Below are 57,143 nucleotides of genomic sequence, written 5' to 3'. Positions count from 1 at the left end.
CGCGCCTGCCTTGACCGCGCCATGACCGATGTCGCTTTGACGGATGCCGATCCGCAGACGACCACTGCCGAAATCCGCATCCGTGGCGGTTTGATCCGTCTGGACCCGGATCTGACGATCCAACGCATGAAAACCCTGATTTCAGAACTCAGCATCGAGGAGTGACATGGAAGACCTGGCCAGCCTGATCGCCACCGACCACATTCAGGTCGAAATCACCATCCGCCTTGGTGGCACGCAACTGACCGTCGCCGAATTGTCCCGGTTGCAGCCCGAAGACATTCTGACACTGGACCGCGAGATCTCGGACGGGGTCGATATCTGCGTCGGCGACCGGATCATCGCCCGGGGCGAGCTGACATCCGCAGGCGAGGATGGCAGCCGTCTGGCCGTGCGCATTCTGGGGGCTGCCGCATCGTGAAGCGTCTGTTGCCGATCATCCTGATGATGCTTCCGGGCATCGCACTGGCGCAGGATGCCCCCGGCCTTGATGCCGCGGCCGATGCGGTGGTCAACGGCGTCGGGCGGAATGCCATTACCCTTCTGGCGGTGATGACGGCGCTGTCTCTGGCACCCGGCATTGCCATCATGGTGACCTGCTTTCCCTTCATCGTCACGGTGCTGTCGATCTTGCGTCAGTCCATCGGATTGCAGCAATCGCCCCCCAACATGCTGATCGTCAGCCTTGCCATGTTCCTGACCTGGTTCGTCATGAGCCCGGCCCTGACCGAAGCATGGACCACCGCCGGCGCCCCCCTGCGCGATGGCACCATCACCGTCGAAGAGGCGTTTTCGCGGGGCATCCAGCCATTTCGCGGCTTCATGGAAACCCGGACCGATCCTGAAATGCTGGCCAATCTGGCCGAGATCGCCCCCGAGCCGGACGCCGCACCCGACCGGCTGTCCGTGCTGATCCCCGCCTTCATGCTCAGCGAGATCCAGCGCGCCTTCGAGATCGGCTTTCTGGTCGCACTGCCGTTTCTGATCATCGATCTTGTGGTTTCGGCGGTCCTGATGTCGATGGGCATGATGATGGTGCCCCCGGCGGTCGTGGCACTGCCATTCAAACTGGCATTTTTCGTCGTCGTGGACGGCTGGGGGCTGATCGCCTCGGCGCTGGTTCGCAGCTACCAATAGCCGCGCAAGCGTGGCAAAATCGGGCGATGCGACCGGGAACGCAGGCGGATATTTGTGCCGCTTGCCTTCCGCACCACGGTCGCGCAGCGTAAGTTTCGACAATCTATATTGAAAACGGCTAATTATCGGGCAGATGCCCTGTTCAGACATTACGGTACAGCAATGCTTCGTCTGCCGATCATCATTCTTCTGGCATTGCCGCTGCCCTGCATATCGTGGGCGGAAACCGTGCTGGCAGTCCAGCTTGTGACCGTGCAGCCGGATGAACTGACCTTCGACGCGGCGCTGACCGGCACGGTCGTGGCGACCGATACGGTCGAGATCGGTTTCCGGCAGGGCGGTCGCATCGTCGAGGTCATGGTCGATGAAGGCGATCCGGTGGTTCAGGGGCAGCCTTTGGCGCGGATCGACCCGCTGCAGCAGGAACAGGCGCTGCGCGTCGCCGAGGCGGGGGTAAAGGCCGCCATCGCCGCGGAGGCGCAGGCCCGGCAGGCGCAATCCCGCGCCGATGCCATGCTGCAACGCGGGGTCGGCACGCGCGCCGAACTTGATGCGGCAAACCGTGCCCAGTCGGCGGCGGAACGCGAACTTGCGCAGGCACGCTCGGGGCAGGATCAGGCCGCCCGCGCGGTGGAAGATACCGTGATCCGCGCGCCGGCCGATTCGATTGTCACCACACGGCGGGCGGAAACCGGCCAGATCGTCGGCGCCGCGCAGACCGTCATTTCATTGGCGTCCTCCAGGGGGCGAGAGGTCGTTTTCCAGACCCCCGACACCGCATTGCTGCGCAAGGCGATCGGGGCGCCAGTCACGCTGCATGGCATCGACTTTCCGGATCTGCACATGACGGCCCATATCACCGAAATCGCCCCCCTGGTCGATGCGCAGACCGGCTCGGTCACGGCCCGGGCGGAAATCGACAATCCGCCCCGCGACCTCGACCTGCTGGGCATGGCCGTGCGGGGATCGGTGCATTTTCCGGCGGGGCGCGGTATTTCCGTGCCATGGACCGCCTTGGCCGCGCTGAAGGACGATCATGCGGTCTGGGTCGTGGATGAACAGGGCCGCGTGACCCTTGTGCCGGTCAAGGTCGAACGGTTCGCCGAAGATGCGGTCATCCTTGCCGATGGCCTGCGCGCCGGGCAGATCGTGGTCGGCGCCGGGTCGCAACTGCTTTACCCGGGCCGGCAGGTCATCGACGCCAGCCAGATCGGAGCGGCGCAATGAAGGCGGCAATCGTGGCGCTCCTCATGACGATGCCCCTGCCGGTGGCGGCGTTTTCCTGGCCTTGGGCCAAAACGACGACGCCCGAACCTGCGCCAAGGCCCGTCGCCAGCATCATCGTCACCGATGACCTGCCCAAAGGCCACTCGATCCCCGGCGTCATCCGCTCTGATCTTGAGGTGTCGCTGGCATTCCAGACCTTGGGGCGGCTGAGCAGGCGGCTGGTGGATACCGGCGATGTCGTCGAAAAGGACCAGCTTCTGGCCGCGCTGGACCCCGAAGATCTGCAGGACGAAGTGCGCGCCGCACAAGCGGCAGCGGATGCCGCGGCGGTCGAACTCAGCACCGCGCAGGCCACGGCCGGCCGCACCCGTGCATTGGCGAACCGCAATGTCGCGACCACCGCCCAGCTTGAGCAGGCCGAACGCGGCCTTGCCGCCGCCACGGCCGCCCAGCAGCAGGCGCAGTCCCAACTTGTGCGCGCGCTTGATGCCGAAGGCGATGCCGAGATGCGCGCGCCCTTCAGCGGCGTCATCAGCGATGTGAACGCGACGCCGGGTGCGGTGGTCAATGCGGGCGACCCGATCATGCAGCTTTCCAATCAGGACGACCTGAAAGCGGTGATCGACCTGCCCCCCGCCATGCTGGCGCGGCTGGATCCGGGCGATCCGTTCGAGATCTGGTCCGAACACGATCCCAGCGTCATCACCCTTGCCCATATCCTGCGGGTCGAGCCGGTGGCGGATGCGGCCACGCGCACCAGACGCGTGCATCTGTCATTGCAACGCTCGGGCGATTTTCGTCTGGGGGCGCTGGTGCGCGCGCGCCCGGTGCTGCAAAGTCTGGACGGCGTGACGGTTCCTGCCTCTGCCGTGCTGACCCGTGACGGCAAGCCGCATGTCTGGCGCGTCGGCCAAGACCGCAAGGTCACGCTGCAACCGATCCAGACCGCCACCACAATCGCAGATACCGTCGCCGTCGCGTCGGGCCTGTCGCCGGGCGACGAAATCGTCATCCGCGGCATCCATTCGCTGACCGAGGGTCAGGCCGTCGGGGAAAGCGTCACGCCATGAATCCGCGCTTCAACCTGTCCGACTGGGCCTTGCATCACCGCTCGCTGGTCTGGTTCCTGCTAATCCTGTCGATGCTGGCGGGCACCTACAGCTATCTTCGCCTTGGCCGCGAGGAAGATCCGAATTTCACCATCAAGATCATGATCATCAGCGCGTCCCTGCCCGGCGCGAATATCGGCGACACGCTGGATCAGGTCACGACCCGGATCGAGACCAAGCTTGAAGAGCTCGATGAGCTGAAATTTACCCGCTCGGTCACCATGCCGGGCCGCTCGATCGTCTATCTTGAGCTTGACCCGACCATTCGTGGCCCGCAGGTGCCCGCCGTCTGGCAGCGCGTGCGCAATATGATGTCGGACATCCGCCCGCAATTTCCTCAGGAATTCGAAGGGTTCCAGTTCAACGACGACTTTGGCGACGTCTATGGCAATATCTATGCCTTCACCTCGGACGGTTTCACCAAGCGCGAATTGCGCGACCGGGTGGAGGACATCCGCAAACAGGTTCAGGCCATTCCGATGGCCGGAAAAACCGGACTTCTAGGCGTCCAGAGTGAGGAGATCTACCTCGAGTTCTCATCGGCGCGGCTTGCGGCGCTGGGGCTGAACCACAATGAGGTCGTGCAGACGCTGTCGACGCAAAATGCCATCGCACCATCGGGCATCGTGCAGGCCGGACCCGAACAGGTGCTGGTCAGGGTCGGCGGGCAGTTCGATGATGCCGCAAGCATTGCGGCGGTGAACCTGCGCGTCGGCGACAGGTTCTTCAATGTCGGGGATGTCGCCACCGTCCGGCGCGGCTATCAGGACCCCCCAAGCGAGATTTTCCGCTATAACGGCAAGGACGCGATCGGGCTGCAGATCGGCATGCGCGACGGCGGCAATATTCTGGATTTCGGCAAAGAGGTCGATGCCGTGATGGCAACGGTCTCGCGCGATCTGCCCATCGGCATCGAGATGGCGAAATTCGCTGACCAGCCGCATGTCGTGGACGAGGCCGTGGGCCATTTCGTCCGCGCGCTGGCCGAGGCCGTGGGCATCGTGCTGATCGTCAGCTTCATCAGCCTTGGCCTGCGTGCGGGCTTTGTGGTCACCCTGACGATCCCGCTGGTTCTGGCGATTACTTTCGTCATTCTGGACGTTTACGGCATCACCTTGCAGCGTATCTCGCTGGGGGCGCTGATCATTGCGCTGGGGTTGCTGGTCGATGATGCGATGATCGCCATCGAAACCATGATCTCGCGGCTGGAGATCGGCGAGTCGCGCGAGGCGGCGGCCAGCTATGCCTGGACCTCGATCGCATTCCCGATGCTGACCGGCACGCTTGTCACCGTCGTGGGCTTCATTCCCATCGGCCTGAACAACTCGGCGGCGGGTGAGTTCACCTTTTCGCTGTTCGTGGTGATCGCGGTTTCGCTGACCATCAGCTGGATCGTCGCCGTGCTGTTCGCGCCGCTGCTGGGCGCCACGCTGCTGCCGCGCAAGATGGCGAACCACGCGGCACAGGCGGGCTGGCTGCGCCGCATGTTCCACCGGGTGCTGGTCATTGGCATGCGTTATCGCTGGCTGACGATCATGGCGACGGTGACGATCTTTGCGCTGTCCGTCTTCAGCATGCGCTTTGTCGAGCAGCAGTTTTTCCCGACCTCGGACCGGACCGAGATCATCATCGACATCACCGAGCGGGCGAATGCCTCGGTCGCCAAGACCGATGAGGATATCCGCAAGCTCGAGGCGTTTCTGGCCCAGCAGGATGAGACGCTGTTTCAGACCAGCTATGTCGGGCGGGGCGCGCCGCGTTTCGTGCTGTCGATGGATGTGCCGACGCCCGGCCCCTATATGGGTCAGGTGCTGATCCAGACCCCGGATCTGGCGGCGCGCGACCGGCTGAAGGCCAAGATCGCGGAATTCAGTCGCAGACAGCTGATCGGCACCGATATCTATATCAAGAACCTTGAAATCGGCCCGCCGGTCGGCAAGCCGGTTCAGTATCGCGTCAGTTCACCCGATCTGGCGCAAGCGCGCGATCTGGCCCGCGATCTGGCGGCGATTCTGGCGACCGAGCCTCGCCTGCGCGATATCTCGCTGGATTGGGGCGAGCCCGCGCGCGTCGTGCGCTTGCAGGTCAATCAGGATCTGGCGCGTCAGGTGGGCATCAGCAGCGAAGACATTGCCGGGGCGCTGTCAGGGACATTTTCGGGCCGGATGATCACGCAGTTGCGCGACGGGATTTTCCTGATCAACGTGCTGGCGCGCGGCTCGGATGCCGACCGGCAATCGCTGGCCTCGATCCAGAACCTGCAACTGGCGACGCAGACCGGCACGCCGATCCCGCTGGCCTCGCTGGCGACGCTGGAATACGGCTCGGAACAGCCCCTGGTCATGCAGCGCGACGGGCTGCCGACGGTCACGGTCAAGGCCGACATTGCCAGCGGCGACCAGCCCGCGACGCTGATTGCGGCGCTTGCCCCCAAAGTTGCCGAATATCAGCAAACCCTGCCCGGACAGGTCCGCATCACCGTCGGCGGCACGGTCGAGACATCGGGCGAAAGTCAGGCGCCCATCGCTGCCGTGGTGCCGATCATGCTGTTGCTGATGGCGCTGCTGGTGATGATCCAGATGCAAAGCTTCCGGCTGTCGCTGATCGTCTTTGCCGCCGCGCCCTTGGGGCTGATCGGGGTGGTCGCGGCGCTGTTGCCCTTTGGCGTGCCGATGGGGTTCGTCGCCATTCTGGGCATTCTGGCTCTGATCGGCATCCTGATCCGCAACTCGGTCATTCTGGTGCATGAAATTCAGGTGCTGATCGGCAAGGGACACAGCCAGTGGGATGCCGTGTTCGAGGCATCCGACAGCCGCGCCCGCCCGATCCTGCTGACCGCCGCAGCGGCCAGTCTGGCGCTGATCCCGATTGCGCATCAGGTGTTCTGGGGGCCGATGGCCTATGCCATGATGGGCGGGATCATCGCGGGGACGCTGGTCACGCTGATCTTTGTGCCCGCGCTTTACTGCGCCGTGTTTTCGGTCCCGGCCCCTGGTTCGGGCGGCATTCCCAGCGCCGAGGACCGCGCCCGTGCCGCGCGCCATGAATAGCCGCGGCAGGCGTGGTTCTGCACGGGGCGCCTAGCTCCCGGCCTCGATCTCGGCCAGAAAGGCCGGGCCAAAGCGGTCCAGCCGGGGCGCATCCAGATAGCGCGTCAGATCGCGGGGCCGGTCTTCGGCAATGCGGCGCAGCACCGAGGTCGTGACCGAAAGCGGCTTTTCCGTGCCATCCGCACCCCGGCCAAGGCGAAGTTGCGCCTGCGACAGCCGGTCGAACAGATCGCCCGCCGCCCGCCCGGCCAGCGCCTTGCGCGCCGGATGCATCGGCGCGACATCGCCGGCAATCACCTGCAAGAACGCCTCGCCATAGCTGTCCAGCTTTTTCGCGCCAACGCCGTTGACGCGGGCCATGTCGTCCATCGTGCGGGGCCGGGACTGCGCCATTTCGATCAGCGTCTTGTCGGCAAAGATGACATAGGCGGGCACGCGGGCGGCCTCGGCCAAGGCGCGGCGCTTGGCCTTCAGGGCCGACAGCAGCGGCGCGTCCTCATCGTCGACCTGCGTGCGGATGGCCACCGCGGGCCGCGCCTTCGAGACCAGATCGCGGCGCAAGGTGACGCGCTCTTCGCCGCGCAGGACGGCATGGGCGGCGGCGGTGATCGCAAGGCCGCCGTGCCGTTCCGGGTCGGGACGCACCAGATCGCGGCCCAGCATCTGGCGAATGATCGCCTGCCATTGCCCCTTGGGAATGTCGCGCCCGACCCCGAAGGTCGGCAGCCGGTCATGCCCGCGCTGGCTGATCCGGTCGGTCGCATTGCCGATCAGCACGTCGATGATATGCCCCGCGCCATAGCTTTCGCCGGTGCGCAGCACAGCGGACAGCACCTTTTGCGCGGCTTCGGTGCCGTCGAAGGTCTCGGGCGGGGCGTCGCAGATGTCGCAATTCCCGCAAGGCTCGGCGGTCTCTCCGAAATAGCCCAGCAGAGCCACCCGGCGGCAGGTGGCCGATTCCGCCAGCCCCAGCAGCGCGTTCAGGCGGGCGTGGTCGGCCTGCTTGCGGTCGGGCGGCGCCAGCCCTTCGTCGATCTGGCCACGGCGCAGGCGCACATCATCGGCCCCATAAAGCGTCAGCGTCTCGGCAGGCGCGCCGTCCCGCCCACCCCGGCCGATTTCCTGATAATAGGCCTCGATCGACTTCGGCAGATCGGCATGGGCGACCCAGCGGATATCGGGCTTGTCGATGCCCATGCCAAAGGCCACGGTCGCGGTGACGATCAGCCCGTCTTCGCGCTGAAACCGGGTTTCGACGGCGCGGCGGGCCTCGGCCTCCATGCCGCCGTGATAGGCGACGGCGGGCAGGCCGGTATCGTTCAGCGCCGCCGCCAGCGTCTCGGTCTTGGCGCGCGTGCCGCAATAGACGATGCCCGACTGGCCGCGCCGGGCCTGCGCGAAATTCAGGATCTGCGCGCGTGGCCCGTCCTTGGGCTGAAAGGCCAGATGGATATTCGGGCGGTCAAAGCCGCGCAGGAAGGTGCGGGGCGTGGCCCCCCCGAACAGGCGCGCCACGATTTCCTCGCGCGTTTCGGAATCTGCAGTGGCGGTGAACGCCCCCAGCGGCACGCCAAGTGCGGCGCGCAATTCGCCCACACGCAGATAATCCGGGCGGAAATCATGGCCCCATTGGCTGACGCAATGCGCCTCATCGACCGCGATGGCCTGCACGCCCGCGCGCTTCAGCATCGGGATCGTCCCGCCCGAGGCCAGACGCTCCGGCGCCATATACAGCAGCTTCAGTTCCCGCGCCGACAGGGCGCGCCAGACCTCGGCATTCTCATCCTCGGAATTGCCGCTGGTCAGGGCGGCGGCAGCGACGCCCGCCTCGGTCAGCGCCCGAACCTGATCGCGCATCAGCGCAATCAGCGGCGAGATGACGACCGTCAGCCCGTCCCGCATCAGCGCGGGCAGCTGATAGCACAGCGACTTGCCCCCGCCAGTCGGCATGATCGCCAGCACGTTCTGGCCTTCGGCGACGGCCTCGACGATTTCCTGCTGACCGGGCCGGAACCCGTCAAAGCCAAAGACCTGCCGCAGCAGGGGGGCGGCAGACATCAGAACCCGTAGAAGAAGCCCGCATTATTGGCGAGCGCGCGCTGCGCGATGATGATGATGATAAAGACGATCAGCGGCGCCAGATCCAGCGCGCCGGTATTGGGCAGGATGGCCCGGATCGGGGCATAGATCGGCTCGAGCAGGCGCGACAGGCCGTTCCAGATCTGCCAGACCAGCGGCTGGCGCAGGTTCAGCACCTGAAAATTGATCAACCAGGACATGATGATATGGGCGATCATCACGAACCACACCACGTTCAGGATCAACATCAATGCTTCAAACAGCGTGCCCATCGCGTCCTCATCCAGCCTTTGTCTTGGACAGGTAAGCGAGGGGAGGGCTTTGCGCAACCCGCCGCAGCGTCCCGATTGACGGGCCATGCCGCGATCCTTAGCCCGGAAGGCGAAAGAGAGGGCCGCCATGTATCCCATCATGCGCTTTGGCAAGGAACTGCTGATCTGGAAAAGCGCGCCGCCGCTTGGGGTGTTCGATCCGCATGTCTCGACCCATCGCTGCTGGCCGTGGGATCTGGACCCGTGGATCGAGCTGAACAACGGTCGCACCCTGACGCTTTACGATCTGGGCCGCATTCCCATGGCCGTGCGCACGGGCGTCATCGGCGCGCTGCGCGAAAACGGCTGGGGCATCACCGTCGCGGGCAATTCGGTGCGCTATCGCCGCCGCATCCGGGGCTTTGACCGCTTCACCATGATCTCGCGCAATATCGGCTGGGACGCGCGTTTTCTGTATATGGAACAAAGCATGTGGCGGCGGGGCGAATGCTGCAATCACATGCTTTTGCGCGCCGCGATCACTTCGAAACAGGGGATGGTGCCACCTGCGCAGGTGATGGCGGCGGCAGGGCTTGACGTGGAAAGCCCGCCCTTGCCGGATTGGGTGCAGGCGTGGATCGCGGCGGATGCGCTGCGGCCATGGCCTCCGGTGATCGACGGTCTGGCAGGCACGGATCCGAAAGACGACTTGCCAGTCTGAGCGCGCTTTGGCCTTATGCGCGCGAAGGTTGCGCAAAGGGAACCGGCATGGCCAGCGGCATCGAACGCAAACGCATCTGGGGCTGGTGGTTCTATGACTGGGCCAGCCAGCCATACGCGACGCTGCTGACCACATTCATCTTTCCGGTCTATTACGCCGAGGTCGCGGGACGCCATTTCGCGGCGCAGGGGCTGGACGCTCAGGCCGCCGCCGCCGCGTCGCAATCGCTGTGGGGCTACGGCTTGGCCATCACCGGCTTCATCATCGCGATCATGGCGCCGATCCTTGGCGCGGTCGCCGATACAAGCGGGCGGCGGATGGTCTGGATCTGGCTGTTTTCCTGCCTTTACATGCTGGGCGCATGGGGGCTGTGGTATCTGGTCCCCGACCAGCCCAACCTGCATCTGACCGTCATCCTGTTCGGCATCGGCCTGATCGGGATGGAGTTCACGGCGATCTTTACCAACGCGCTGCTGCCCGGCCTTGCCCCCCGCGATGAGATCGGGCGCGTCTCGGGCTCGGGCTTTGCCTTTGGCTATGCGGGCGGCGTGCTGGCGCTTGTCATCATGCTGGTGCTGCTTGCCGAAAGCGCCACGACCGGGCTGACGCTGGCGGGCATTGCGCCGATCTTCGGGCTGGACCCGGCCGCGCGCGAGGGCACCCGCGCCGTCGGGCCCTTCACCGCGATCTGGTATCTGGTTTTCATGATCCCGTTCTTTCTGTGGGTGCGCGAAACGCCCGGCCCCCGCAGGCCGGTGCGCATCAAGGCCGCGCTGCGCGATCTGCTGCACCTGATCCGCAGCCTGAAGGACCGTCATTCGCTGGCGGCATTTCTGCTGTCGTCGATGTTTTCGCGCGACGCGCTGAACGGGCTTTACGCCTTTGGCGGGCTTTACGCCGCCGCCGTGCTGCAATGGCCGGTGATCCTGACCGGGATCTTCGGCATCGTCGCTGCGGTCTCGGCGGCGGTGATCTGCTGGATCGGCGGGCATGCGGACAAGCGCTGGGGGCCGAAACCGGTGACCATCGTTGCGAGTTTCGCGCTGATTCTGGTCTGTGTTCTGGTGGTGGGCATGACGCGCGACAGCTTCATGGGCATGCCGCTGGCGCCGGGCTCGCGCCTGCCCGATATCGTCTTCTTCATCTGCGGCGCGGTGATCGGCGGCGCGGGCGGCGTGGTGCAGTCGTCCGGGCGCACGCTGGTCGTGCTGCACACCACCCCCGATCGCGCGACCGAGGTCTTCGGCCTTTACGCCCTGTCCGGCAAGGCCACGACCTTCCTTGCGCCGTTTCTGATCGCGCTGACCACCGATATCAGCGGAAGCCTGCGCTTTGGCATCTCTCCGCTGATCGTGATGTTCCTTATCTCGCTGGTTTTGCTAATCTGGGTCAAAAGAGCAGGAGAGGCCGAGCAGTGATCCGCAAATTCATGACCGCCGCAGTGCTTGCGGTGGCGACGGCGCTGCCCGTTGCCGCCGATCCCTTGGCAAAGGATGTCTTTGGCCACGTCGCAGGACCGACCGGCGGTCCGCCCGTCGCCATCGGCTTTTATTCCAAAGGCTGCTTTTCCGGCGGCGCGCAACTGCCGGAAAGCGGGCCAAGCTGGCAGGCCATGCGCCTGTCGCGCGACCGCAACTGGGGCCATCCCGAACTGGTGGGCTTTCTGATCGGTCTGTCGCGCGTGGCCCAGCAGGTCGGCTGGCCCGGCCTTTACATCGGCGATATGAGCCAGCCACGCGGCGGCCCGATGACCAGCGGCCATGCCAGCCACCAGCTTGGCCTTGATGCCGATATCTGGATGCTGCCGCCGCGCAGCCTGACCCTGACGCCCGCACAGCGCGAAAGCCTGTCGTCGCAATCGGTGGTCAACCGCGCCGGCACCGCACCCTCGGCCCTGTGGAGCGGGGCGCATATGGCCATCATCCGCGCCGCCGCCAGCGATCCTCGGGTCGAGCGCATCTTTGTCGATCCGGTGGCCAAAGTGTCGATGTGCCAGACCGAAACCGGCAACCGCGCCTATCTGCGCAAGATCCGGCCCATCAACAATCACGACTATCATTTCCATGTGCGTCTGGCCTGCCCGCGCGGGTCATCCTGCCAACAGCAGGATCCGCCCCCGCCCGGTGACGGCTGCGCGGAAGCCGCCGAATGGATCAAGAACCGCATCGACCCAAGCCGCGTGAAGCCGGTGCCGCCCGATCCGAATTACCGCCACCCCCGCAGCTACCGCCTCAGTGAGATGCCCCGCCAATGTCAGGCCGTCGGAACCGCCCGCTAACCGGCGCGGCAACAGGCCGGATCTGGCAGCGCCGCCCGCTTGGCTGGGCGGCTCTGTCGCTTTTGGCGCTGTTTGTCACGCTGTCGCAATCCTGCGCCGCCCAGCCTCAGGCCGGACGCGGGGCAATGCCGCTGGTCGAACATGTCGGCACCTATGTCTGGAAGCTCGAGGACGCTGAATTCGGCGGCTATTCCGGGATCGAGATCATGGATCACGGCACGCGCTACATGGCGCTGTCCGATCGCGGCACGCTGCGCTGGGGCGCGGTGCAGCGCGACGATCAGGGCCGGATCGAGGGGCTGACCTCGGACGGGCGGGCGCGGCTGCGCGACAGCAAGGGCAAGGTGTTCACCTCGGGCTGGACCGGCGACAGCGAAGGCATCGCCATTGGCCGCGACGGCACGATCTGGATCAGCTTCGAGGGGCTCAGCCGCGTCGCCGCCTATGACGCGCCCGACGCCAAGGCCCGGCCCCTGCCCCGCCCCGAGGCCTTCAAGCATTTCCTGCGCAACTCCTCGCTCGAGGCGCTGGCGATCACCGATGACGGCACGCTGCTGACCATCCCCGAACGCTCGGGCGCGGCGACCCGGCCCTTCCCGGTCTGGCGCTTTCGCAATGGCACTTGGGATCAGCCTTTTTCCATCCCCCGCACCGGCGACTGGCTGGTGACGGGTGCCGATGTCGGCCCCGATGGCAGGCTTTACGTCCTTGAGCGTGACTTCCTCGGTCTTTTGGGTTTTCGCAGCCGCGTGCGCCGTTTTGACATGTCCGACACGGCCCTGACGCATGAACAGACGCTGCTGACCTCGCGCCCGCTGCAATATGACAACCTTGAAGGGATCGCCGTCTGGGATGACGATCAGGGTATCCGCATCACCCTGATTTCCGACGACAATTTCAACTTCGTGCAACGCACCGAACTGGTGGAATACCGCGTGACCGAGCCCGCAGAATGACCATTCCCCAGATCACCGCCGCGCTGGAGGCTGGCATCGACAGCGCGATTTCAGAACAGCGCATTGTCGGCTGCACCGTGCTTCTGGCCCAGCAGGGCCAGACGGTCTTTGCCCGCAGTGCCGGTCTGGCGGATCGTGAGGCCGGGGTGGCCATGACGCCCGCGACATGGCTGCGCTATGCCTCGGTGTCAAAGCCCTTCACGACGGCGGCGGCCTTGCGGCTGATGGCGCAGGGCAAGCTGGCGGCTCAGGATCCGGTGACGCGCTATCTGCCGGATTTCGCGCCCGCGCTGGCGGATGGCGCGCGCCCGGCGATCACCGTGGATCACCTGATGTCGCATCTGGCGGGGCTGGACTATGGCTTCGCCCAGCAGCCAGTGGGGGCCTATGCGCAGGCAGGCGTTTCGGATGGGATCGGCGACAGCGGCATCTCGCTGGCGGAAAACCTGCGCCGCATCGCCTCGGTCCCGCTGGATCAGCGCCCCGGCGAACGCTGGCGCTATTCCATCGCGACCGATGTGCTGGGCGCGGTGGTGCAAGCTGCCAGCGACAGGCCGCTGCCCGATGCCATGGCGCATCTGGTGACCGACCCGCTGGGGATCGAGGCGGCCTTTCACGCCGACCCCGCCCGGCTGGCCGCGAATTATGCCAATACCGACACCGGCCCCCAGCGCATGCAGGGCCTGACCCATGTGCCCAACCCGACGCGGGATGGCATCGTCTACAGCTTTCTGCCCGAACGCGCGACCGACCCGGCAGCCTATCCTTCGGGTGGCGGCGGAATGTCGGGCACGGCATCCGCCGCGCTGCACCTCCTTGAGGCGCTGCGCACCGGCCCGTTCCTGCCCGAGGATCTGCGCCAGCAAGCCATGGCCAATCGCATCCAGGGCCCGCATCCCATGCGCGGCCCCGGCTGGGGCCATGCTTGGCTGGGGGCGGTGCTGACGGATCCGGCGCTGGCGGGGATCGAACTTGGCCGCGGCACGCTGGGCTGGGGCGGCATCTATGGCCATGGCTGGCTGATGGATCCGACGCGCGGGCTGATCCTGCTGGCGATGACCAACACCACGCCCGAAGGTCTGGGCGGCGCATTCGCGGTAGAGATGGCCGCCGCAGTGATGAATCGTTGACAACACAGACCCTGCGGGCGTAAGCGGCGCGCTGCCCCTGACGGGGCCGAGTGTCCGCTACCTTGTCAAAACGGAATCCAAGATGCGCATTCTTCCTGGCGTGATCGCCATGGCCATCGTCGTGGTGGCCTCGAACATTCTGGTCCAGCACCTGCTGGGCAACTGGCTGACCTGGGGGGCACTGACCTATCCGGTGGCCTTCCTTGTCACCGACATCATGAACCGGGTCTATGGCCCGACCGCCGCACGCAAGGTGGTGTTTGCAGGCTTCGTGACCGGGATCATCTGTTCGGTCATCGCCGCCGGAATGGACAAGACCACGCTGCGCATCGCCATCGCTTCGGGCACCGCGTTCCTTGCGGCGCAGCTGATGGACATTTCTGTCTTCAACCAGTTGCGAAAATACAACTGGTGGCTACCACCCCTAGCGGCCACCCTGGTCGGCTCGGTGCTCGATACTGCCCTGTTTTTCAGCATCGCCTTTTCGACAATGCTGACCCCCGTCTTTCCGTCGGATGAAGTTTCTTGGGCAAATGAGCTTGTTCCGCTGCTGGGCCACGGTCCCATTCAACCATTGTGGGTTTCCTTGGCAGTTGCGGACTGGCTGGTGAAACTTGCCCAAGCCATAGTCGCCCTGATCCCCTTCCGGATCATTGTTGGAAATTTGATCCAGAAGCGCGCGCAAATTAATTGACTGTTTATCCTCCTGTGGCACGCTGAACTCATACGGCAACACATTGAAAGGAGGTGGTCCAGTGTCGAGAGTGATATTGGAGAGAGGTGTCGGGACAGTCAGGGGGGCCGTGGCCTGAGGGCAGCCCCAAGGGTCGTAAACCCTGGCTGGGACGGTGGGCACCAACCCTAACCGGACCATCTCCGTGGATCTCGCGGGCCGTTTCTCTCGAAGCGGCCCGTTCCCATTTCTGACAGCGTATCTTCTGAACAGGCGCACCGCCGAACAGCCAGAAGCGCCCGGCACGTTTCACGTAGCAAGCGCGTCGCCGCTTCGCCCGACTGGCAAATATAGTGACAGCTTCAACCACGCTTTCGGGTATTTGAAAAACAAGGAGGCCGGAGGCGCGGCGCTTGATTTCCTTGTTTTCCAAATACCCAAAAACGCCGACGGCGCAATCGGCGCTGTGTTCAGATCCGCTCGATTGCCAAGGCGATGCCCTGTCCGCCGCCGATGCACATGGTGATCAGCGCCTTGCGGCCATTGATGCGTTGCAGTTCGGCCATTGCCTTCAACGTGATGATTGCCCCGGTGGCACCGACGGGATGGCCCAAGGCGATGGCACCGCCGTTCGGATTGACGCGGGCCGGATCAAGACCAAGTTCCTGCGTGACCGCCAAGGCCTGCGACGCAAAGGCTTCGTTCGATTCGATCACATCGAAATCCGCCACCGACAATCCGGTGCGGGCAAGCAGGGCCTGAACGGCAGGGACAGGGCCGATCCCCATGACGTCGGGGCGGACGCCTGCCACGGCTTGGGCAAGGATACGGAACGCAGGCGTCAGCCCTGCTGCATATGCGGCATCGGCCCGTGCCAGTACCAGTGCCGCGGCCCCGTCGTTGATCCCCGAAGCATTGCCCGCGGTCACTGAGCCGTCTTTCTGAAACACCGGACGCAGCGCCGACAGCTTGTCGAGGCTGGTTTCCTTGGGGTGCTCATCTTGATCGAACGACACCATGCCTTTGCGGGTCTTTACTTCGACCGGCACGATCTGTTCGGCGAAGCGCCCTTCGGCAATGGCGCGCGCGGCGCGGCTTTGGCTTTCCAGCGCAAAGGCATCCTGCGCCTCGCGCGTGATACCATATTCTCGGGCGACGTTTTCGGCGGTGACGCCCATATGTCCGGTGCCCATCGGGCAGGTCAGCGCGCCTGTCATCATGTCCAGCATCTGCACATCGCCCATCTTGGCCCCGAAGCGTACCGAGGGCACGGCATAGGGGGCGCGGCTCATGGATTCGGCACCGCCTGCCACCGCGAAATCCGCGTCCCCCAGCATCAGCGCCTGCATGGCCGACACGATCGCCTGCACGCCCGAGCCGCAGAGCCGGTTCACGTTCATGGCAGGGGTGGTGTCGGGCACGCCCGCCTCGAGCATGGCGACCCGCGACAGATACATGTCGCGCGGCTCGGTATTCAGCACATGGCCAAAGACCACCGTGCCGATCTGCCGAGCTTCGATGCCGGCGCGTTCGATGGCCGCGCGGGTGACGGTCGCGGCAAGCTGGCTGGGCGGAATGGCGGCAAGACTGCCTCCGAATGTTCCGATGGCCGTCCGTGCCCCGGACAGAATGACGATTTCCTGCGACATGATACGCTCCTCCTCCGAACCTGCCGGAAGGCTAGACCGCGCGGTTGCCGTGCGATAGCCCCAAGCCGCTTGCCTACGCCGCGTAACGGCGCAAAATGCCCGGTATGGAAAACGATCCCCGGCTTAGCCTTCGTCTGCATTTCTCTCATGGCCTGACCTTCGGGCGGGGCAAGGCCGATCTGCTGCAATTCATCCATGAGGATGGCTCGATCTCGGCGGCGGGGCGGCGCATGAAGATGAGCTATCGCCGCGCCTGGGCGCTGGTCGAGGAGATGAACGCGCATTTCAGCGCACCTGTCGTCGACAGTTCGCGCGGCGGCGCGAAAGGCGGCGGCGCGGTCCTGACCCCTTTGGGCCACAAGGTCCTGACGGATTACCGCGCGCTGGAGGATCTGCTGCGCAAAGCCCCCCAGCTTGCCAGCCTGCGCGCGGCGATGGCGGATATGGCTGACGGGAAATAACGCTTGCCGCAGCGGTTTTCCGCCGGTTATGTCGGAATGAACCTAACGCATAAGGATATCTGACATGCGCTTGCCCATCATTGCTGCTGCGCTGATCGCGCTTGCCCCCGCCGCCCATGCCGACGAGATCACCGTTTTTGCCGCCGCCAGCCTGAAGACCGCGCTGGATGAGATCGCGACCGAATGGCAGAAATCGCACAAGGACACGCTGGTGATCTCGTATGCCGGAAGCTCGCAACTGGCCAAGCAGATCCAGGAAGGCGCGCCTGCGGATCTGTTCATCTCGGCCTCGACCGACTGGATGGATGCGCTGCAGGAATCGGGCGATATCGACACCGCCACGCGCAAGGATCTGCTGGGCAATACGCTGGTGCTGATCGGCCATGGCACGCCCGCCGCTGCCGATGTGACGCAACTGCCGACGCTGCTGGGCGATGGCAAGCTGGCGATGGCGCTGGTCGATTCCGTGCCCGCAGGCGTCTATGGCAAGCAGTCGCTTGAGGCGCTGGGTCTGTGGTCGCAGGTCGAACCGCAGGTCGCGCAGGCCGATAACGTCCGCGCCGCGCTGCAACTGGTCGCGACCGGCGAGGCGCCTTTGGGCATCGTCTATGGCTCGGATGCGGTGGCGGAAAAGGATGTGGCGGTCGTCGGCACCTTCCCGGCGGACAGCCACGATCCGATCACCTATCCGGGCGCGGTCACGACCTCGGCCGATACCGCGCAGGCGGCGGCCTTCCTGAACAGTCTGACGCAGGAACCGGCCAAGTCGATCTTTGAAGCGCAGGGCTTCACCGTCACCCCATGACGGATTGGCTGGGTCCGCAGGAATGGCAGGCGGTGCTGCTGTCGCTGAAGGTTTCGGTGATCGCGACGCTGGCCAGCCTGCCCTTTGCCATCGCCGTGGCCTGGGTTCTGGCGCGCAAGCGTTTCCCCGGCCACGGTCTGTTCAGCGGGCTGGTGCACCTGCCGCTGATCCTGCCGCCGGTGGTGACGGGCTATTTGCTGCTGATCACCTTTGGCACCAAGGGCCCGGTGGGCAGCCTGCTGCAACCCTTGGGCATCGTCTTTGCCTTTCGCTGGACGGGCGCGGCGCTGGCCGCCGCCATCATGTCCTTTCCGCTGACCGTCCGCGCCATCCGTCTGGGCTTCGAGGCCGTGGACCCCAAGCTTGAGGACGCCGCCGCCACGCTGGGCGCGCCGCGTCCGTGGATCTTTCTGACCGTCACGCTGCCGCTGATCTTTCCGGCGATCCTTGCGGGCACCACGCTGGGCTTTGCCAAGGCGATGGGCGAATTCGGCGCGACGATCACCTTTGTGTCGAACATTCCCGGCCAGACGCAGACGCTGCCATCGGCCATCTATGCGCTGTTGCAGGTTCCGGGCGGAGAGGGACCGGCCATGCGGCTGGTGCTGATCTCGGTCGCGATCGCGATGACGGCAGTGCTGATTTCGGAATGGCTGGCGCGCCGGGCCCGGTCTGCTGCATGAGCCTGTCCGTCGCCTATCGTCACGCCTTTCCGGGGCTTGCGCTGGATGTCAGCTTCGATGCGCCGGGCGGGATCACGGCGCTGTTCGGACCGTCGGGCTGCGGCAAAAGCACGACCATCGCCGCGATCTCGGGGCTGATGCGGCCCGATCAGGGGCGGATCGTGCTGAACGACCGGGTGCTTTACGACGCCCAGACGAACCTGCGGCCACAGGTGCGGCGGATCGGCTGCGTCTTTCAGGATGCGCGGCTGTTTCCGCATATGACCGTGGCCAAGAACCTGCGCTACCCCTCGCGCTGGCGCAGGGGCGCGGCGCAGGATTTCGGGCGCGTGGTCGATCTGCTGGGGCTTGGGCAATTGCTGGACCGCCGCCCCGGCACGCTGTCGGGGGGCGAACGTCAGCGCGTGGCCATCGGGCGGGCGTTGCTGTCGGATCCGGCGCTGCTGGTCATGGACGAACCGCTTGCCGCCCTGGACGACAGCCGCAAGGCCGAGATCATGCCATGGCTGGAACGGCTGCGCGATCAGGTGCGGCTGCCGATTCTGTATGTCAGCCATTCCGTCCCCGAGGTGCTGCGGCTGGCAACCACCGTGGTGCTGATGGACAAGGGCCGGGTGACCCATGCCGGGCCGTTGACGCAGATCCTGTCCGATCCCGACCTTGCGCCGCGTCTTGGCACGCGCGAGGCGGGGGCGCTGCTGACCGCCACCGTGCAGGGCCGCGACCCCGATGGCATGACCCGCGTGATGACGGCGGGCGGGCCGATGCTTTTGCAAGGCATCACCGCCGATATCGGAACGGTGCTTCGGCTGCGCGTGCTGGCGCATGAGGTGATCCTGTCGCGCGACGCACCGCAGGGGCTTTCGGCGCTGAATATCCTTCCGGCCACGGTGCTGCGCGTCGATGGCGGGCTGGTGCAACTGGCCCTTGGGGATGAGCGGATGCTTGCGCAAATCACGCCCCGGTCGGTCGAAGCGCTTGATCTAAAACCGGGAACGGCCTGCCACGCCATCGTCAAATCGGTCTCGGTCCTGCCAAGCTGAGACCTGCTGAAGGCTTTGTCATTTGCGCCCACCCGGCTTTTTCCACTATGCTTTGCGGTAAAAAGGCGAAGGGCCAGCATCAGGCCCCGCAGTTACATGAGGGCAGTATGAACAGGTTTCTGAAGCTCGCCATTGTCGGGCTGGTCGCCTCTTGCGGCGGTGGCGGCAATTACAAGGCACCGCGCAATCTGGAAAACGCATGTCTGCTGGCGGCGGAGCGCCCGGCCTATATGCGCGCCATGCAACAGACCGAGCGGCGCTGGGGCATTCCGATCCATGTGCAGATGGCGACCATCCATCAGGAATCGAAATTCATCGGCGATGCCCGGACGCCGCATCGCTATGCGCTGGGGATCATCCCGGTGGGGCGGCAAAGCTCGGCCTTCGGCTACAGTCAGGCGCTGGACGGGACATGGGACGAATACCGCCAGAAGACCGGCAATCGCGGCGCGCGGCGTGACAATATCCGCGACGCCACGGATTTCATGGGCTGGTACATGAACGATTCGACCCGGATCCTTGGCATTTCCAAGCTGGATGCAGCCTCGCAATATCTGGCCTATCACGAAGGGCGCAGCGGCTTTAACCGCGGCTCGCACCGCCAGAAGCCGTGGCTGATGACGGTAGCCAGCAGGGTGAATGCCCGGTCCGAGCTTTACCGGATGCAACTGGCAAGCTGCCGCCGCTGAGCGCGCTCAGACCCGGACACCTGCTGATTGCCCGCCTATCGACGGCGGGCAACTTCGTTGGCGATGACGAATTTCGACGGCGGGAACGACACGCCGGTCTTCATCTCACCCAGAATCACCGTGGTGCGCTGACCGCCTTCATCCGTCACCACCCATTGCCGCAATTGCGTCGGGTTCGCGGTGAACACCATCTGGATATTGCCATATTCCGGGTGCTGAGGATCCTGCGCCGTGACGACGGTGGTGTTCTTGCGCTCGGTATAGCCGGTGACCATCTTGGCCTGCCCAAGGTTGATATTCGGCGCAAGAATCAGCGACAGCGGCGTTTTCGACAGCGGATATTGCTGCGGCCCGCCGCGCGTCTTGCCGTCGAACACCGCCACCTGACCCGAGGATGCCAGCACCAGCGTCTTGTCGCCCTTGTATTCAAAGCGCACGCGGTTCGGCCGGTGGATCAGCACCTGCCCGGTCGAGATGCTGCCATCCCCGTTCACCTGCGTGAAATCCGCCTCCGCGGTTTTCAGGCTGTTGAGATAACGCGAGATCTCGTTCAGCGGGATCTTCTCGGCCATGGCGGGAAAGGCCATGGCAAGGGCAAGGACGGGCGCAAGGGCGAGCGATCGAATGTTCATGTCGAAATCATACCGTTTCCGCAAAGGGTTGCACATCACGTTCGCTTGGACGTGCCGGGCATGAACGCTGACGCATGCGTGAGCGTTCCCTTACAGGTCTGGCCCTGACAGGTCTGGCCCTTACAGCTTCTGGCCGGTCAGCAAGCGCGGCATCGGATCCAGCCGCAGCCCCGCCGCCTGCCGCATGAAGCCGCGCCGCAGGCCGGGGATCGCATCGACCATGCCCATGCCCAGTTCACGCGCCGCGCGCAGCAAAGGATTGCGGTTGGAAAACAGCGCGTTCACGCCGTCCATGCCGTAAGCCAGCCATGTCGCATCCGGCCTGCGCCATTCCTGATACCGGGTCAGCACGGCTTCGGTGCCGATATCCTCGCCCCGGCGGCGGGCGGTGACGATGACCTCGGCCAAGGCCGCCACGTCACGCAGGCCAAGGTTCAACCCCTGCCCGGCGATGGGATGCACGCCATGCGCGGCATCCCCGATCAGCGCGATGCGCGGCGCGACGTAACGCTGTGCCAGCGTCAGGTTCAGCGGATAGGAAAACCGCGGCCCGGCCAGACGGATCGGGCCAAGGAAATCGCCGAACCGCGGGCGCAGCACCTCAAGGAAGGCGGCGTCGTCCAGCGCAAGGATGGCGCGGGCGCTGGCGGCATCCTCGGACCAGACGATCGAGCTGCGATTGCCGGGCAAGGGCAGGATCGCCAGCGGGCCCGAGGGCATGAAATACTGATGTGCCACGCCCTGATGCGGCAAATCGTGATCGACGGCGGCCACCAGCGCGATCTGGCCGTAATCATGCCCGATCCGCGCGATCCCTGCCCGCTGGGCCACGCCCGAGCCGCGCCCATCCGCGCCGACCAGCAGCCGCGCGGTGATCTTGCGCCCGTCCGACAGGCTGGCCGTCACATGCGCCGGGCCGACCTGCTGACCCGTGACCGACACGCCCGACAGATGCGTGACCTTGCCCTGCATCGCGGCCAGCAGGGCACGATACAGGAAGCGGTCCTCCAGCAGATAGCCAAGGCGGCCTTCCTCGATCTCGGCGCTGTCGAAATGCAGACCGAAGGGGCCGGGACCGTCGCCGGGGGCGCCCTGCGTGGCTTCGACCTCCAGGATTGGCTGGGCATGCGCGGCCAGACCGCCCCAAAGCCCCAGCGCCGACAGCAACCGCTGCGAGGCCAGCGCCAGCGCATAGGCCCGCCCGTCAAAGCCGTCGCCCGCCCGCGCATCGGCGGGCCGGGTGTCCACCACGGCCACACGCAGGCCCGCATCGGCCAAGGCCAAGGCCAGCGCCGGACCGTTCAGCCCACCGCCTGCCACCAGAATGTCGAAATCCGTCTTCATGGCCTGCACTATGCCGCGCGGGCGGCGAATGTCCATGCGCCATTGCGGGCGCGCGGGCGCATCGCTAGCCTGCGCGGTACACATGCAGGGGATCCGACATGGACTGGCTGAAGGCACCGGCGGCAGAACAGGGCCGCGCGATTCTGGCGGGGCTGCTGAGCCCGGTCGAACAGACCGAGGCCTATCTGGACGCGATCGCCCGCCATCCCTATGGCCCGCGCATCTTTGCCCGCCAGACCCCCACCCGCGCGCGGGCCGAGGCGATTGCCGCCCATGACCGTGCCAAGGCCGGGCTGCGGCGCGGGTTGCTGGATGGCGTGGCGCTAAGCTGGAAGGACAATATCGACAGCGCGGGCATCGCGACCGAGGCGGGATCGCGTCTGCTGGCCGGGCGCACGCCGGTCCGCGATGCCGCGATCCTGTCGGGCGCGACGCTGCAGGGGCTGGTCTGTCTGGGCAAGACCCACATGACCGAGCTGGCCTTTTCCGGTCTGGGGCTGAACCCCAGAACCGCGACACCCCCGAACAGCTTCGATCCGGCGCTGGCGCCGGGCGGGTCCAGTTCGGGCGCGGCGGTCTCGGTCGCGATGGGGCTGGCGGCGGCGGCCATCGGCTCGGATACCGGCGGCTCGATCCGGGTGCCCGCGGCGTGGAACGGGTTGGTGGGCTTCAAGCCGACGACCGACGCCGTCAGCGCGCAGGGCGTCGTGCCGCTATGCCCCAGCTTCGACGTGGCCGGACCCATCGCCCGCACGGTCGAGGATTGCGCCGAGATCTTTGCCCTTCTCAGCGGCCAGCCGGGCGTCGATCCGGGCGAACCCGATCCGCGCCGCTTGAACCTTCTGGTGCTGGACGGCGTGCCCTTTGACGATGCCCGCGAAGGCCCCGTCGCCGCGTTCGAGGAGGCGGTGGCCCGTCTGGCCAAGGCGGGCGCGCGCATCACCCATGCCGCCCCCGCCTGCGTGGCCGAGGCGATGGCGCTGTCGCCCACGCTGTTCGCCCCCGAGGCCTATGGCATCTGGCGCGACCAGATCGAGGACGCGCCCGAACTGATGTATCCCCCGATCCTTGAACGGTTCCGCGGCGGTCGCGACATGCCTGCCCCGGATTTCGTCGCGGGCTGGGTCAAGCTGAAGCGGCTGCGCGCCGATTGGGCGCGGCAGGTCGCAGGCTATGATGCGGTGCTGGTGCCGACCGCGCCGATCCTGCCGCCCGATGTGGACCGGCTGCTGACGGAACCCGCGTTCTTCACCACCGAAAACCTGCTGACGCTGCGCAATACCCGCATCGCCAACCTGCTGGGCCTGCCCGCGATCAGCCTGCCGACCGGCCACCCGGCCTGCGGCATCTCGCTGATGGGGCAGGCCGGCGGCGACCGTGCGCTGCTGGTTGCAGCGGCATCCGCCGAACACGCCCTGCTGTAACGGCAAATTCGCCCGAAACGCTGGACGCAACCTGCCTTTGCCGGTATCTTTGCGGCAAGAAACGGGGCGACACGACCCCGACTGAGAGGCAGTCATGGCAATACCCGAGCGGTTCTCGAACCTGCCGGAATATGCGTTTCCGCGCCTGCGGACGCTTCTTCAGGGCATCTCGCCCGCGCCCGATCCGGTCATCATGACCATCGGAGAGCCGCGCCATGGCGTGCCGGATTTTACCGGCCCGATCATGGCCGAAAGCGTGGCGGAATTCGGCAAATACCCTCCGAACGAAGGCACGCCGGATCTGCTGGCTGCGATCTCGGGCTGGATCCAGCGCCGCCACGGCATCAGCGTCGAACCCGCACGCATCACGGCACTGAACGGCACGCGCGAAGGGCTGTTCAACGCAGCCCTTGCGCTGTGCCCCGAAACCAAGGCGGGCGGCAGGCCCGCGATCCTGATCCCGAACCCGTTCTATCAGGTCTATGCCGTCGCCGCCGCCGCCGTGGGCGCCGAGGCGGTGTTCGTCAATGCCGGGCCCCAGACCGGCTTTCTGCCGCAATACGCCGCGCTGGATCCGGCGGTGCTGGACCGCGTGGCCATCGCCTATCTGTGTTCGCCCGCCAATCCGCAGGGCTCGGTCGCCTCCGAGGACTATCTTGAGGAGCTGGTGACGCTGGCCGAACGCCACGACTTCCTGATCTTTTCCGATGAATGCTATTCCGAGATCTGGCGCGACGCGCCGCCGCCCGGCGCCTTGGCCGTGGCAACCCGCATGGGGCTGGCCGACCGGGTGGTGATGTTCAATTCGCTGTCCAAACGCTCGAACCTGCCGGGGCTGCGGTCGGGCTTTGCGGCGGGGGGGATCGACCAGATCACGCAGTTGCGCCGCTTGCGCAGCTATTCCGGCGCGCCGCTGCCGCTGCCCGTGCAGCGCGTTAGCGCCCATGCCTGGGCCGATGACATCCACGCCGATGAAAACCGGGCGCTGTATCAGGCGAAATACGCCGTGGCCGACCGCGTGCTGGGCAATGTGCCGGGCTATCAGTCGCCCGCCGGCGGGTTTTTCCTGTGGCTGCGCGTGCCCGATTCCATAGGCTCGGGCGAGGATGCGGCCAAGAAGCTGTGGGCCGAGGCGGGCATTCAGGTGCTGCCCGGCGCGTATCTGTCGCGCGACACGGCCGAGGGCAATCCCGGCGAAAGCTATATCCGCGTGGCGCTGGTCGATCCGGCAGGCCCGACCGAGGCGTCGCTGAACCGTCTGAAGAACTGTTTGTATCAAGGGGATTGAATCGATGGCGAGCTGGCAGGCAAAACACCGAGATCCGCTGTTCGATCAGTCCACCCAAGCGGCGCTTGAGCGGCGCGGCAAGGAATTGCTGGGGGCCGGGCTGATCGTTCTGGGCGTGCTGATCGCGATGATGCTGGTCAGCTATACGCCCGACGATCCCAGCTTCATGTCCGCGACCGACCAGCCGGCGCAGAACTATCTGGGCCGGTTCGGGGCCTATGTCGCCTCGGCTTTGTTCATGATTACCGGGCATGGCACATGGGTTCTGGTCGTCGGCGGCGTGGTCTGGGGCCTGCGCTTCATGCTGCACCGGGGCGAGGATCGCATCATGCGCGGCATCTTCCTGCCCATCGCCATGGTGCTGGTATCGGTCTATGCCACGTCGCTGACCCCGCCTGCCGGATGGACGCAAAGCTTCGGGCTGGGCGGGCATCTGGGCGATATGCTGATGGGCGCGATGCTGTCGATCATGCCGATCAAGGCCTCGATCGCGATCAAGCTGCTGGCGTTGTTGACGGCGGCGGGGGCGCTGGCCTTTCTGGCCTTCGTGCTGGGCTTTGACAAAAAGGAACTGACGGCAATCCGCGGCTTTCTGCGCACCGGGCTTTCCACCGCCTATCTGCTGGTCCTGCAGGCGATGAACAAGACCTCGGGCGCGGCGCGCGATGTCAAGGCGCGGGCGGATGCGCGGCGCGAACGTGTGGCGCAGGCCGGGTCCGCCGCGATCCCCGACACCGCCGCACCCAAGCGCCGGATCGTGCCCGCCCTGCCCGAAACTTATCCGCAATCCGAACTGGTCGAGCGTGAGCACGATTATGACGACGACGCGGCCCCCAGCGAGACGCAGATCTCGTCGCGCATCAATGACGCGATCCAGCATCGCAGCGACAAGGGCTCGGTCCTGTCGGCGGTGACGGCGCGGCTGACCGGCGGGCGTGGCACGGCCCCCGCCCGCGCCGAGCCGCCGGTCTTGTCCCAGGATGAGGATGACGAACCGGCCCAGCCGCAGCCTTTCGGCAGTCAGGCCGCGCGGGTGGTGATGCCGCCGCAAAAGCCCGCGCAGCCTTCGCGTCAGGCACGGGCCGAGGCGGAACCCGCGATGCGGTTCGACGCGGCGCAGACCCGTTACGAACATCCGCCGCTGTCCCTGCTGGCCCCTGCCGTGGCCGAGCGTCAGCAACTGTCGCCCGAGGCGCTGATGGAAAACGCCCGGATGCTGGAGGCGGTGCTGGACGATTACGGCGTCAAGGGCCAGATCACCGAAGTGCGCCCCGGCCCGGTCGTCACGCTTTACGAACTGGAACCCGCGCCGGGGCTGAAGGCCAGCCGCGTGATCGGACTTTCCGATGACATCGCGCGGTCGATGTCGGCGCTGTCGGCGCGCGTCAGCACCGTGCCGGGCCGCACCGTCATCGGCATCGAACTGCCCAATGCACGCCGCGAAAAGGTGGTGCTGCGGGAAATTCTGGCCTCGAAACCCTTTGGCGACGGCACGCAGCCGCTGCCTCTGGCGCTTGGCAAGGACATCGGCGGCGGGCCGGTCGTGGCGAATCTGGCCAAGATGCCGCACCTGCTGATCGCGGGGACCACCGGCTCGGGCAAGTCCGTGGCCATCAACACCATGATCCTGTCGCTGCTTTACAAGCTGACGCCCGAAGAATGCCGGCTGATCATGATCGACCCCAAGATGCTGGAGCTGTCGGTCTATGACGGCATCCCGCATCTGCTGTCCCCCGTCGTCACCGACCCGAAAAAGGCCGTCGTCGCCCTGAAATGGGTCGTGGGCGAGATGGAGGAACGCTATCGCAAGATGTCCAAGATGGGCGTGCGCAACATCGAGGGCTATAACGGCCGCGTCCGCGAGGCGCTGGACAAGTCCGAGATGTTCCGCCGCACCGTCCAGACCGGCTTTGACGAGGACACCGGCGAGCCGATCTTCGAGACCGAGGAATTCCAGCCCGAGACCTTCCCCTATATCGTCGTCATCGTCGATGAGATGGCCGATCTGATGATGGTCGCGGGCAAGGAAATCGAGGCCTGCATCCAGCGGCTTGCACAGATGGCGCGGGCCTCGGGCATCCATCTGATCATGGCGACGCAGCGGCCTTCGGTCGATGTGATCACCGGCACGATCAAGGCGAACTTCCCGACGCGGATCAGCTTTCAGGTCACGTCGAAAATCGACAGCCGCACCATTCTGGGCGAACAGGGCGCGGAACAGCTGCTGGGTCAGGGCGACATGCTGTATATGGCGGGCGGCTCCAAGATCACCCGCGTCCATGGCCCCTTCGTCAGCGACGAAGAGGTCGAGGAGATCGTGAACCACCTGAAATCCTTTGGCCCGCCGTCCTATATGTCGGGCGTCGTCGAAGGCCCCGAGGAGGACCGCGCCGACAGCATCGATCAGGTGCTGGGCCTGTCCTCGGGCGAGGGCGGCGATGGTGAGCTTTACGACATGGCGGTGGCGATCGTCGCCAAGGACCGCAAATGTTCGACCAGCTATATCCAGCGCAAGCTGGCCATCGGCTACAACAAGGCCGCGCGTCTGGTCGAACAGATGGAAGATCAGGGCGTGGTCAGCCCCGCCAACCATGTCGGCAAGCGCGAGGTGCTGGTCCCCGAGGTGTGACCCCTTGGCGCAGATGCGAAAAAGGCCGGGGCATCGAGCCCCGGCCTTTTTCGTTTGGCCCCACCGCAAGCCACGCTCTGCCGGGGTGGCTGCCGACGCTATTGCGCCGCCGCCGTGCCCGAACCCTGATCGACCGTCACCACGACCGACAGGCCCGGCTCAAGGAACTCGGCCATCTCCTGCCCCGGATCGATCGAGATGCGGATCGGCAGGCGCTGCGCCACCTTGGTGAAGTTGCCGGTGGCATTCGTCGCGGGCAGCAGGCTGAATTCGGATGCGGTCGCGGGCGAATAGGCCTGAATGCGGCCGGTGAATTCGCGGTGCTGCATGGCATCGACGGTAAAGGTGGCGCGGTCGCCGACGCGGATGCCGTTCAGCTGCGTTTCCTTGAAATTGGCGATCACCCAGACATCCGGCCCGACATGGCTGACCAGCGCCGAGCCCGCCGTCACATATTGCCCGACCCGCACGCCGACCTGCCCCAGCCGCCCGTCCGACGGCGCGCGGATCACGGTATTGTCCAGATCGATCTGCGCCAGATCCACCGCCGCCTTGGCCGAGGCGATGTCGGCCTGTTTCGCGGCCAGCCCGACCTGCGCGCCATTCACCGATTCCCGCGCAACCGCGATGCTGCTTTGCGCCTGAACCACGCCCGCCTCGGCCTGCCGCAGGGCAAGCTGGCTTTCATCGGCCGAGCTTTGCGCCGTGACGCCGCGCGATTGCAGGGCGCTGGCACGGTTCCAGCTGGATTCCGCCGTCGCCTGCGCGGCTTCGGCGGAATGCAGCGCCGCTTCGGCGGATTGCACCTGCGCCTGCGCGGAATGCACGCTTTGTTCCTGAATTTTCAACGCCGCCTCGGCGCTGGCTTGGGCGGCCTGCGCCTGCGCCAGCTTCTGACGATACTGCCGATCCTCGATCCGGGCGATGATCTGGCCTTCCTTCACCGCGTCGAAATCATGCACCTCGACCGCCGCGACATAGCCCGACAACTGGGGCGAGATCGTTGTCAGACGGCCACGGATATAGGCGTTTTCCGTGGTCGGATGCGTCAGCTGGAACGGCGGCAGATGCCATGCGAACAGCACCAGCAAAAGACCGGCAATCCCGGCCAGAACGGCGATCAGGGTGGGAAGGATGTGGCTTTTGGTCATGGCTTCAGCTCGGCTTGGGTATTGGAAGGGGCGTCAGAGGGGGTGGCGGAGGTGACGGTCCATCGGGCCGCCAGCCAGTCGCGGAACAGGTGCAGCAGCAAGGCGCAAAGCGCGAAGACGGCCACAAGGAAGGTGGCGAAATAGGCGTCGTTATAGGCCATGACATAGGCCTGATTGGACGCGGTTTGCGCGATCATCGACACGGCCTGCGCCTGCCGCAGCGCCGGATCGGCGATCTGGGCGGCAAGGCCGCTGGCGCGAATGGCGATTTCATGCGCCACCAGCGGATCGGCTGCCGTCAGATCTTCGCGCAGGACCTGCAGATGCAGGGCCTGACGGTTGTTGATGACGGTCGAGAAGATCCCCGACCCGATGGCGCCGCCAAGGCTTTGCGTCGACAGAAAGATCACGATGAAGCTGAGGATATAGTTCGGCCCGCGCGCCAGCGCCGCCATCAGCCCGCGCAGCATCGCGGGCGCCATGAACAGCGTGCCGGCAAAGGCGATCATGCCCTGGCTGAGCATCATCTGGCTGGGGATGGTGTCGACGGTCGAATGGCTGTCCATGAACGCGCCCGCAGCAATCAGCACCAGCGCGATGATGTGAAACAGCGGCACGCGGTCGGCGCGCATGAACGGGATCAGCGCCAGCCCCCCCAGCACCGTCGCGACCGAGATCACCGTGAACAGCGGCACAAGCTGGCCCTGCGTGATCCCCAGCGCCTGAAACATCCTGGGCGCGCCCGCGCTTTGTTCGGACAGCACCAGCCGGAACAGCAGCAGCGTCACGGTCAGGTGCAGCATCGCGGGCGTGGTCAGCCAGCGGATGTCCAGCAGCGGATATTTGCGGTGCAACTCGATCACCACGGCGGCGGTCAGCGCGATGACCGACACGACCAGAACCCAGCCGATCCACGCCACCTCGGTCCACCAATAGATCGAGCCCATGACGAAGGCCACGGTCAGCCCGCCGAAGCCGACAAAGATCAGCAGCCAGCTGACCAGATCCATCGGCACGATGGCGCGCACGCGCGGCGGCGACCGCAGCGGCAGCAGATAGACCAGCGCCAGCCCGACCGCCGCCAGACCCAGCGTCATCACATGCAGCCCGAACCAGCCCTGATCCCCCATCAGCGCAGGCGACAGGACCCGCGCCAGCAGCGGCCCTAGCGACACGGTGGCCAGCACCAAAGGCAGGCCAAGCCGCATCTTCCACGCGGGTGGCAGCGGCTCGAGCATGTAAAGAAAGGCCAGCGTCGACAGCGGTGCCGAGGCCATGCCGGAAAAGAACTGCACCAGCAGCGCCGAGCGCAGGTCGAAGATGGCAAAGGACATGACAGCGACGGCCAGATAGGCGACGATGGCCACCTCGGCAAAGCGGCGCAGGCCGTATTGCGCGCGGATCTTCATCAGCAGCAGCGTCAGCGAGGCGCGCGGGATCAGATAGGCTGCCAGAAGCCAGCTTGCCTGTGTCTGCGTCGCGCCCAGATCTCCGGCGATCTGCGGAATGTTGGTCGAAACGAACCCCTGCGCGATGCCCTGCGTCAGCCCGATCATGATCGAGGCCGCGACATAGGCGGTCGAACGCCCCAGCGACATCGGCTGGAACGGCAGCGGCGCGGGCATCGGCTCGGGGATGTGCCGGTTCCTGCGCTGCGGGGCAGCACCGGCCTGCGCCGGATCAGGGGCGGCGGCGTCGGTCATTCCTGCCGCATCCGTTCGGCGTTCCGGATCATCTGGCCAAGCGCGCGATGCGTGGCCTGCATATCGGCCGGGTCGATGCCTTCGACCAGCGCCTGCTCGACCTCGCCGCGGAAACGCAGCAGGGGCTCGATCCGGGCGGTATCGGTCAGATAGATCGCATGTTTGCGCGCGTCGCGTTCCAGCGGGCGGCGTTCGGCCAGACCCTGCGATTCCAGCGCGTCCAGCAGGCGCTTCAGCGTCGGGGTCTCGATCTCCAGCGCCTGTGCCAGTTCGGACTGGCTGGCGCCCTGATTGCGACCGATGGTCGTCAAAAGGCGCGCCCGCGCATAGGTCAGGTCCACCCGCTTGGTGCGGACATCGAAAGCCGCGCGGATGGCCCGCGTCAGCGACAGGATTTCATCAAACAGGGTGACAGGGCGATCGGCCATGGTGATTACGTTAGCTTGCTAATGGATTTCGTTAGCTAGCTAATCAAACATCCGGCTTCGGTCAAGATCGGCGTTCCGCTGCAACCGGGCTATGGCGTCACTGCATGGCTTTGTGGGAATCGGCCGGGGGTGTAGGCTTGGCAGATGGCCGGAAAGGATCGGATCATGCAAAAGAACACCGTCTGCCTATGGTTCGACACGGATGCCGAGGCCGCCGCCCGGTTCTATGCCCGGACCTTCCCCGACAGCGCGGTGGGCCATGTCCAGCACGCGCCGGGCGATTTTCCCGGCGGCGCGCAGGGGCAGGTGCTGGTGGTGCATTTCACCGTCTGCGGCATGGCCTGCATCGGTCTGAACGGCGGGCCGAACTTTCCCCAGACCGAAGCATTTTCGTTTCAGATCGCGACCGAGGACCAGCAGGAAACCGACCGGCTGTGGCATGCGATCGTCGATAATGGCGGGCAGGAAAGCGATTGCGGCTGGTGCAAGGACCGCTGGGGCGTGAACTGGCAGATCACGCCGCGCACCCTGACCGAGGCAATGGCCGCAGGCGGACCCGAGGCCAAGCGCGCCTTCGACGCCATGATGACGATGCAAAAGATCGACGTGGCGGCCATCGACGCGGCGCGGCGGGGTTAAAGCAGACCCTCGATCAGCAGATAGCCCGACAACCAGCCGGTGACGATCCCAAGCATCAGCGTGACCCAACCGGCCTGGCGGGTGATGGGTCGGCGCAGGGCCAAAAGCAGGAAATACAGAAACCACAGCACGGCCCATGCCAGCCAGTTCGCAGCCATCCAGATCTGTGCGCCGGAAACCGCATCGTGAAACGCGCGTGCCGCGACGGGCAGCGCCGTCACCGCCACGAACAGGCTGAACCATCCCAGTCCGCGACCGTCCGCGCCGGAAAACCGGTTCCACGCCACCCACAGATAGGTCGTGCAGAACAAGAGTGACAGCGTGGCGTTTCGGATCGAACCCGCGTCCGCGCCGGGACCAAAGGCATCGCGCAGCACGACCGCTCCGGACACAAGGGCGGTGACAAGGTTGATGACCACGATCTCGCGCCCGTCGATACGGCCCAGAAGCCAAAGGCCGTTGATGACCAGAACGGCGCCGACATAGAACAGAACGAACCCGGTCAGCATGTTCCCCCCTGACGCGCACCGACAGCCAAGGGCTAGCCGGGACGCGCGGCCCAGACTATCGCGGGACGCGGTGAAACAGACTTACGGATTTGGGGGGAATGACGGCCAGCCCCGCAGGGCCGGCCATTTCCTCAGTAATCCCGTTCGTAAAACAGCCCCAGCGTGCTTTCGCCGTCGCTGGCCACGGATCCGCGTGCGGTCAGGCTTCTGGAGACATCAAGGTTCAGGTTCAGCTTGGTGGTGCCTTCGCCGCCGACCTCGACATCGGTGTAAAGGTTCTGGGACAGATACTTGCCCGCCCGGACCGAGACATTGCCCTGGTCGTCGGTCGTTAGGTCCAGATCGTCCAGCCCGGTCGAGGCGCGCAGCCGCCCGACGATGCCATCGCCACCGCGCCCGGCCAGCGTCGCCACCGCGCTGGCAAGCTGGGCGGCCTGCAGGGCGCTGATATTGTCCAGCCCGCGCCCGAACAGCAGTTGCGACAGCACCTCTTCCTCGGGCATGTCGGGCGAGGATTCAAAGGTGATGTCGGGATCGCGGGCCTCGCCGTCGATGATGATGCGGGTGGTGATGCTGTCCTGCACGGTTTCGGCCACCAGCCGGATGACCGGGATCAGACTGCCCTGCAACTCGATCAGACCTTCGGTCAGGTTGAAGCGTTTGCCCAGCAGATCGACGCGACCCCGGATCAGTTCAAGCTGGCCGATGGGGATCGGCGTGCGCGCGTCGCCGGTCACGCGGATCTCTCCGCCCAGTTCGGCATCGACGCCGCGGCCGCGAATGAACACCTGATCGGGGGCCGAGATGGTCAGATCAAAGCGCGCGGGCACGGCGGGCGGCGTGGCGGGCGGCGCGGTCATGCCCGCCTGCCGCGAGGCCTCGCTGGGGAATTCCAGCAGACCGGCCTTGGCGCGGGTCTGGCGCTGCGGCGGACGTTCCGACCGGTGGATGATGTTCGGGATCGGCCTTGCGCCGCCAAGCCCGGTCGAGGGGATGCGGATTTCCGTCGTGCCCAGATCGACCCGTCCGGCGATCAGCGGCGCGCCGCCCCCGCTGGAGGTGATGCGGATCGTGCCGTCGGCGCGCGTCTCATACAGGTTCGGATCGCGCAGCACGACGCCATTGGCGCGCACCGTCAGATCCATCGGACGATTGCCCGTCAGCGTCACATCGCCATCCACCGTCAGCGTGCCGCCGCCTTCGACCGCGCCATCGACATCGACGCCGATGCGGCCGCCGTTGAAATTCGCCGCCGCATTCAGCGCGCTGATGGAAAGCCCGAAGCGCGGCTCGGCCAGACGCCCGCCATTCAGCGCCACGCGCCCGGTCAGCGCATCCAGCGAAGGCGCGCCGTTCAGCCGCAGATCGAAGCTCAGCGGGCCTTCGACGCTGCGGGTGCGCAGGAACGGATTGGCCGCCGCCGCATTGCCCGAGCCCTGCACGCGCACATCCATGGTCTGGAAATTCCCTGCGACCGAGCCGGTGATCTGCGCCTGCGTATCGCCCGGCGCCGTCGCGTTCAGATCAAGCTGATAGGCATTGCCGGTGTTCTGGATGCGGCCCCTGACCTCGGCCGCGCCGGGATAGCCGGGCACCACGACGCCCAGATTGTTCAGGCGGGCGTCCAGATTGACCCCCTCGTTCGGAGAGCCGTTGCCGGTGATGCGGAATTGCGGGTTTTCGGCCAGCAGGCGGCTGACCGTCAGGCTGCCATTCGCGCGCTGCTGCGCCGCCAGATCAAAGGTCGTCTGCCCGGCCAGCACGGCATCGGCCTGCGCGTTGCCGACGGCAAGGCCGCGCGCCGAGCCATTGGCGGCAATGGCGCGACCGCCGCCCTGCTGATCCTTGACGCTGGCCTGCGCCTGCACCGCGCCGCGGAAACCGCCGCCAAGGAAACGCAGATCGTCGGCGCGCAGATCGGCGCTTAGATCGGTGGTGCCCCGGCCCACCTGACCTTGGGCATTCAGGTTCAGACGGGGGTTTTCGACGCGGGCGGTCTCGATCCGGAAGGTGCCGTCGCGCTCGGTCCCCCGGATGGCAAGCTGCGTCGCGCCGGTCAGCGCGCCGTCAAGCTGCGCCTGCCCGAAGGACAGATCGCGCCCGGTGCCGGTCACATCCAGCAGCCGCGCGCCGGTGCCGTCATCGCGGAAACTGCCCTGCGCATTCAGCGCACCCCGCCAACCGCGCCCGAAGCTGGCCAGCGATCTGACATCCACCTGCCCGGTCATATCCGTGCCCGCCGCGCCCAGCGTGCCCTGCGCGGTCGCCGAAAGCTGCTGGTTGTTCAGGTTGAAGGTGCGGACCGTGATATTGCCGTCGCGTTCTTCGGCATCCAGATCCAGCAGCGTCTCGCCGGTCAGGGCGCCGTCCACATCCTGCTGGCCGAACCGCAGATCCGTGCCGCGCCCGGTCAGCTTGATCTGGCGCGCGCCGCCCGCCTGCGTGGCACTGGCCTGCGCCGTCAGCCCGCCCGAGAAACCGCGCCCCAGCACCGCCAGATCCGGCATCGCGAAGTTCAGCTGGCCATTCAGATCCTCGGCTGAAAACGTGCCGCTGCCATCGGCCTGCAATTGCGGGTTGGCCAGATCGAATTTCTGCAATTCGTATGCGCCGTCCTTTTCCAGAAGCTCGATGGCAAGGCGCGTCTCGCCGCTGAAGGCGCCGTCGACCTCGGGCATCCCGATCTTAAGGTCGGTGGCATCGCCGTTCAGCACCAGCTTGCGCGCACCCGCCGCGCCGGTCAGATGCGCATCGGTGCGGATGCCGCCGGCATATTTCGGATCGGCCACGGACAGGTCGGGCATGGTGATGGTGGCCGTCAGGTCGCTGGCCCATGTGCTGAGAAAGCCCTGCGCTTCGGCCGTCAGGTTCTGCGCATTCACCGTCAGGCGGCGCAGCTGGATGCCGCTGGTGTCGCGCTTGGCGCTAAGATCGATGCGCGAGGTGCCGTCCAGCAGCCGGTCGGCATTGGCCTGTCCGACGCGGATGTCATTGCCCAGAATCTGCGTGTCGATATCAAAGGACTTGCCCAGCAGCGCATAGCGGCCCTTGATCGTCGCTTCGGCGCTGCCGCCCAGATCCCGGTCGGCAAGCTGGGAAAAGCGCGACAGGTTGTCATGCCGCGCGGTGACATTGCCCGACAGCGCGATGCCGCTGCTGAGGCCCGACACGGTGGTTTCGCCGCGCAGGCCGAATTCGTCGCCGTTGATGTTCATGCCCCAGAAGCTCAGCGCATTGCCGGGCGCGAACGAAAAGTTCAGACCGCCGTTCAGCGTCGTGCCAAGCGCGCTGGCCAGCGCCGGATCGGCGGGCAGCAGATCGTCCATGCCGAAGGCGACCCAGCCGCGCACCTGATCCAGCGCCTGCGCTTCGGTCAGGATCACGCGGCCCCGGCCGTCGATGCGCAGCTCGGACAGGCTGATATCGGGGCGATGGATATCGCCCACGCGCCCGACCAGTTGCCAGCCCTGCCCCTGCGCCGCGTCGTAATCCAGCCGCAAGCTGCCCGAGCGCACGGTGGTCGCCACATCGCCCGTGGGCAGGCCCACCGGCAATTGCGTGGCCCCGGCATCTTCGCCCAGAAGCAGCGTCAGCTTGGCGCTTTCCGGCGCGCCCTGCGCCGTGGTCGCGACCGAACCGGACAGATCCAGCGCACCCGTGGCGATCTTCAGTTCCGGGATCAGCAGCCGGCCGTCGGCCCCGCGCCAGCCATTGGCGCGGATGACGGATTCGCCCTCGAAGAATTGCTGATTGTCGGGCGAGGTCAGGCTGGCAATATCGCCGCCCAGATTGGCGCTGAAAGCCGTGCCCGGCGCGCCGTCGCGTTCTTCGGATTGAACGGACACCGTGCCGTTGATGCGCGGCTGGCCGTTCGTGTCCAGATTGATGTTGGCGGTGTAATTCGACAGCGGCCCGGTGCCCTCGATCGTGCCCCGGATCGATGGGCGGCCATTCATCTTGACGATATTGGTAAACAGCCCGCCCGCATCTTCGTCCAGTTGCAGGTTCAGCCCCAGCACCCGCGTTTCGTTGGAAAACGAGGTATCCAGCAGAAACTGCCCGCGCGGCCCGTCGACGCGGTTGATCGTCAGCTTGGTCGCACCTTCGCCATTGGCAAGGTTCATGCTGCCATCGATGGACAGCACCGCCTCCTGCCCGATGATCGGCTCGCCCAGCTCGACCCGGCCCACGGTGATCTTGGCGATGTTCACGCCGACCGGCAGTTGCGGCAGCGAAAACTCCCGCGCCTCGGCCTGCGGCGCCGCCGTTTCGCTGCCCCCCGAGGGCAGGCGCGGCAGGATGACCCGCTCGGCAACCAGTTCGTTGATGTCCACGCGGCGACGCAGCAGCGCCGAGCGGCTCCATTGCATCGCGCCGTTTTCCAGCGTGATCCACACGCCGTCATCATCGGCAATGGTCATGCGATCAAAGGTCGCGCGCGAGGACAGCGCCCCCCGGAAGCCCTCGATATGAACCTGACGACCCGCACCGGACAGCTTTTCCTGCAAGAAGCGGGTAATGAACCCCTGATCGTCATCGACTTCTTGCGAGATCTGCGCCGCGCTGCCGGGCCGGGGCTGTTCATCCTGCGCCAGGGCAAGGAACGGCACCAGCAAGGCCAGCCACAGGAACACGAACAAAGGTGCGCGCATGGTTTTCATCAGAATGCCTGCCCCAGTCCGATATAGACCTGAATCCCGCCGCTATCGCCATCGCCGCCGCCGACAGGCGTGGCGATGTCAAAGCGCAGCGGCCCGATGGGCGTCTTGTAGCGGATGCCCGCCCCCGCGCCCGCCTGCCAGCCGCTGTCGCCCGAAAACGCTTCCTCTTCCCAGACCCGGCCCGCATCGGCAAACAGCGCAAGCCCGATCTTTTCGCGCACCTGCACCCGCGCCTCGGCGGTCAGGGTGACGATGGACATGCCGCCGGTCTTGACCGGGCCGGTTTCGCCGGGGATCACCTCGACGCCCAGCGATTCATAGGAATGACCGCGCACCGTGCCGCCGCCACCGGAATAGAACAGATAGTCGCGCGGCACCTGATCGATGTCGGGCCCGATCACCGTGCCCAGACGCGCGCGGCCCGCCAGCGTGAATTTGTCATCCGCGCCGAAGCTGTAATATTTCCGCCCCTCCGAGATGACCTGCGCGCCGCTGCCGGTTTCATCCTGCAGGCCAAAGAACGGCGTCACGCTGCCGTAAAGCCAGTAGCCCTGCTTGGCGTCGGTCTTGTCGTCGCGCTGATCGGATGTGACGGACATGGGCAAGGCGAACAGCCGGAAGTTCGAGCGTCCGCTTTCGTCATCCACCCGCAGCGCCCGGAATTGCAGACCGATATCGGCGATGAATTCATCGCTGGGCTGATAGGTGAAGCCCAGCCCGAATGTGCCGGTCTTCTGGTCGTAATCCTCTTCCTGTTCGTCGGTCACGATGGCCTCGACATAGCCGGTCGTGTCGGCCGTGATGGTGGCGGGCCGGTCGATGCGGACGCCAAGGTTGTAATCCTGCCCGGAATCCTTGGCCCCGATATCGGTGATCCCGGCATCGACGCGCAGCCTTTCGCCCCCGCCCAGCAGGTTGCGATGCATCCAATAGCCGGTCAGGGCCAGACCTTCTGTGTTCGAGAACTCGAACCCGCCCCCGATGCGGCGCAGCTTCTGTTCGACGACCAGCAGATCGACGTCCAGCGTATTGTCAGGTCCGACATAATCCGCCTCGCTCAGCGTGATGGTCGAAAAGACGCCGGACCGCCGCAGACGCTTGCGCACATCCTCCAGCTTCTCGGGATCGAAGCGCTGGCCTTCGGGAAAGCCCGCGATCTTGCGCAACCGGCGTTCGGACATGCGGTCATAGCCGCGAATGCTGAGCTTGCCGAAGGTCAGGCTGGGACCCGGTGCCAGCGCGATGCGGCTGTCGATGGTATTGGCGGCATGGTCGGCAATGATCTGGTCGTCGCCGACGGCCGCCTTGGCATGGCCCACCTCGCGCCAGCGCGTGACCGAGCGCGTGGCCGCCGTCGTCATGTCGCCGGTGCGGGCGACGCCCCCCGCGCGGTAATCGCCGGGCAGATCGGTTCCGGGCGCCAGCGGCCCGATCTCGGCCCGGCTATAGCGGAAACGCGGGCCGGGATCGACACTGACCTGCACCTTGCGCACGATCCGGGGCGCATCCAGCGGCGCGATCTGCGCGGCCTCGACCCCGTCCAGCTTGATGTCGATCAGCCCCGAGAAATAGCCCTGATCGTAAAGCACACCCAGGATGCGGGCATAATCGCCCCGCGCCGCCGCCAGAATGTCCTGCCCGGTCACGCGCCCTTCGCTCTGCGCACTGATCAGCAGCGAGGTATTGCGCACCAAGGGCAGGATATCCTCATCCGTGCCGCCGATCTGGATATCAATGTCAACGGGCGAGGCCTCATTGCCATCGGTCCCGCCGAACCAGCCCGAAAAGGGCGAGGATGCCGAAGACGACGACCCGGATTGCGCCAGCACGACCCCGCTGCCCGCGCTCATGACCAATGCGGCAGCGGTGCCTGCCCAAAGAAGTCGTTTCATTCCTGCCCGCCCTGTCTCGGCTGTTTTCCGCAGTCTTGCAGGCATGGGCCGTGAAATCCAGCGCCGGGACCCAGATTCCTCGGGTTTTTCAGCGGATCGCCGCCAGACACCCTTCCAGCGCGGCCATGTCGTCGCGGATGACGCCGATGGGCACGGCCTGGGGGATCTGCGCCATCAGCGGATCCGACCGGAATGCCTCGGCAAAGATATCAAGCCTTTGGGTCGCGCTGCGGGCCACGCTTCCGGCAAGGAACATGCCCTCCATCGGCATGAAACGCAGCGCCAGTTCGCGACAGATCAGCCCGAAAAGGCGGGCATAGAGATCACAGGTCGCCATCGCCTGCGGCTGCCGGGCATCGGCGGCGGCCACGACATCTTCGGCGCGCACGGGCTTTGTATCCGTCCGCAGCGCGTGCAGATTGGACAAGCCCCGCCCGGCGAACAGCTCTTCGACCGAATCGAGCGTGTCGGCCTTGGCACCCAGCACCTCGCGCAGGGGGCGTTCGACCGAGACCGGCAGGCGGGTATGGCCCTCCTCGGCCTCAAGACAGGCGATGCCGCCATCCGGCAGGACCTTCACGGCGCAGACGTTGAAGCCTGTGCCCGCATTGACCACCAGCCGCTGACCATTGCCGCCCGGCTGCGGCGTGCCCAGCAAGAACCCCGCGGCCTCACCCGACAAGGCCGGCGTCGCATAGCCCAGGGCAATCAGGTCATTGATCAGCCGCGCACGGGTTGCGCCGGTCAGGTCGATCAGCCGGGTTTCGGAAAACGACCAGTCGCGATTGGTCAGCCGCGCCTTGCCATGCGCCACGGGACCGGCGACATCCACGCAGACCGCCTCGATCTGCGGGCTGCCCTGCTGTTGCAGGAACAGCTGCACCACCTGATCGAAATCCGGGTGATCGTCGCCGCGAAACCGGGTGATGCTGTCCGCGCGGATGCCCTGCGTATCGGCCAGCGCAAGCCGTGCGTTGGTGCCGCCCACATCCGCCAGCAAGATCGCCATGTTCCGCTCCTTTGGAATTGCGTGTCGCGCCGCATTGTTAGGCGATTGTGGCGCGGCCTGCCAGCGCCGGGTCGGAACCCAAGCCCGCGCAGGGCGTTTTTTCCTCAGATCGACGCGAAAGCGAAAGGATCGGATGATGAGGATGATGACCAAGATCGCCGCCGCAGGGCTGGCCACGATGATTGCCCTGCCCGCCAGCGCGGCCATTACCACGCGCGAAGACAACATGGCCCAGCCGCAGGGTTGGTCCGCCGTCGCCGGGATGGACCCGCGTGAGGTCCGCGAGATGGCGCGCTCGCTGCCGCCGACCACCGATGTCAGCCCGGACAAGCCGTGGTGCGACCACCGCGCCCAGGTCGAACAAAGCCTGACCAACGAATTCGGCGAAGCCCGCATAGGCAGCAATGGCGGCGACACCGCGCTGTGGGGCTCGGAACAGATGGGCACATGGACCGTGGTGCTGGAACGCGCCGACGCGACAAGCTGCATCATCGCCTCGGGGACCGGCTTTACGACGGGCGCAAATCCCAGCGCCTATCTGACCCGCGTGGGGCTGGCCCGCTAGGCGGTTTGCAGCCCTGCCCCGCAGATGATATGGCGCTGGCAACCTGTTTTGCGAGGCATAGCCATGACCGACCATATCATCCGCGACATCGCCCTTGCCGATTACGGTCGCAAGGAACTGGACATCGCCGAAATCGAAATGCCCGGCCTGATGGCACTGCGTGCCGAATACGGCGAAGCGCAGCCTCTGAAAGGCGCGCGCATCGCCGGGTCGCTGCACATGACCATCCAGACCGGCGTGCTGATCGAAACGCTGGTGGCGCTGGGGGCCGAGGTCCGCTGGGCGTCGTGCAACATCTTCTCGACCCAGGACCACGCGGCGGCGGCCATCGCTCAGGCGGGCATCCCGGTCTTTGCCATCAAGGGCGAAACACTGCCGGAATACTGGTCCTATACCGACCAGATCTTCCAGTTCCCCGAAGGCACGGCGAACATGATCCTGGACGATGGCGGCGATGCCAGCATGTATATCCTGCTGGGCGCACGGGTCGAAGCGGGCGAGACCGACCTGATCTCGACCCCCACCAGCGAAGAGGAAGAGGCGCTGTTTGCCCAGATCCGCAAGCGCCTTGCCGCCAGCCCCGGCTGGTTCACCCAGCAGCGCAACGCGATCAAGGGCGTGTCCGAGGAAACCACCACCGGCGTCCACCGCCTGTATGATCTGCACAAAAAGGGCCTGCTGCCCTTCCCGGCGATCAACGTCAATGACAGCGTCACCAAGTCGAAATTCGACAACAAATACGGCTGCAAGGAATCGCTGGTCGACGGCATCCGCCGCGCCACCGACGTGATGATGGCGGGCAAGGTCGCCGTGGTCTGCGGCTATGGCGATGTGGGCAAAGGCTCTGCCGCCTCGCTCAGCGGCGCGGGCGCCCGCGTCAAGGTGACCGAGGTCGACCCGATCTGCGCGCTGCAAGCCGCCATGGACGGGTTCGAGGTCACGCTGCTGGAAGATGAAGTCGCCACCGCCGACATCTTCATCACCACGACCGGCAACAAGGACGTGATCCGCATCGAACACATGCGCGAAATGAAGAATATGGCCATCGTCGGCAATATCGGCCATTTCGACAATGAAATTCAGGTCGCAGCGCTGAAGAACCACAAATGGACCAACGTCAAGGATCAGGTCGACCTGATCGAGATGCCGTCCGGCAACCGCATCATCCTCCTCTCGGAAGGCCGGCTGCTCAATCTGGGCAATGCGACCGGCCATCCCAGCTTCGTCATGTCGGCCAGCTTCACCAACCAGACGCTGGCCCAGATCGAGCTGTGGACCCGCGGCGAGGACTATCAGCCCGGCGTCTATATCCTGCCCAAGGCGCTCGATGAAAAGGTCGCCCGCCTGCATCTGGACAAGATCGGCGTGAAGCTCAGCAAGCTGACGACCGAACAGGCCGACTATATCGGCGTGCCCGCCGAAGGCCCGTTCAAGTCAGAGCACTACCGCTACTGATCGCGGTTTCTGTTGCCAAATGAATCCAGCACGCTACGCTTTCCCCCGGACCGAAATCCGGGGGATATCTCATGAGCAAACGTGACGACCTGATCGCCAAATACGCCGCCGACCTGACGAACAAGCTGGGCCTCACGCCCGACATGGACCTGCTGACCAAGGTGGTGATCGGCTGCGGCCCGTCGATCTACAGCAATGATGCCGAAACCATCGCAGGCTCGGACAAGTCCGAGCTCGAGCGTGTGCGGCAGAACTATCTCGTCAAGAAGCTGGGCCTGCCCGATGGCGACGATCTGACGGCGGCCATCGACAGCGTGATGCAGCAATACGGCACCTCGAACCGCAACAAATATCGCGCCGTGGTGTATTACCTGCTCTGCACGCATTTCAAGAAACAGTCGGCCTACGCCTGATCGCGGCCTGACGGCCTTCTCTGTTCTTGAAATACTCCGGGGAGGCCCGCAGGGCCGGGGCAGAGCCCCCTGAAAATACCGGGGGCCGTGCCCCCGTCCGTCACAACATCCCCGCAATCGCCGCCGCATGGCCTTCGGGCGCGGCCAGAATGTCGGCGCACAGCGCTTCCGCCTCAGCCATCAGCGCATCGGGGGCCACGATCCGGTCGACCAGCCCCCAGACCCGCGCCTCCTCGGCGGCGATCTTCTGCCCCGCCATCAGGATCATCCGCGCCCGCGCCGGACCGACCAGTGCCACCAGCCGCGCCGGATCGCCCGGCTGCGGCAGATAGCCCAGCCGCATGACCGGATAAAAGAACTTCGCCTCGGGCACGGCCAGCCTTATGTCGCAGGCCAGCACCATGCCCATCGCGCCGCCCGCGACCGTGCCGTTCAGCGCGGCGATGGTCAGGCAGGGCATGGCGGCCACCGCACCGGACAGCCGCTCCCATTCCGGCGACAGGGCCAGCCCGGCGCGGGCCGCGTCCAGATCCGCCCCGGCGGAAAACACCCGCCCCGTTCCGGTCAGGATCACCGCCCGCAGGTCGGGCGCATCGGCCATGGCCCGAAACCCATCGGCCAGCGCGGCCAGCATGGGTTCGGTCAGCGCATTGGCCTTTTCCGGCCGCGAGATCCGGATATGGCCGATTCCGTTCACGATTTCGCGCAAGATCATGCTGTCGGTCACTTGCCCTCCTTGGACCTCGCCATATGCTGTGGCAGAAGTTTCACCAAACCGCGTTTTATTGTTCATTCACCCCGGAAAGGTAATGAAATGTCCCTCAGACTGACAAGCTCTGCCCTGGCGCTGGCGGCGTTCACCTCGCCTGCCTTTGCCGACGTGACCCCGGAACAGGTCTGGCAGTCCTGGATCGACTATTACGAATCGGTCGGCTACACCGTCGCCGAAGCGGGCCGCGACATGGCGGGTTCGACCCTGACGCTGCGCGATGTCACCATCGAAGGCGGCGCCGAGGGCAACAAGGTCGTCAGCCGCATTCCGCAGGTCACCCTGACGCAGGAAAACGGCGGCAAGGTCCGCACGGTCTTTGCCGATCAGATGGACATGGATGTCAGCGGCACCGAAGAGGGCAGCGCCTTCAGCCTGCCCGTCGCCATCTCGATGCCCGGCAATGCCATCGTCACCTCGGGCGCACCCGAGGACATGACCCATGAATTCGACTATCCCACCATCGATGTCACGCTGAGCACGATCACCTCGGACGGGGCCGAGCGGCCGCTGCCGATCACGGTCAAGCTGGCCGACACGACCGGCACATTCCATTCCGTCGCAGGCACGCCCGCCAAATACGACTATACCATGGCGACCCAGAAGCTGACCTTTCAGGGCGACGTGACCGAAGAAGCGGGCGACCAGATGAAATTCGCGGGCAGCCTTGATGCGCTGCGCAGCGAAGGCACGATGACCGCAGGCGGCAAGTTCACCGATCTGGAAGGCCAGATGTCTCAGGCGCTGAAGGACGGTCTGGCGATCAGCGGCAAGCTGGCCACCGGGCCGGGCGCGGGCACGTTCGAATTCGCCAGCACCGATGCCGAAGGCCAGCCCTCGTCCGGGTCGGGCAAATATGACGGCAAGGGCATGGATCTGTCCTTCAACCTGTCCAGCGACGGCATGGGCTATCAGGGCGCGACCGATGCGGTCAGCTTTGAAATGACCTCGCCGCAATTCCCCGCGCCGATCAGCTATGGCGTCGAAAGCGGCAGCTTCGACATGCAGCTGCCCGTCACGCAATCCGACCAGCCGCAGCCCTTCAAGTTCGGCTATGCGCTGTCGGGCGTCACGCTTGGCGATCAGATCTGGGCGATGTTCGACCCGCAGGCGCAACTGCCCCGCGATCCGGCCTCGCTGGAAATCGACCTGACCGGGCTGATGAAGGTGACGCAGGACATCTTCGCCATGCCCGCCGCGGATGCCACGCCGGAAACCGCAACGGACGACGACGCCAGCGATGATGCCGCCCCTGCGGACGACACCGATGCGGCCACGGCCGATGGCATGACCCCCGACACCCCGGCCGATGATGCCGAGGCGCAGGCCGATGCCGATCTGGCGCAGGATGAGACCATGGCCGGTGACGACACGGCCGAGGAAACCCCCTCGCCCTTCGAGCCGGTGGAACTGACCATCAACCAGATCGCGCTGAATGCGGTGGGTGCCAAGGTCAATGCCTCGGGGTCACTGAAAGCGCCGGAAGGTGGCGATCTCAGCGCGCCGGTCGGTCAGATCAAGGCCGAATATGAAGGCGTGAACGGCCTGCTGGACAAGCTGGGCGCCATGGGCCTGATCCCCGAGGATCAGATGATGGGCGTGCGCATGATGCTGGCGATGTTCGCCAAGCCCGTCGACGGCAATCCCGAAAAGCTGGCAACCGATCTTGAATTCCGCGATGGCGGCGCGATCTTTGCCAACGGCCAGCAGATCAAGTAAGCCATTGGGTGGCGTGGTCCTTCGCGCCGCCCCCTGCAAGTTTCTGACGGGGGCAGGCCGGGCCGTGCCCCCGTTATTCTGTTAAGGAATTCCCATGTCCGATGTCGCGCGCCTGCAATCCCTGACCGACCAGCTTCTGACGGCGGCGCGCCGCGCGGGGGCCGATCAGGCCGATGCCGTGGCGCTGGATGCGGCGGCGGTCTCGGTCGATGTGCGCGGCGGGCGGCTGGAACATGCCGAACGCGCCGAGGGTGTGGAAATCGGCCTGCGCGTCCTGCTGGGCGGCAGGCAGGCCTGCGTGTCGGGCTCGGATCCCGGCGCGATTGACGACATGGCCGCCCGCGCCGTCGCCATGGCCCGCGAGGCCCCGGTCGATGACCACCTTGGTCTGGCCGAGCCAGGCCAGCTGACGCAAGACACCGACAGCAGCCGTCTGGACCTGTTCGACGCCTCGCCCGAGCCCACGCCCGAGGATCTGCAGGACGCAGCCCTGCGCGCCGAAGCCGCCGCCTTGGCCGTGCCGGGCGTGTCGCAGGTCGAAACCGCCAGCGCCGGGCATATGCGGCGCTGGATGTGGCTGCAGGGCACGAATGGCCTGTCGGCAGGCTATGCCCGCAGCGCCCACAGCCTGTCTGCCGTGGCGATCACCGGCACAGGCACCGGGATGGAGCGCGACTGGGCGGGCGAGGGTCGCGTGCATCGCGCCGACATGCCCAGTGCGGAAAGCATCGGCCAGCTTGCCGGCGAACGCACCGTGGCGCGCAGCGGCGCGAAAAAGCCGCCGACCGGCGCCTTCCCGATCCTTTACGACGAACGCGTGGCGGCGGGCCTGATCGGCCATCTGGTCGGCGCGGTGAATGGCCGCGCCGTGGCGCGCGGGGCAAGCTGGCTGCGTGACGCGATGGGTCAGGCGGTGCTGCCCGCAGGCTTCGACCTGATCGAATTGCCGCATCTGCCGCGCTATGGCAATTCACGCCTGTTCGATGCCGAGGGGCTGGCGACCGCCGAACGCGCGCTGGTCCGCGACGGCATCCTGCAAGGCTGGACGCTGGATCTGGCGACGGGGCGCAAGCTGGGCATGGCCTCGACCGCCAATGCCTCGCGCGGGACCAGCAGCCCGCCCTCGCCGGGGGTGACGAACCTTGCGCTGGGGCAGGGCAGCGCCAGCCGCGACGATCTGATCCGCGACATGGGGCGCGGGCTGATCGTCACCTCGATGCTGGGATCGTCGATCAATGCGACGACCGGGGATTATTCGCGCGGCGCCAGCGGCTTCTGGGTCGAAAACGGCCAGATCACCCATGCCGTCAACGAATGCACCATCGCGGGCAATCTGCGCGACATGCTGATGCGGATCACCGCCGCGAATGACGCGCGCGACTGGCACGCCATGCGCGTGCCCAGCCTGCTTGTCGAAGGTATGACCGTTGCCGGCGCGTGACCTGACGCTGCTGCAGGACGCCGCGCGCGAGGCGGGCGACATCGCCCTGCGCTATTGGCGGCAGGATCCGCAGGCATGGGACAAGGGCGGCGGTGCAGGTCCGGTCAGCGAGGCCGATCTGGCGGTGAACGCCCATCTTGAGACGGTGTTTCGCGCCGCCCGTCCCGATTACGGCTGGCTCAGCGAGGAATCGCCCGATGAGCCGTCGCGGCTGGATGCGGCGCATTGCTTCATCATCGACCCGATCGACGGCACGCGCTCATTTCTGGATGGGCAAGAGGGCTTCTCGATCTCGCTGGCGATTGCCACGGGCGAACGCATCACGGCGGCGGTGGTGCATCTGCCTGCGCGCGGCCTGACCTATACGGCGGTGGCCGATGGTCCGGCGCTGCTGAACGGCGCGGCCATCGCGCCTGCCGATCATCCAATGCAGAATGCGACTGTGCTGGCGGGCAAGCCCAGTTTCGATCCCGCCTTCTGGCGCAACGGCGTGCCGGGCCTGCGGCGTGAATTCCGCCCCTCGCTGGCATGGCGGCTGTGTCTGGTGGCCGAAGGCCGCTTCAACGCCGCACTGTCGACCCGGGCGGCATGGGAATGGGACATCGCCGCAGGCAGCCTGATCGCCGAACGCGCGGGCTGCGTCGCGACCGAGCTTTCCGGCAGGCCGCTGCGCTTCAACCGCGCCAAGCCCCTGTCGGACGGCATGGTCGTCGCAGCGCCCGGCCTGCACGGCCAGTTGATCGCGGCCCTGCGCCCGCTGCCGTCAACCGGTTTTCCCGGCTGAACTTGATGCCCCCGGACCGCGCCGCTATGGTCACGGCGACAGATGAAAGGCCCCCGCATGAGCCGCATTCCCCCCGCGACCCAAGACCGGCTCGCCGATGCCATCACCTTTCACCCCGCCACGGCCGAGGCGCGGGTGCTGCGCGAGGCGCTGGGGCGCTTTGCAACCGGCGTGACGGTGGTGACGACACAAGGCGAAACCGGCCCGCTGGGCATGACGGCCAACAGCTTCTCCAGCGTCTCGCTGGAGCCGCCGCTGGTCCTGTGGTCGCCCGCCAAGGTCTCCAGCCGGCACGCGGTCTTTGTGGGCGCGGCGCATTGGTCGGTGCATGTGCTGGGCTCGGAACAGCTTGAGACCTGCCTGCGCTTCACGCGCGGCGGTCAGCAGTTCGACGGGCTGGAGCATGGCCCCAATGAGGAAGGCGTGCCGGTGATCCCCGGCGTCGCGGCGCGGTTCGATTGCGCGACCCATGCCGTGCATGATGCGGGCGATCACAGCGTGATGATCGGGCGGGTGCTGCGCGTCACCGTGGCAGGCCCCGGCGATCACCCGCTGGTCTTTGCCGCAGGCCGGTTCGGCCAGTTCATGCCGTCCGAAACCTGATCCGGGACTAGCCGTCCAGGGGCGGCAATGGCTGCGAAAAGATGTCATCCATGCGCGGCGCGCTGGATGAGGTGCGCACCGAATTGCCCGGCCCGCCCAGCACCGCGATCTGCCGCGCAAGCTGGGCAATCGCCTGTGACTGCGCGCGGGCGACGATGGCGGGCGTCGGCTCGGTCGTGCCCATCGGCACCGCGATATTGAAGCTGCGCGCCTGATTGGACCCGCCTGCACCGGAATCGCCCACGAAATAGCGGCCCGACAGGCGATAGATGCCATTGGCCTCGGCCAGCGCGGTTTCCACGCGCACCTCCAGCGTGCGGCGCGGCGGTTCGGCCAGCGGCCACGGCTCTCCGATGACGGTCGCGCCCGAGATGTCGGAAATCGTCCGGGCCAGCGTCTGGGTAAAGGCGCGCTGCGGATTGTCGGCCCACAATTCCTTGGTGTTCGACCGCACCGCGCCGTCGGCGGTCTGCCAGCTGACCTCTCCGGCATTGGCGTAATCGGGCAGCGACACATCCTTCAACTCGGTCGTGCCAAGCCGGTTGGCCAGCCGTTCGCCCGTCACGGGCGGGTCGATCAGGTAGCGCGCGGTCTTTTCGCCGTTGGAGCAGGCGGACAGCGTGGCGATAACCGCCGAGGCAATCAGGATATGGCGCATCTTACCGTCCCAGAATGAAGGCTTGCGGATTGCGTTCGATGGTGCGCGCAAGGCTGCCGAAGGCATTGGCCGCGCGGCGCATCTCGCGCATCAGGTTGATCGTCTCGGTGTTGAAATTCGAGCGGTCGCCATAGGCCGAGATGACCGATTCCGCGCGTGCCGCCAAAGCCTCAAGCCGGGCCGACAATTGCGGCAGCCGCTGCACCGAGGCCGACACGTTGTCCGCCGCCGTGCTGGCCGATTTCAGCGCCTGATTCAGGCTGCCCGCCGCATTGCCGTCGCGCAGATCGTTGAGCAGCCCCGAGGCCGCCTGCAGGGTCTGCGACAGGTTGCGCGGCAATTGCGCGGCATCGTCAGAGCCCAGCATGGCGCGCACATCCTTCAAAATGCCCTCGGCCTCGGTCGAGATCGCAGCGAAATCCACCTCGCCCACTTTGGCGGCGGCGGCGTCGATCTGTTCGACCATGCCCGGCACATCGGCAGCGGCCAGCTTCACCGCCTCGGCGGCGGCAGAGGCTTCGTCGATCATGCCGCGAATTTCACCGATGGCGCCGGATTCGCGCAGTTCGGTCGCGACCTGACGGATCTCTCCGGCAGCGCTCTGCGCGTTGTCCAGCGTGCCACGCAGCGCGCCGGGAATGGCGCGGGTGTCTTCGCTGCTGGCAAGCGCCGTGACCGAATTCATCATGTCGGTCGCGGATTTCAGCGCCTCTTCGATCGGCAGATTGCCGACGCGGGCAAGGAAGCCCTGCGCCGTGCCGGTGAAATCGGAAATATCGCCGGGGACCGAGGGGATGATCGGATTGGGCTGCGCCGTGCGGTCCAGTTCCGCCGGGGCGGCATCGGGCAGCTCGATCAGTTCGACCTCAAGCGAGGTGCCGAAGAAGCCCGCGCTGGCGATGCGGGCACGCAGGCCGCGATTGACCATATCGGCCACGAAATCCAGCGCCTGTTCCGGCGTGGGATCGCCGGTCATGCCCAGCCGGTCGGGGGTGACGGCCAGCGTCACCTCTTGTTCGACATGGTCCTGCCCCTGATCGTCCTTGACCACACGCGCCGCCAGATTGGTCACCCGCCCGATGGTCAGCCCCATGAACTGGACATTGGCGCCGGTCTCCAGCCCCTTGACGGATTCGTCGATCAGCATGGTCAGGCGCAGGGCATTCGCCTCGTCCGAGATCAGATTGGCCTCGGCGGTTTCCTGATCGGGCTGCAGGCGGAAGACATGGCCGTTTTCGACCGGCCCGCCACCCGAGCGCACGGTCGCAAACTCGGCCCCGCCCTGCAGCACCGAGGCCAGCGAATTCACGTTCAGCGACACACCCTGCGTGCCCAGCGACACCGAAAAGCCCGAGGTGTCCCAGAAAATGCTGTTCGTGGTCAGCAGCTTGTCATAGGGCGCGGGAATGAACACATCCGCCAGCACGCCTTCGTCATCATCGGCAAGACGCAGGTTCTGCATCTGTCCGACCGGCAATCCGCGAAACAGCACCGGCGCGCCTTCGGTCATGCCGCGCGACCGTTCGGTGGCCAACGTAATCAGCGTGCCCGGCTGGCCGAAACGCGACACCGGAGGCCGCTCGAGCCCCTGAAATTCTTTCGACATCTCGCCGGGATTGTCGTCCCAATACCCCTCGATAAAGGCGCCCGTCAGCACGGTATCCAGCCGCGAGATGCCCTGCGCCGTCACCTGCGGGCGGACGATCCAGAAGCTGGCATCGCTGTCGATATATTGCGCGACATCCTTGTCGACGCGGATATTCACCTCGACCTGCTGAAGGTTGCTGGTGAAGCGGACGGATTCGACCTTGCCGACGGTGATCTCGCGGAATTTCACGGCGGTTTCGCCGGGGGTGATGCCGGTTGCGTCCTTGAACTTGACCGAAATCAGCGTGCCCCGGCTGGCAATGGCGTTCCAGCCGACGCCAAGCGTCACGATCAGCGCGATGATCGGCACCAGCCAGACCAGCGACGATCCGGCCCGCGCTGCGGCACGGGCGGCGGGCTTGCGCACAGGCTCGGCCGGTTTCATGACGGCGTCCTTGCCATCGGTCGGGGGCGTGTCCGTCATCTGTCCGTTCAGTCCTTGCGGTTACGCAGCGGCAAGCCGCGCCAGATCAGCCTAGGGTCGAAGCTTTGCGCCGAAAGCATTGTGAACGCAACCGAAAGGGCAAATGATACCGCAGCCGGGCCGGGATGGATCGAGGCCACGAATCCCAACTGCACCAGTGCCGACAGAATCGCCACGATGAACACGTCGATCATCGACCAGCGCCCGACGAACTCGACGAATTCGTAAAGCACCAGCCGCCGATGCGCGACCTTGACCGTGGCCGGCCGTCCCGCCGCGCGGGCCAGCCATGCGATGGCCACGAATTTGCTGATCGGCACAACGATCGAGGCCACGAAGACGATCGCCGCAACGCCGTAATTGCCGTAATGCATCAGCTCGACCACACCACCAAGGATGGTGGATTCGCTGTTGCCCGCCAGCCCGCCAAAGGTCGAGGTCTTCAGCATCGGAAACAGGTTGGCGGGAATATAGAAGATGAACCCCGCGATCAGCCATGCCCAGACCGCGCCCAGCGACCGGCGATCCGGCGGGACCAGTTCAGAATGGCAGCGCAGGCATTCGGTCTGATCGGCAGGCCAGACCCGGCCACAGCTTCGGCAGCCGACCAGCCCGGCGCGATGCGCGGTCATGATGGGGGCGTGATGTTCGCTCATCCGGGGGTGTCAGCCGTGACTTCGCGGCCATCGGTCGCAAGCCCGCCATCCTCGATCGCGTCCCAGATGGTCGTGGCGCTGGTGAAGGCATTGCTGGCGGCGTTCACCATGATCAGCCCGCAAAACGCCCAGAAGGCCGGGCCAAAGCTGATCGTGGCCAGCCCGCCAACCTTGACCAGCGCAATGGCGGTGCCGATCACGAAGATCTCTGCCATGGACCAGGGGCGCAGGGTCTCGGACAGGCGAAAGGCGGGGACGGCGTGGCGAAACGGCGGGCGGTCGCGCGACAGGGGCAGCAGCGTATAGACCAGCAGGCAGGCGCGCACCACCGGCAGCCCGACGATGGTTGCCAGCAGCGCCACGGTCAGCGGCATCAGCACGCCATGCGAAAACGCCACCGCCACCCCGAAAAGCGAGGTTTCGTTGCCAAACCCCATGCGCGAGATTTCCAGAAACGGAAAGAACACCGCCCCCACCATCAAGACCAGCGAGGCAAAGGACAGCGCGATGATCCGGGTGAAAGCCCCCGCGCGCGGGCTGGCAAGCAGGTTGTTGCAGCGCACGCAGCGCGCGGTTTCGCCCGCCGCCAGTTCGCGTTCGATATGCAAGGCATCGCAGCGCGGACAGGCAATCAGCCCCGCGCCGGTCGTCAGATCATATGAGCCCTTGGTCTGCATCGCTACAGAATAGGGGCTGGCCGCGCGCGTTCAAGATGGCGCGGGTGTCGCAGAGCGATATACGCAGCATTTGAGGCATTAACTGGATATTAGCGCCGAAGGCTTAGACCCTGCCATGAAGCCAGCGAAAGGGCGACTCATGGCCAAGGGCAGCGCGCCGATCATCATCAAGAAGGTTCAGGGCGGCGGCGGTGGCGGTCACCATGGCGGCGCGTGGAAGGTGGCCTATGCCGACTTCGTGACGGCGATGATGGCGTTTTTCCTGCTGATGTGGCTGCTGAACGCGACCACCGAAAAGCAGCGGCAGGGCTTGGCGGATTATTTCAACCCGACGCTGATCCAAAGCACAACAGGCGGCGGCGACGGCGCTTTTGGTGGCCATGAACAGGACGCGACCACCAATACCGGCAAGGGGCTGGGGTCGTCGCGCGATGTCGAAGGCGGCACCGCGCGCAACGCGAAATTCGCCGAGATGGTCAAGCATATTCAGGATCAGCTGACCGGCAGCGGCGCCGAATCGATGCAAAAGACCAATTTGCTGCGTCATGTCGTGACCCGCATGACCGACGAAGGGCTGGTGATCGAACTGTCAGACCTGCTGGACGCGCCGCTTTTCGTCGGCGACAGCGCCCAGCCGACCCCGCCGATGCAGGAACTGGCCGGAATTCTGGCGCAGGTTCTGGGTCGGGTGAAAAATGAGGTCGCGATCTCGGGACATGTGCGGGCCTATCCGGAAATGCTGATCCATTCTCCGGTCTGGGCGCTGTCCGATGCGCGCGCCCATACCGTGCGCAACCTGCTTGAAGGGGCGCAGATGGATGGCAAGCGCATCCAGCGCGTCACGGCCTATGCCGACCGGCGCAATCGGTCCGTCAATCCGATGGATCCGCAGAACAACCGCATCGAAGTCATCCTGCTTAGATAAACGCCGCCGTTAGGGCGATCTTAACCCGCACCATGCAATTTGGTGCAAACGACTCGGATAGGAAACGCAATGTCGATCTCCTCTGCCCTCAGTGCCGGTGTGTCCGGCCTTGCTGCAAACTCGGCCCGTCTGGCTGGTATCTCGGACAACATCGCGAACTCCAGCACCTTCGGCTATAAGCGGGTGAATACCGATTTCGAAAGCATCGTCATCGGCGACAGCCGCGGTGCGGCGCGCTATACCGCTGGCGGCGTCCATGCCTCGACCAGCCGCGACATCAGCACACGCGGCAATCTGGTCGGCACCAGCAATGCGCTGGACATCGCCCTGACCGGCCGGGGGATGCTGCCCGTGATCAGCGCGAACCAGCTTGATGCAGCGCGCGGCGGGGATGTGTCGCTGATGATGACCCGGACGGGCGCGTTCCGCGCCGACGAAGAAGGTGTGCTGCGGACGGAATCGGGCCTTGTGCTGATGGGCTGGCCTGCGGATCAGAACGGCAACATCCCGAATGTCGCCCGCGATTCGACCGTGGGGCTGCAGCCGATCGTGCTGAATGCGAACGACACCTATGCCCAGCCGACCACCCGGATCGAGGTCGGCTTCAACCTGCCGGCGGAAGCGACGGTTGGCGGCGGGGCTGTGACGCCCTCGACCACGACGATCCAGTATTTCGACAATCTGGGCGCGCCGCGCAATCTGACCATGTCCTTTACGCCGACCGTGGGCGCGGCGGGCACGGGCCGGTCGAACAGCTGGACGGTCCAGATGCGGGATTCGGCGATCGCCGACGATGCCGGCACGCCTGCCGATGAATCGCTGATCGGATCCTATGAGCTGACCTTCGACGACGTGCCCGGCGGGCCGCTTGGTTCGGTCACCATGCTGTCGGGCGGTGCCTATGATGCTTTGACCGGCGATCTGACCATCAACGCCGCGCATGGTCCAATCACCATCAATATCGGCCAGACCGGCACCACCAACGGCCTGACCCAGATCAGCGCGGATTTCTCGCCCACGAACCTGACGAAGAACGGCGCGCAGGCCGGTGTGATGGCCGGGGTTGAAATCGACGAACAAGGCTATGTGCGCGCCACCTATGACAATGGCACCACGCGGACATTGTTTCAGGTGCCGGTGGTCGATGTCCCCAATCCCAACGGGCTGATCTCGATGGACAATCAGACCTACAAGATCTCAAGCGACTCGGGCGCGTTCTTCCTGTGGAATGCCGGGACCGGGCCGACCGGGGCCATCGCGGGCTACGCGCGTGAGGGGTCGACGACCGATGTCGCCGCCGAACTGACCGATCTGATCCAGACTCAGCGCGCCTATTCGTCGAATGCCAAGATCATCACGACGGTCGACGAGATGCTGCAGGAAACCACGAATATCAAACGCTGACGGAACGGGCGTCCGACGGCCAGCAAGGATGTGAAGCATGAGCCTTTCTTCGGCAATCTCGAACGCGCTGTCGGGCGTCACCGCCGCGACCCGCGGCACCGAGGTCGTTTCGACCAACGTGGCCAACAAGTCCGTCGCCGGATACGCCCGACGCGAGCTTGACCTGTCCTCGCGCGTTTATGCCGCGAATGGCGGTGGCGTGCATGTCGACGGGGTGCGACGGGCGATTGATGCGGGGCTTCTGGCCGATAACCGTTTGGCGCAGGCCTCCTCTGCCAGATCGGATGCCGTAGCGGCCTTTCATCTGTCGATGGAAACTGCGTTTGGCACCGCGAACAACAATGCATCGCTGACCAGCCAACTCAGCCAGTTCGATGCGGCGATCACATCTGCCACCTCGCGGCCTGACAGCGAGGTGCGCCTGAACGCTGTCCTGGAAACGGCGCAATCGCTGGCGGGCAAGATCAACGGCATATCGGACACGCTTTCGGCTGCCCGATTGACCGCAGACAAGACCATCGCGAAAAGCGTGCAGTCGCTGAACACCGCCCTTGAACGCGTTGCAGAGCTTAATCGCCAGATCACCGTCACCACGGCGCAAGGACGGGATGCGTCATCGTTGATTGACGCCAGACAGACCACGATCGACCAGATTTCGGCAATCGTGCCCGTGCAGGAGGTGCTTCGCGAAAACGGGCGGGTCGCATTGTTCACCAAAGGCGGCGCCACGCTGCTGGACGGAACCAGGCCGCTGACGATCGGCTTTACCGCATCGGGCACCATCACCCCTGACATGACCGCAGAAAACGGCGCGCTTTCCCTGCTGAGCCTGAACGGAGAGCCCCTTGACAGCGGCGAGATGGCGGCATTTTCCGGCGGCAGTCTTGCCGCCCAGTTCCAGATCCGCGACAAACTTGCCCCCGAATATCAGACACAGATCGATGCGCTGGCGCGCGACCTGTATCAGCGGCTGGCAGACCCTGCCGTCGATACCACCTTGACCGCCGGGCAGCCGGGTATCTTTACGGACTCTCAGGCAGCGCTCCTGCCAGCAAACGAACTTGGCTTTGCCGGACGCATTGCGGTTTCAAACAGCATCAGCCCGGATCAAGGAGGCGATCTCTGGCGTATTCGCACCGGGCTGAATGCGGCGGATCAGGGCAATGTCGGCGACAGCAGCACGCTTGTCCGTCTTGGTGCGGCATTGGCAGCCAGTCAGGCGCCGGCATCGGCGCAGCTTGGCACCACGCCGCGCACATTGCTGGGGCTGGCATCCGAACTTGCGTCAACCGCCGCGTCGGGCCGCCTGCGCAGCGAAACCGTGGCGACACAGGACCGAACGCAAGCCGACGGGCTTCGAACCGCGCTGCTGGCGCAAGGCGTCGACACCGACGCCGAAATGGAAGCGCTGCTTGCGCTGGAACGCGCCTATGCCGCCAACGCGAAGGTTCTGCAGACGGCAAATGACATGCTCGACCAAATCCTGAGGCTCACATGACCAACCTGAATTCCGTCAGCGATCTGGCCCGCTCGTATCAGCTTCGCGTCTCGCAGACATCGCTCAAGTCCAAACTGGAGGAGCTGAGTCGCGAAAGCACCACAGGCATCAAGGCCGACATTCCGCAGGCTTTGGATGGCGACCTTGACCGCATTAACCAGATCGAAGCGCGGCTGGTTCAGCTTGGCACGCATTCCAGAAACCTCGCCGAGGCGCAAAGCGTGCTGCATGGCATGCAGAACAGCATCGGTCAGATCCAGTCGCGGGCGGCCGCTACAGGCACGCTTCTGATGTCCGAGGCGCTGATTTCCTCGGACACCGCGCTGATGCTGCAGATCGACAAGGCGCCGGATGAAATGCGCGCTGTCCTGTCCGCGCTGAATGTCTCGGTGGGGTCGCGCTTTGTGTTTTCCGGGACGCGGTTCGATCAACCCGCAATTTCCGGCTATGACGACCTGATGGCGCAGGTCACCCTGGCTGTCGGTGGCAGCACCGATCCAGCAACGATCCTTGCGGCGATTGACGGCTATTTCGATGCGGCGCCTGGCGGTGGGGGGTTCATCGACAACGGATACCAGGGCAGCCAGACCGGCAGCAATTTTGCGTTGGTCGATACTGATCGCAAGTTGGGAACCGATATCAATGCGGGGTCAGACCAGTTGCGCGATGCATTGAAAGGTTTTGCGATCATCTCCTATGCGTCTCAGAACAAGGGACTGGGTGCGACGACCCTGCGCGAGCTTACCCGGGCGGCCGGCATGACTTTGGTCAACAGCGAAAACCAGCTGACGCTGGCAGCCTCGGCGATCGGTGTGCAGCAAGAAAGTGCGGGAAAGCTGTCGACCACGAATGAGGCAGAAAGTTCGGCACTGAAGATCGCGCGAAATGCGCTGATTGCGGCAGATCCCTATGAAAGCGCGGCGGCCCTGAAAGAGGTCGAGGCGAATATCGAAACGATCTATACGCTGACCGCGCGACTGTCGAAGCTTAGCCTGATGGACTATCTGTGATGCGCATTTTCTGGCTGCTGACGCTTCTTTTGCTGCATCTGGGGATGGCATCCGCGGCCCCCGTCCGGATCAAGGATCTGGCGAATGTCGACGGGGTCCGCGGCAATGACCTTGTGGGCTATGGACTTGTCGTCGGCCTGAACGGGTCCGGCGATAGTCTGCGCAACTCGCCCTTTACCGAAGAAATCATGGCCGGGCTGCTGGAACGACTGGGCGTGAATGTCACGGATGAGGCGTTTCGGCCCAAGAACGTCGCCGCAGTCATCGTGACGGCAACTCTGCCGCCCTTTGCGCGGTCGGGATCGCAGATCAACGTCAATGTCGCCGCGATTGGCGACGCGAAAAGCCTGCTTGGCGGGACATTGGTGATGACGCCGCTGAACGCCGCAGACGGAGAGATTTATGCCGTCGCTCAGGGTTCTGTCATTGCCGGAGGCGCCGAGGCCAGCGGCGCAGCCGCCTCGGTCGTGCAAGGCGTGCCGACCACCGGCACCATCCCGTCAGGCGCAAGGGTCGAACGCGAGGTGGCGTTCGATTTTTCGCAGATGACCTCTATGCGGCTGGCCTTGCGAAATCCGGACTTCACGACCGCCGCGCGGGTCGAAGCCGCGATCAATCGCGAACTTGGCAGAGGGCTGGCAAATCTGTTGGATTCCGGGACTATCGCGCTTGACCCTTCGGTGCTGGGTCAGGTCAATCCGGCCCGACTGATCGGGCGGATCGAAAACATCACGGTCGAACCGGAATCCGCCGCGCGGGTTGTCATCGATCACAAATCCGGCACGATCGTCATCGGCGAGAATGTTCGCATATCCCGTGTGGCGGTATCACAAGGCAATCTGACCTTGCGGGTTCGCGAAGCTCCGATGGTGTCTCAGCCGAACCCATTTTCGCCGGGTGACACGGTGGTGGTTCCGCGAACACAGGCTGAAATCACGCAGGAGCCCGGGATCGGCTTTGCCGAGGTATCGGGCGAATCGTCGCTTTCCGATGTTGTGGCGGGTCTGAATGCGCTTGGCATCCGGCCGCGCGACATGATCGATATTCTCAAGTCGATCCATGCGGCGGGCGCGCTGCATGCGGAACTGGTGGTGAACTGACATACATCTTGGGATGTCCCAGCCCCTCACCCCATGCGTTCGCTGGCATAGCTGCCGGGCGAGGCCGGGAAGATCACGGTCTTGTTGCCGTTCAGGAAGGCGCGGCGGTGGATATGGGCGTGGATCGCCCGCGCCAGAACCTGGC

General features: G+C 65.5%; 50 protein-coding genes and 1 pseudogene (1 of these 51 running past the window's edge). 33 read left to right on the top strand and 18 right to left on the bottom strand.

Annotated elements, in window-relative coordinates; translation table 11 throughout:
- The 6 genes from GL284_RS16345 to GL284_RS16320 all read left to right on the top strand — a co-directional run.
- Positions 1 to 165 carry the final stretch of a FliH/SctL family protein gene (locus tag GL284_RS16345; protein WP_155045717.1) on the top strand. 393 nt of this gene lie to the left of the window's left edge, so only the last 165 of its 558 coding nucleotides appear in the window; the start codon falls outside the window, past its left edge; its stop codon occupies positions 163 to 165.
- Between the two features lies 1 nt (position 166).
- Positions 167 to 421, top strand: a complete 255-nt coding sequence (locus GL284_RS16340; RefSeq protein ID WP_155045716.1) for a FliM/FliN family flagellar motor C-terminal domain-containing protein — start codon at positions 167 to 169, stop codon at positions 419 to 421.
- A gap of 23 nt (positions 422 to 444) precedes the next feature.
- Positions 445 to 1,137, top strand: a complete 693-nt coding sequence (fliP, locus tag GL284_RS16335; protein ID WP_155045733.1) for a flagellar type III secretion system pore protein FliP — start codon at positions 445 to 447, stop codon at positions 1,135 to 1,137.
- Between the two features lie 162 nt (positions 1,138 to 1,299).
- Complete coding sequence (locus GL284_RS16330) at positions 1,300 to 2,364, top strand: efflux RND transporter periplasmic adaptor subunit (protein WP_155045715.1); 1,065 nt, start codon at positions 1,300 to 1,302, stop codon at positions 2,362 to 2,364.
- Positions 2,361 to 3,434: an efflux RND transporter periplasmic adaptor subunit gene (locus GL284_RS16325; protein WP_155045714.1), complete on the top strand. Its 1,074-nt coding sequence runs from the start codon at positions 2,361 to 2,363 to the stop codon at positions 3,432 to 3,434. The genes GL284_RS16330 and GL284_RS16325 overlap by 4 nt, the downstream gene beginning before the upstream one ends.
- Positions 3,431 to 6,523: an efflux RND transporter permease subunit gene (locus tag GL284_RS16320; protein WP_155045713.1), complete on the top strand. Its 3,093-nt coding sequence runs from the start codon at positions 3,431 to 3,433 to the stop codon at positions 6,521 to 6,523. Before GL284_RS16325 ends, GL284_RS16320 begins: the two co-directional genes overlap by 4 nt.
- Before the next feature lie 30 nt (positions 6,524 to 6,553).
- Here GL284_RS16320 and recQ read toward each other — a convergent pair whose 3' ends face one another.
- Positions 6,554 to 8,581, bottom strand: coding sequence for a DNA helicase RecQ (gene recQ, locus GL284_RS16315; RefSeq protein WP_155045712.1), 2,028 nt, complete (start codon positions 8,579 to 8,581; stop codon positions 6,554 to 6,556).
- Entirely contained in the window at positions 8,581 to 8,874 is a 294-nt protein-coding gene (locus GL284_RS16310) for a YggT family protein (protein ID WP_155045711.1), read from the bottom strand. Before GL284_RS16310 ends, recQ begins: the two co-directional genes overlap by 1 nt.
- 127 nt (positions 8,875 to 9,001) lie before the next feature.
- On the opposite strand from GL284_RS16310, the gene GL284_RS16305 reads away from it, so the two are divergent.
- The 6 genes from GL284_RS16305 (at position 9,002) to GL284_RS16280 (ending at position 14,632) form a co-directional block, all read left to right on the top strand.
- Entirely contained in the window at positions 9,002 to 9,574 is a 573-nt protein-coding gene (locus GL284_RS16305; protein ID WP_155045710.1) for an acyl-CoA thioesterase, read from the top strand.
- Positions 9,575 to 9,621: 47 nt separating this feature from the next.
- A complete protein-coding gene (locus tag GL284_RS16300) occupies positions 9,622 to 10,992 on the top strand; it encodes an MFS transporter (protein WP_155045709.1) in 1,371 nt (456 codons plus the stop codon).
- Positions 10,989 to 11,852, top strand: coding sequence for a penicillin-insensitive murein endopeptidase (gene mepA / locus GL284_RS16295; RefSeq protein ID WP_341870494.1), 864 nt, complete (start codon positions 10,989 to 10,991; stop codon positions 11,850 to 11,852). Before GL284_RS16300 ends, mepA begins: the two co-directional genes overlap by 4 nt.
- Complete coding sequence (locus GL284_RS16290; protein WP_155045708.1) at positions 11,825 to 12,808, top strand: esterase-like activity of phytase family protein; 984 nt, start codon at positions 11,825 to 11,827, stop codon at positions 12,806 to 12,808. The genes mepA and GL284_RS16290 overlap by 28 nt, the downstream gene beginning before the upstream one ends.
- Positions 12,805 to 13,938, top strand: coding sequence for a serine hydrolase domain-containing protein (locus tag GL284_RS16285; RefSeq protein ID WP_155045707.1), 1,134 nt, complete (start codon positions 12,805 to 12,807; stop codon positions 13,936 to 13,938). Before GL284_RS16290 ends, GL284_RS16285 begins: the two co-directional genes overlap by 4 nt.
- Positions 13,939 to 14,020: 82 nt before the next feature.
- A complete protein-coding gene (locus tag GL284_RS16280; protein WP_155045706.1) occupies positions 14,021 to 14,632 on the top strand; it encodes a queuosine precursor transporter in 612 nt (203 codons plus the stop codon).
- 449 nt (positions 14,633 to 15,081) lie between these two features.
- Here GL284_RS16280 and GL284_RS16275 read toward each other — a convergent pair whose 3' ends face one another.
- Positions 15,082 to 16,260: an acetyl-CoA C-acyltransferase family protein gene (locus GL284_RS16275; RefSeq protein WP_155045705.1), complete on the bottom strand. Its 1,179-nt coding sequence runs from the start codon at positions 16,258 to 16,260 to the stop codon at positions 15,082 to 15,084.
- Positions 16,261 to 16,364: 104 nt separating this feature from the next.
- On the opposite strand from GL284_RS16275, the gene GL284_RS16270 reads away from it, so the two are divergent.
- From GL284_RS16270 to GL284_RS16250, 5 genes are all read left to right on the top strand, one after another.
- Positions 16,365 to 16,721 (top strand): winged helix-turn-helix domain-containing protein, encoded by a 357-nt coding sequence (locus GL284_RS16270; protein ID WP_155045704.1) that lies wholly within the window; start codon positions 16,365 to 16,367, stop codon positions 16,719 to 16,721.
- Positions 16,722 to 16,785: 64 nt separating this feature from the next.
- On the top strand, positions 16,786 to 17,526 hold the full coding sequence (modA, locus tag GL284_RS16265) for a molybdate ABC transporter substrate-binding protein (RefSeq protein ID WP_155045703.1): 741 nt from the start codon (positions 16,786 to 16,788) through the stop codon (positions 17,524 to 17,526).
- A complete protein-coding gene (gene modB / locus GL284_RS16260) occupies positions 17,523 to 18,209 on the top strand; it encodes a molybdate ABC transporter permease subunit (protein ID WP_155045702.1) in 687 nt (228 codons plus the stop codon). Before modA ends, modB begins: the two co-directional genes overlap by 4 nt.
- A complete protein-coding gene (gene modC, locus GL284_RS16255) occupies positions 18,206 to 19,252 on the top strand; it encodes a molybdenum ABC transporter ATP-binding protein (protein ID WP_155045701.1) in 1,047 nt (348 codons plus the stop codon). The genes modB and modC overlap by 4 nt, the downstream gene beginning before the upstream one ends.
- Positions 19,253 to 19,359: 107 nt before the next feature.
- Complete coding sequence (locus GL284_RS16250; RefSeq protein ID WP_155045700.1) at positions 19,360 to 19,941, top strand: transglycosylase SLT domain-containing protein; 582 nt, start codon at positions 19,360 to 19,362, stop codon at positions 19,939 to 19,941.
- Positions 19,942 to 19,976: 35 nt separating this feature from the next.
- On the opposite strand, the gene GL284_RS16245 is transcribed toward GL284_RS16250, so the two are convergent.
- Together GL284_RS16245 and GL284_RS16240 are read right to left on the bottom strand one after the other, a co-directional pair.
- Complete coding sequence (locus tag GL284_RS16245; protein WP_155045699.1) at positions 19,977 to 20,573, bottom strand: LolA family protein; 597 nt, start codon at positions 20,571 to 20,573, stop codon at positions 19,977 to 19,979.
- Positions 20,574 to 20,693: 120 nt separating this feature from the next.
- On the bottom strand, positions 20,694 to 21,917 hold the full coding sequence (locus GL284_RS16240) for a UbiH/UbiF/VisC/COQ6 family ubiquinone biosynthesis hydroxylase (protein WP_425274246.1): 1,224 nt from the start codon (positions 21,915 to 21,917) through the stop codon (positions 20,694 to 20,696).
- 98 nt (positions 21,918 to 22,015) lie between these two features.
- Between GL284_RS16240 and GL284_RS16235 the strand changes: the two genes are divergently transcribed.
- The 3 genes from GL284_RS16235 to GL284_RS16225 all read left to right on the top strand — a co-directional run bounded on the left by GL284_RS16235 (position 22,016) and on the right by GL284_RS16225 (position 27,258).
- Positions 22,016 to 23,341 (top strand): amidase, encoded by a 1,326-nt coding sequence (locus GL284_RS16235; protein WP_155045698.1) that lies wholly within the window; start codon positions 22,016 to 22,018, stop codon positions 23,339 to 23,341.
- 94 nt (positions 23,342 to 23,435) lie between these two features.
- Entirely contained in the window at positions 23,436 to 24,629 is a 1,194-nt protein-coding gene (locus GL284_RS16230; protein ID WP_155045697.1) for an aminotransferase class I/II-fold pyridoxal phosphate-dependent enzyme, read from the top strand.
- 4 nt (positions 24,630 to 24,633) lie between these two features.
- On the top strand, positions 24,634 to 27,258 hold the full coding sequence (locus tag GL284_RS16225) for a DNA translocase FtsK (protein ID WP_155045696.1): 2,625 nt from the start codon (positions 24,634 to 24,636) through the stop codon (positions 27,256 to 27,258).
- Positions 27,259 to 27,356: 98 nt separating this feature from the next.
- On the opposite strand, the gene GL284_RS16220 is transcribed toward GL284_RS16225, so the two are convergent.
- The 3 genes from GL284_RS16220 to GL284_RS16210 are packed head-to-tail and all read right to left on the bottom strand — an operon-like array spanning position 27,357 to position 30,540.
- A complete protein-coding gene (locus tag GL284_RS16220; RefSeq protein ID WP_155045695.1) occupies positions 27,357 to 28,409 on the bottom strand; it encodes an HlyD family secretion protein in 1,053 nt (350 codons plus the stop codon).
- Complete coding sequence (locus GL284_RS16215; protein ID WP_155045694.1) at positions 28,406 to 30,112, bottom strand: MFS transporter; 1,707 nt, start codon at positions 30,110 to 30,112, stop codon at positions 28,406 to 28,408. Before GL284_RS16215 ends, GL284_RS16220 begins: the two co-directional genes overlap by 4 nt.
- Positions 30,109 to 30,540, bottom strand: a complete 432-nt coding sequence (locus GL284_RS16210; RefSeq protein ID WP_155045693.1) for a MarR family winged helix-turn-helix transcriptional regulator — start codon at positions 30,538 to 30,540, stop codon at positions 30,109 to 30,111. The genes GL284_RS16215 and GL284_RS16210 overlap by 4 nt, the downstream gene beginning before the upstream one ends.
- 165 nt (positions 30,541 to 30,705) lie before the next feature.
- Between GL284_RS16210 and GL284_RS16205 the strand changes: the two genes are divergently transcribed.
- Positions 30,706 to 31,179, top strand: coding sequence for a VOC family protein (locus GL284_RS16205; RefSeq protein ID WP_155045692.1), 474 nt, complete (start codon positions 30,706 to 30,708; stop codon positions 31,177 to 31,179).
- On the opposite strand, the gene GL284_RS16200 is transcribed toward GL284_RS16205, so the two are convergent.
- The 4 genes from GL284_RS16200 to GL284_RS16185 all read right to left on the bottom strand — a co-directional run bounded on the left by GL284_RS16200 (position 31,176) and on the right by GL284_RS16185 (position 39,250).
- Positions 31,176 to 31,688 carry an AmiS/UreI family transporter gene (locus GL284_RS16200; RefSeq protein ID WP_155045691.1) on the bottom strand — a complete coding sequence of 171 codons (513 nt, stop codon included), beginning with the start codon at positions 31,686 to 31,688 and terminating at the stop codon, positions 31,176 to 31,178. The genes GL284_RS16205 and GL284_RS16200 overlap by 4 nt on opposite strands.
- A gap of 131 nt (positions 31,689 to 31,819) precedes the next feature.
- Complete coding sequence (locus tag GL284_RS16195; RefSeq protein WP_155045690.1) at positions 31,820 to 36,349, bottom strand: translocation/assembly module TamB domain-containing protein; 4,530 nt, start codon at positions 36,347 to 36,349, stop codon at positions 31,820 to 31,822.
- Positions 36,349 to 38,241, bottom strand: a complete 1,893-nt coding sequence (locus tag GL284_RS16190; protein ID WP_155045689.1) for an autotransporter assembly complex protein TamA — start codon at positions 38,239 to 38,241, stop codon at positions 36,349 to 36,351. Before GL284_RS16190 ends, GL284_RS16195 begins: the two co-directional genes overlap by 1 nt.
- An 88-nt stretch (positions 38,242 to 38,329) precedes the next feature.
- Positions 38,330 to 39,250: a glucokinase gene (locus tag GL284_RS16185; RefSeq protein WP_155045688.1), complete on the bottom strand. Its 921-nt coding sequence runs from the start codon at positions 39,248 to 39,250 to the stop codon at positions 38,330 to 38,332.
- Positions 39,251 to 39,386: 136 nt separating this feature from the next.
- Here GL284_RS16185 and GL284_RS16180 point away from each other — a divergent pair, with 136 nt between their 5' ends.
- The 3 genes from GL284_RS16180 to GL284_RS16170 all read left to right on the top strand — a co-directional run bounded on the left by GL284_RS16180 (position 39,387) and on the right by GL284_RS16170 (position 41,683).
- On the top strand, positions 39,387 to 39,815 hold the full coding sequence (locus GL284_RS16180) for a hypothetical protein (protein WP_230383131.1): 429 nt from the start codon (positions 39,387 to 39,389) through the stop codon (positions 39,813 to 39,815).
- Positions 39,816 to 39,878: 63 nt separating this feature from the next.
- A complete protein-coding gene (gene ahcY, locus GL284_RS16175; protein ID WP_155045686.1) occupies positions 39,879 to 41,270 on the top strand; it encodes an adenosylhomocysteinase in 1,392 nt (463 codons plus the stop codon).
- 71 nt (positions 41,271 to 41,341) lie between these two features.
- On the top strand, positions 41,342 to 41,683 hold the full coding sequence (locus tag GL284_RS16170) for a DUF2853 family protein (RefSeq protein ID WP_155045685.1): 342 nt from the start codon (positions 41,342 to 41,344) through the stop codon (positions 41,681 to 41,683).
- Positions 41,684 to 41,783: 100 nt separating this feature from the next.
- On the opposite strand, the gene GL284_RS16165 is transcribed toward GL284_RS16170, so the two are convergent.
- Positions 41,784 to 42,398: an enoyl-CoA hydratase/isomerase family protein gene (locus tag GL284_RS16165; protein WP_155045730.1), complete on the bottom strand. Its 615-nt coding sequence runs from the start codon at positions 42,396 to 42,398 to the stop codon at positions 41,784 to 41,786.
- A 99-nt stretch (positions 42,399 to 42,497) separates the two neighbouring features.
- On the opposite strand from GL284_RS16165, the gene GL284_RS16160 reads away from it, so the two are divergent.
- The 4 genes from GL284_RS16160 (at position 42,498) to ferA (ending at position 46,999) form a co-directional block, all read left to right on the top strand.
- Entirely contained in the window at positions 42,498 to 44,171 is a 1,674-nt protein-coding gene (locus GL284_RS16160) for a DUF2125 domain-containing protein (RefSeq protein WP_155045684.1), read from the top strand.
- 94 nt (positions 44,172 to 44,265) lie between these two features.
- Complete coding sequence (locus GL284_RS16155) at positions 44,266 to 45,612, top strand: TldD/PmbA family protein (protein WP_155045683.1); 1,347 nt, start codon at positions 44,266 to 44,268, stop codon at positions 45,610 to 45,612.
- Complete coding sequence (locus GL284_RS16150) at positions 45,599 to 46,396, top strand: inositol monophosphatase family protein (protein ID WP_155045682.1); 798 nt, start codon at positions 45,599 to 45,601, stop codon at positions 46,394 to 46,396. Before GL284_RS16155 ends, GL284_RS16150 begins: the two co-directional genes overlap by 14 nt.
- Before the next feature lie 57 nt (positions 46,397 to 46,453).
- Positions 46,454 to 46,999 carry a flavin reductase FerA gene (gene ferA, locus GL284_RS16145; RefSeq protein ID WP_155045681.1) on the top strand — a complete coding sequence of 182 codons (546 nt, stop codon included), beginning with the start codon at positions 46,454 to 46,456 and terminating at the stop codon, positions 46,997 to 46,999.
- A 7-nt stretch (positions 47,000 to 47,006) separates the two neighbouring features.
- On the opposite strand, the gene GL284_RS16140 is transcribed toward ferA, so the two are convergent.
- From GL284_RS16140 to GL284_RS16125, 4 genes are read right to left on the bottom strand one after another with little or no spacing between them, the layout of a single operon-like run.
- Positions 47,007 to 47,657, bottom strand: coding sequence for a PqiC family protein (locus GL284_RS16140; RefSeq protein WP_155045680.1), 651 nt, complete (start codon positions 47,655 to 47,657; stop codon positions 47,007 to 47,009).
- 1 nt (position 47,658) lies between these two features.
- A complete protein-coding gene (locus GL284_RS16135; RefSeq protein ID WP_155045679.1) occupies positions 47,659 to 49,728 on the bottom strand; it encodes a PqiB family protein in 2,070 nt (689 codons plus the stop codon).
- An 8-nt stretch (positions 49,729 to 49,736) separates the two neighbouring features.
- Positions 49,737 to 50,384: a paraquat-inducible protein A gene (locus GL284_RS16130; RefSeq protein WP_155045678.1), complete on the bottom strand. Its 648-nt coding sequence runs from the start codon at positions 50,382 to 50,384 to the stop codon at positions 49,737 to 49,739.
- A complete protein-coding gene (locus GL284_RS16125) occupies positions 50,381 to 51,061 on the bottom strand; it encodes a paraquat-inducible protein A (RefSeq protein ID WP_155045677.1) in 681 nt (226 codons plus the stop codon). Before GL284_RS16125 ends, GL284_RS16130 begins: the two co-directional genes overlap by 4 nt.
- A gap of 139 nt (positions 51,062 to 51,200) precedes the next feature.
- Here GL284_RS16125 and GL284_RS16120 point away from each other — a divergent pair, with 139 nt between their 5' ends.
- From GL284_RS16120 to GL284_RS16100, 5 genes are all read left to right on the top strand, one after another.
- The gene (locus tag GL284_RS16120; RefSeq protein ID WP_155045676.1) at positions 51,201 to 51,986 is read left to right on the top strand and encodes an OmpA/MotB family protein; all 786 of its coding nucleotides are present in this window, start codon (positions 51,201 to 51,203) and stop codon (positions 51,984 to 51,986) included.
- A gap of 69 nt (positions 51,987 to 52,055) precedes the next feature.
- The gene (locus tag GL284_RS16115; protein ID WP_155045675.1) at positions 52,056 to 53,390 is read left to right on the top strand and encodes a flagellar hook protein FlgE; all 1,335 of its coding nucleotides are present in this window, start codon (positions 52,056 to 52,058) and stop codon (positions 53,388 to 53,390) included.
- Between the two features lie 37 nt (positions 53,391 to 53,427).
- Entirely contained in the window at positions 53,428 to 54,888 is a 1,461-nt protein-coding gene (gene flgK / locus GL284_RS16110) for a flagellar hook-associated protein FlgK (RefSeq protein ID WP_155045674.1), read from the top strand.
- A 221-nt stretch (positions 54,889 to 55,109) separates the two neighbouring features.
- Positions 55,110 to 55,898, top strand: a complete 789-nt coding sequence (locus tag GL284_RS16105) for a flagellar hook protein (RefSeq protein WP_196216799.1) — start codon at positions 55,110 to 55,112, stop codon at positions 55,896 to 55,898.
- Positions 55,898 to 56,998 carry a flagellar basal body P-ring protein FlgI gene (locus GL284_RS16100; protein WP_155045672.1) on the top strand — a complete coding sequence of 367 codons (1,101 nt, stop codon included), beginning with the start codon at positions 55,898 to 55,900 and terminating at the stop codon, positions 56,996 to 56,998. The genes GL284_RS16105 and GL284_RS16100 overlap by 1 nt, the downstream gene beginning before the upstream one ends.
- A gap of 26 nt (positions 56,999 to 57,024) precedes the next feature.
- Here GL284_RS16100 and purU read toward each other — a convergent pair.
- Positions 57,025 to 57,143: pseudogene (gene purU / locus GL284_RS16095) on the bottom strand (formyltetrahydrofolate deformylase); the annotation flags it as partial.

It is taken from the genome of Paracoccus shanxieyensis, assembly GCF_009711265.1.
In the GTDB taxonomy this organism is placed as follows: domain Bacteria; phylum Pseudomonadota; class Alphaproteobacteria; order Rhodobacterales; family Rhodobacteraceae; genus Paracoccus; species Paracoccus shanxieyensis.
The sequence above is the reverse complement of the archived record's forward strand: the minus strand, read 5'-3'. Positions and strand labels throughout refer to the sequence as shown.

Bases quoted from the DNA above. Each gene is read 5' to 3' on its own strand.
- GL284_RS16340 (WP_155045716.1), top strand. From the start codon at position 167: ATGGAAGACCTGGCCAGCCTGATCGCCACCGACCACATTCAGGTCGAA.
- fliP (WP_155045733.1), top strand. From the start codon at position 445: ATGATGCTTCCGGGCATCGCACTGGCGCAGGATGCCCCCGGCCTTGAT.
- GL284_RS16330 (WP_155045715.1), top strand. From the start codon at position 1,300: ATGCTTCGTCTGCCGATCATCATTCTTCTGGCATTGCCGCTGCCCTGC.
- GL284_RS16325 (WP_155045714.1), top strand. From the start codon at position 2,361: ATGAAGGCGGCAATCGTGGCGCTCCTCATGACGATGCCCCTGCCGGTG.
- GL284_RS16320 (WP_155045713.1), top strand. From the start codon at position 3,431: ATGAATCCGCGCTTCAACCTGTCCGACTGGGCCTTGCATCACCGCTCG.
- recQ (WP_155045712.1), bottom strand. From the start codon at position 8,581: ATGTCTGCCGCCCCCCTGCTGCGGCAGGTCTTTGGCTTTGACGGGTTC.
- GL284_RS16310 (WP_155045711.1), bottom strand. From the start codon at position 8,874: ATGGGCACGCTGTTTGAAGCATTGATGTTGATCCTGAACGTGGTGTGG.
- GL284_RS16305 (WP_155045710.1), top strand. From the start codon at position 9,002: ATGTATCCCATCATGCGCTTTGGCAAGGAACTGCTGATCTGGAAAAGC.
- GL284_RS16300 (WP_155045709.1), top strand. From the start codon at position 9,622: ATGGCCAGCGGCATCGAACGCAAACGCATCTGGGGCTGGTGGTTCTAT.
- GL284_RS16290 (WP_155045708.1), top strand. From the start codon at position 11,825: ATGTCAGGCCGTCGGAACCGCCCGCTAACCGGCGCGGCAACAGGCCGG.
- GL284_RS16285 (WP_155045707.1), top strand. From the start codon at position 12,805: ATGACCATTCCCCAGATCACCGCCGCGCTGGAGGCTGGCATCGACAGC.
- GL284_RS16280 (WP_155045706.1), top strand. From the start codon at position 14,021: ATGCGCATTCTTCCTGGCGTGATCGCCATGGCCATCGTCGTGGTGGCC.
- GL284_RS16275 (WP_155045705.1), bottom strand. From the start codon at position 16,260: ATGTCGCAGGAAATCGTCATTCTGTCCGGGGCACGGACGGCCATCGGA.
- GL284_RS16270 (WP_155045704.1), top strand. From the start codon at position 16,365: ATGGAAAACGATCCCCGGCTTAGCCTTCGTCTGCATTTCTCTCATGGC.
- modA (WP_155045703.1), top strand. From the start codon at position 16,786: ATGCGCTTGCCCATCATTGCTGCTGCGCTGATCGCGCTTGCCCCCGCC.
- modB (WP_155045702.1), top strand. From the start codon at position 17,523: ATGACGGATTGGCTGGGTCCGCAGGAATGGCAGGCGGTGCTGCTGTCG.
- modC (WP_155045701.1), top strand. From the start codon at position 18,206: ATGAGCCTGTCCGTCGCCTATCGTCACGCCTTTCCGGGGCTTGCGCTG.
- GL284_RS16250 (WP_155045700.1), top strand. From the start codon at position 19,360: ATGAACAGGTTTCTGAAGCTCGCCATTGTCGGGCTGGTCGCCTCTTGC.
- GL284_RS16245 (WP_155045699.1), bottom strand. From the start codon at position 20,573: ATGAACATTCGATCGCTCGCCCTTGCGCCCGTCCTTGCCCTTGCCATG.
- GL284_RS16240 (WP_425274246.1), bottom strand. From the start codon at position 21,917: ATGAAGACGGATTTCGACATTCTGGTGGCAGGCGGTGGGCTGAACGGT.
- GL284_RS16235 (WP_155045698.1), top strand. From the start codon at position 22,016: ATGGACTGGCTGAAGGCACCGGCGGCAGAACAGGGCCGCGCGATTCTG.
- GL284_RS16230 (WP_155045697.1), top strand. From the start codon at position 23,436: ATGGCAATACCCGAGCGGTTCTCGAACCTGCCGGAATATGCGTTTCCG.
- GL284_RS16225 (WP_155045696.1), top strand. From the start codon at position 24,634: ATGGCGAGCTGGCAGGCAAAACACCGAGATCCGCTGTTCGATCAGTCC.
- GL284_RS16220 (WP_155045695.1), bottom strand. From the start codon at position 28,409: ATGACCAAAAGCCACATCCTTCCCACCCTGATCGCCGTTCTGGCCGGG.
- GL284_RS16215 (WP_155045694.1), bottom strand. From the start codon at position 30,112: ATGACCGACGCCGCCGCCCCTGATCCGGCGCAGGCCGGTGCTGCCCCG.
- GL284_RS16210 (WP_155045693.1), bottom strand. From the start codon at position 30,540: ATGGCCGATCGCCCTGTCACCCTGTTTGATGAAATCCTGTCGCTGACG.
- GL284_RS16205 (WP_155045692.1), top strand. From the start codon at position 30,706: ATGCAAAAGAACACCGTCTGCCTATGGTTCGACACGGATGCCGAGGCC.
- GL284_RS16200 (WP_155045691.1), bottom strand. From the start codon at position 31,688: ATGCTGACCGGGTTCGTTCTGTTCTATGTCGGCGCCGTTCTGGTCATC.
- GL284_RS16195 (WP_155045690.1), bottom strand. From the start codon at position 36,349: ATGAAAACCATGCGCGCACCTTTGTTCGTGTTCCTGTGGCTGGCCTTG.
- GL284_RS16190 (WP_155045689.1), bottom strand. From the start codon at position 38,241: ATGAAACGACTTCTTTGGGCAGGCACCGCTGCCGCATTGGTCATGAGC.
- GL284_RS16185 (WP_155045688.1), bottom strand. From the start codon at position 39,250: ATGGCGATCTTGCTGGCGGATGTGGGCGGCACCAACGCACGGCTTGCG.
- GL284_RS16180 (WP_230383131.1), top strand. From the start codon at position 39,387: ATGAGGATGATGACCAAGATCGCCGCCGCAGGGCTGGCCACGATGATT.
- ahcY (WP_155045686.1), top strand. From the start codon at position 39,879: ATGACCGACCATATCATCCGCGACATCGCCCTTGCCGATTACGGTCGC.
- GL284_RS16170 (WP_155045685.1), top strand. From the start codon at position 41,342: ATGAGCAAACGTGACGACCTGATCGCCAAATACGCCGCCGACCTGACG.
- GL284_RS16165 (WP_155045730.1), bottom strand. From the start codon at position 42,398: ATGATCTTGCGCGAAATCGTGAACGGAATCGGCCATATCCGGATCTCG.
- GL284_RS16160 (WP_155045684.1), top strand. From the start codon at position 42,498: ATGTCCCTCAGACTGACAAGCTCTGCCCTGGCGCTGGCGGCGTTCACC.
- GL284_RS16155 (WP_155045683.1), top strand. From the start codon at position 44,266: ATGTCCGATGTCGCGCGCCTGCAATCCCTGACCGACCAGCTTCTGACG.
- ferA (WP_155045681.1), top strand. From the start codon at position 46,454: ATGAGCCGCATTCCCCCCGCGACCCAAGACCGGCTCGCCGATGCCATC.
- GL284_RS16140 (WP_155045680.1), bottom strand. From the start codon at position 47,657: ATGCGCCATATCCTGATTGCCTCGGCGGTTATCGCCACGCTGTCCGCC.
- GL284_RS16135 (WP_155045679.1), bottom strand. From the start codon at position 49,728: ATGACGGACACGCCCCCGACCGATGGCAAGGACGCCGTCATGAAACCG.
- GL284_RS16130 (WP_155045678.1), bottom strand. From the start codon at position 50,384: ATGAGCGAACATCACGCCCCCATCATGACCGCGCATCGCGCCGGGCTG.
- GL284_RS16125 (WP_155045677.1), bottom strand. From the start codon at position 51,061: ATGCAGACCAAGGGCTCATATGATCTGACGACCGGCGCGGGGCTGATT.
- GL284_RS16120 (WP_155045676.1), top strand. From the start codon at position 51,201: ATGGCCAAGGGCAGCGCGCCGATCATCATCAAGAAGGTTCAGGGCGGC.
- GL284_RS16115 (WP_155045675.1), top strand. From the start codon at position 52,056: ATGTCGATCTCCTCTGCCCTCAGTGCCGGTGTGTCCGGCCTTGCTGCA.
- flgK (WP_155045674.1), top strand. From the start codon at position 53,428: ATGAGCCTTTCTTCGGCAATCTCGAACGCGCTGTCGGGCGTCACCGCC.
- GL284_RS16100 (WP_155045672.1), top strand. From the start codon at position 55,898: ATGCGCATTTTCTGGCTGCTGACGCTTCTTTTGCTGCATCTGGGGATG.